The organism is Kitasatospora sp. NPDC096147, assembly GCF_044763225.1.
Taxonomy (GTDB): domain Bacteria; phylum Actinomycetota; class Actinomycetes; order Streptomycetales; family Streptomycetaceae; genus Kitasatospora.
Genome location: NZ_JBIWFX010000019.1, coordinates 1 through 56,429 on the forward strand (window position 1 = coordinate 1; position 56,429 = coordinate 56,429).

General features: G+C 75.1%; 49 protein-coding genes (1 of these 49 running past the window's edge). 28 read left to right on the top strand and 21 right to left on the bottom strand.

Going from position 1 to position 56,429, the window contains the following annotated elements:
* The first annotated feature begins 395 nt into the window (after positions 1-395).
* From ACIRBX_RS34665 to ACIRBX_RS34705, 9 genes are all read left to right on the top strand, one after another.
* Positions 396-998: a CGNR zinc finger domain-containing protein gene (locus ACIRBX_RS34665; protein ID WP_402303570.1), complete on the top strand. Its 603-nt coding sequence runs from the start codon at positions 396-398 to the stop codon at positions 996-998.
* Between the two features lie 671 nt (positions 999-1,669).
* The gene (locus tag ACIRBX_RS34670) at positions 1,670-2,938 is read left to right on the top strand and encodes an MFS transporter (RefSeq protein WP_402303573.1); all 1,269 of its coding nucleotides are present in this window, start codon (positions 1,670-1,672) and stop codon (positions 2,936-2,938) included.
* A gap of 518 nt (positions 2,939-3,456) precedes the next feature.
* On the top strand, positions 3,457-6,360 hold the full coding sequence (locus ACIRBX_RS34675; protein ID WP_402303574.1) for an AAA family ATPase: 2,904 nt from the start codon (positions 3,457-3,459) through the stop codon (positions 6,358-6,360).
* Positions 6,361-6,579: 219 nt separating this feature from the next.
* Positions 6,580-8,109, top strand: a complete 1,530-nt coding sequence (locus tag ACIRBX_RS34680; protein ID WP_402303576.1) for a family 16 glycosylhydrolase — start codon at positions 6,580-6,582, stop codon at positions 8,107-8,109.
* Positions 8,110-8,253: 144 nt separating this feature from the next.
* Positions 8,254-9,189, top strand: coding sequence for a carbohydrate ABC transporter permease (locus ACIRBX_RS34685; RefSeq protein ID WP_402303579.1), 936 nt, complete (start codon positions 8,254-8,256; stop codon positions 9,187-9,189).
* Positions 9,189-10,070 carry a carbohydrate ABC transporter permease gene (locus tag ACIRBX_RS34690; RefSeq protein WP_402303581.1) on the top strand — a complete coding sequence of 294 codons (882 nt, stop codon included), beginning with the start codon at positions 9,189-9,191 and terminating at the stop codon, positions 10,068-10,070. The genes ACIRBX_RS34685 and ACIRBX_RS34690 overlap by 1 nt, the downstream gene beginning before the upstream one ends.
* 50 nt (positions 10,071-10,120) lie before the next feature.
* Complete coding sequence (locus ACIRBX_RS34695; protein WP_402303584.1) at positions 10,121-11,491, top strand: ABC transporter substrate-binding protein; 1,371 nt, start codon at positions 10,121-10,123, stop codon at positions 11,489-11,491.
* 190 nt (positions 11,492-11,681) lie between these two features.
* Positions 11,682-12,509 carry an IclR family transcriptional regulator gene (locus ACIRBX_RS34700; RefSeq protein ID WP_402303585.1) on the top strand — a complete coding sequence of 276 codons (828 nt, stop codon included), beginning with the start codon at positions 11,682-11,684 and terminating at the stop codon, positions 12,507-12,509.
* Positions 12,506-13,420 (top strand): SMP-30/gluconolactonase/LRE family protein, encoded by a 915-nt coding sequence (locus tag ACIRBX_RS34705; protein ID WP_402303588.1) that lies wholly within the window; start codon positions 12,506-12,508, stop codon positions 13,418-13,420. Before ACIRBX_RS34700 ends, ACIRBX_RS34705 begins: the two co-directional genes overlap by 4 nt.
* Before the next feature lie 485 nt (positions 13,421-13,905).
* Here the strand turns inward: ACIRBX_RS34705 and ACIRBX_RS34710 are convergent, their stop codons facing one another.
* Genes ACIRBX_RS34710 through ACIRBX_RS34720 form a run of 3 tightly spaced genes read right to left on the bottom strand, consistent with a single transcriptional unit; the run spans position 13,906 to position 16,721 of the window.
* Positions 13,906-14,637 carry an SDR family NAD(P)-dependent oxidoreductase gene (locus ACIRBX_RS34710; RefSeq protein ID WP_402303591.1) on the bottom strand — a complete coding sequence of 244 codons (732 nt, stop codon included), beginning with the start codon at positions 14,635-14,637 and terminating at the stop codon, positions 13,906-13,908.
* Positions 14,634-15,575 (bottom strand): dihydrodipicolinate synthase family protein, encoded by a 942-nt coding sequence (locus tag ACIRBX_RS34715; RefSeq protein ID WP_402303594.1) that lies wholly within the window; start codon positions 15,573-15,575, stop codon positions 14,634-14,636. Before ACIRBX_RS34715 ends, ACIRBX_RS34710 begins: the two co-directional genes overlap by 4 nt.
* Positions 15,576-15,578: 3 nt before the next feature.
* Positions 15,579-16,721, bottom strand: a complete 1,143-nt coding sequence (locus tag ACIRBX_RS34720) for a mandelate racemase/muconate lactonizing enzyme family protein (RefSeq protein ID WP_402303596.1) — start codon at positions 16,719-16,721, stop codon at positions 15,579-15,581.
* 111 nt (positions 16,722-16,832) lie between these two features.
* Here ACIRBX_RS34720 and ACIRBX_RS34725 point away from each other — a divergent pair, with 111 nt between their 5' ends.
* Complete coding sequence (locus ACIRBX_RS34725) at positions 16,833-17,471, top strand: bifunctional 4-hydroxy-2-oxoglutarate aldolase/2-dehydro-3-deoxy-phosphogluconate aldolase (protein WP_402303598.1); 639 nt, start codon at positions 16,833-16,835, stop codon at positions 17,469-17,471.
* Positions 17,468-18,403, top strand: a complete 936-nt coding sequence (locus ACIRBX_RS34730) for a sugar kinase (RefSeq protein WP_402303599.1) — start codon at positions 17,468-17,470, stop codon at positions 18,401-18,403. The genes ACIRBX_RS34725 and ACIRBX_RS34730 overlap by 4 nt, the downstream gene beginning before the upstream one ends.
* Before the next feature lie 292 nt (positions 18,404-18,695).
* Here ACIRBX_RS34730 and ACIRBX_RS34735 read toward each other — a convergent pair whose 3' ends face one another.
* From ACIRBX_RS34735 to ACIRBX_RS34750, 4 genes are all read right to left on the bottom strand, one after another.
* Entirely contained in the window at positions 18,696-19,040 is a 345-nt protein-coding gene (locus tag ACIRBX_RS34735) for a hypothetical protein (protein ID WP_402303601.1), read from the bottom strand.
* 233 nt (positions 19,041-19,273) lie between these two features.
* A complete protein-coding gene (locus tag ACIRBX_RS34740) occupies positions 19,274-19,546 on the bottom strand; it encodes a GlsB/YeaQ/YmgE family stress response membrane protein (RefSeq protein WP_402303603.1) in 273 nt (90 codons plus the stop codon).
* A 121-nt stretch (positions 19,547-19,667) separates the two neighbouring features.
* Positions 19,668-20,297, bottom strand: coding sequence for an NAD(P)H-dependent oxidoreductase (locus tag ACIRBX_RS34745; protein ID WP_402303606.1), 630 nt, complete (start codon positions 20,295-20,297; stop codon positions 19,668-19,670).
* 423 nt (positions 20,298-20,720) lie between these two features.
* Positions 20,721-21,914, bottom strand: a complete 1,194-nt coding sequence (locus ACIRBX_RS34750; RefSeq protein ID WP_402303608.1) for a PP2C family protein-serine/threonine phosphatase — start codon at positions 21,912-21,914, stop codon at positions 20,721-20,723.
* 84 nt (positions 21,915-21,998) lie between these two features.
* On the opposite strand from ACIRBX_RS34750, the gene ACIRBX_RS34755 reads away from it, so the two are divergent.
* The 4 genes from ACIRBX_RS34755 to ACIRBX_RS34770 all read left to right on the top strand — a co-directional run bounded on the left by ACIRBX_RS34755 (position 21,999) and on the right by ACIRBX_RS34770 (position 26,158).
* Complete coding sequence (locus ACIRBX_RS34755) at positions 21,999-22,487, top strand: MarR family transcriptional regulator (protein WP_402303610.1); 489 nt, start codon at positions 21,999-22,001, stop codon at positions 22,485-22,487.
* A 517-nt stretch (positions 22,488-23,004) separates the two neighbouring features.
* Complete coding sequence (locus ACIRBX_RS34760) at positions 23,005-24,588, top strand: PP2C family protein-serine/threonine phosphatase (protein ID WP_402303774.1); 1,584 nt, start codon at positions 23,005-23,007, stop codon at positions 24,586-24,588.
* Positions 24,585-25,757: a B12-binding domain-containing protein gene (locus ACIRBX_RS34765; protein ID WP_402303611.1), complete on the top strand. Its 1,173-nt coding sequence runs from the start codon at positions 24,585-24,587 to the stop codon at positions 25,755-25,757. The genes ACIRBX_RS34760 and ACIRBX_RS34765 overlap by 4 nt, the downstream gene beginning before the upstream one ends.
* A complete protein-coding gene (locus ACIRBX_RS34770; protein ID WP_402303613.1) occupies positions 25,754-26,158 on the top strand; it encodes an STAS domain-containing protein in 405 nt (134 codons plus the stop codon). The genes ACIRBX_RS34765 and ACIRBX_RS34770 overlap by 4 nt, the downstream gene beginning before the upstream one ends.
* A 51-nt stretch (positions 26,159-26,209) precedes the next feature.
* Here the strand turns inward: ACIRBX_RS34770 and ACIRBX_RS34775 are convergent, their stop codons facing one another.
* On the bottom strand, positions 26,210-26,677 hold the full coding sequence (locus ACIRBX_RS34775) for an ATP-binding protein (protein ID WP_402303616.1): 468 nt from the start codon (positions 26,675-26,677) through the stop codon (positions 26,210-26,212).
* Between the two features lie 427 nt (positions 26,678-27,104).
* Here ACIRBX_RS34775 and ACIRBX_RS34780 point away from each other — a divergent pair, with 427 nt between their 5' ends.
* From ACIRBX_RS34780 to ACIRBX_RS34795, 4 genes are all read left to right on the top strand, one after another.
* Entirely contained in the window at positions 27,105-27,305 is a 201-nt protein-coding gene (locus tag ACIRBX_RS34780; RefSeq protein WP_402303617.1) for a hypothetical protein, read from the top strand.
* A 148-nt stretch (positions 27,306-27,453) separates the two neighbouring features.
* A complete protein-coding gene (locus tag ACIRBX_RS34785) occupies positions 27,454-28,371 on the top strand; it encodes a hypothetical protein (protein ID WP_402303620.1) in 918 nt (305 codons plus the stop codon).
* Between the two features lie 287 nt (positions 28,372-28,658).
* Positions 28,659-29,435 (top strand): SDR family NAD(P)-dependent oxidoreductase, encoded by a 777-nt coding sequence (locus ACIRBX_RS34790; RefSeq protein ID WP_402303621.1) that lies wholly within the window; start codon positions 28,659-28,661, stop codon positions 29,433-29,435.
* Positions 29,435-30,166 (top strand): polysaccharide deacetylase family protein, encoded by a 732-nt coding sequence (locus ACIRBX_RS34795; RefSeq protein ID WP_402303622.1) that lies wholly within the window; start codon positions 29,435-29,437, stop codon positions 30,164-30,166. The genes ACIRBX_RS34790 and ACIRBX_RS34795 overlap by 1 nt, the downstream gene beginning before the upstream one ends.
* Before the next feature lie 180 nt (positions 30,167-30,346).
* On the opposite strand, the gene ACIRBX_RS34800 is transcribed toward ACIRBX_RS34795, so the two are convergent.
* From ACIRBX_RS34800 to ACIRBX_RS34825, 6 genes are all read right to left on the bottom strand, one after another.
* Entirely contained in the window at positions 30,347-31,438 is a 1,092-nt protein-coding gene (locus ACIRBX_RS34800) for a hypothetical protein (protein WP_402303624.1), read from the bottom strand.
* Between the two features lie 24 nt (positions 31,439-31,462).
* Positions 31,463-32,422, bottom strand: a complete 960-nt coding sequence (locus tag ACIRBX_RS34805) for an NAD-dependent epimerase/dehydratase family protein (protein WP_402303625.1) — start codon at positions 32,420-32,422, stop codon at positions 31,463-31,465.
* Between the two features lie 9 nt (positions 32,423-32,431).
* Positions 32,432-33,556 carry a DegT/DnrJ/EryC1/StrS family aminotransferase gene (locus ACIRBX_RS34810; RefSeq protein ID WP_402303628.1) on the bottom strand — a complete coding sequence of 375 codons (1,125 nt, stop codon included), beginning with the start codon at positions 33,554-33,556 and terminating at the stop codon, positions 32,432-32,434.
* A gap of 147 nt (positions 33,557-33,703) precedes the next feature.
* Entirely contained in the window at positions 33,704-34,063 is a 360-nt protein-coding gene (locus ACIRBX_RS34815) for a DUF1330 domain-containing protein (RefSeq protein WP_402303629.1), read from the bottom strand.
* A 131-nt stretch (positions 34,064-34,194) separates the two neighbouring features.
* Positions 34,195-34,524, bottom strand: a complete 330-nt coding sequence (locus tag ACIRBX_RS34820) for a hypothetical protein (protein ID WP_402303632.1) — start codon at positions 34,522-34,524, stop codon at positions 34,195-34,197.
* Positions 34,525-34,683: 159 nt separating this feature from the next.
* Complete coding sequence (locus ACIRBX_RS34825; protein ID WP_402303633.1) at positions 34,684-35,628, bottom strand: oxidoreductase; 945 nt, start codon at positions 35,626-35,628, stop codon at positions 34,684-34,686.
* 80 nt (positions 35,629-35,708) lie between these two features.
* Between ACIRBX_RS34825 and ACIRBX_RS34830 the strand changes: the two genes are divergently transcribed.
* Positions 35,709-36,308, top strand: coding sequence for a TetR/AcrR family transcriptional regulator (locus tag ACIRBX_RS34830; RefSeq protein WP_402303634.1), 600 nt, complete (start codon positions 35,709-35,711; stop codon positions 36,306-36,308).
* Between the two features lie 145 nt (positions 36,309-36,453).
* Here ACIRBX_RS34830 and ACIRBX_RS34835 read toward each other — a convergent pair whose 3' ends face one another.
* The 3 genes from ACIRBX_RS34835 to ACIRBX_RS34845 all read right to left on the bottom strand — a co-directional run bounded on the left by ACIRBX_RS34835 (position 36,454) and on the right by ACIRBX_RS34845 (position 38,737).
* Complete coding sequence (locus ACIRBX_RS34835; RefSeq protein ID WP_402303636.1) at positions 36,454-37,788, bottom strand: RNA polymerase sigma factor; 1,335 nt, start codon at positions 37,786-37,788, stop codon at positions 36,454-36,456.
* Entirely contained in the window at positions 37,761-38,180 is a 420-nt protein-coding gene (locus ACIRBX_RS34840; RefSeq protein ID WP_402303639.1) for a YciI family protein, read from the bottom strand. Before ACIRBX_RS34840 ends, ACIRBX_RS34835 begins: the two co-directional genes overlap by 28 nt.
* 155 nt (positions 38,181-38,335) lie before the next feature.
* Positions 38,336-38,737: a winged helix-turn-helix transcriptional regulator gene (locus ACIRBX_RS34845; protein ID WP_402303641.1), complete on the bottom strand. Its 402-nt coding sequence runs from the start codon at positions 38,735-38,737 to the stop codon at positions 38,336-38,338.
* A gap of 109 nt (positions 38,738-38,846) precedes the next feature.
* On the opposite strand from ACIRBX_RS34845, the gene ACIRBX_RS34850 reads away from it, so the two are divergent.
* Positions 38,847-39,503, top strand: a complete 657-nt coding sequence (locus ACIRBX_RS34850; RefSeq protein ID WP_402303644.1) for an NADPH-dependent F420 reductase — start codon at positions 38,847-38,849, stop codon at positions 39,501-39,503.
* Here the strand turns inward: ACIRBX_RS34850 and ACIRBX_RS34855 are convergent.
* Positions 39,500-41,707: a sulfatase-like hydrolase/transferase gene (locus ACIRBX_RS34855; RefSeq protein ID WP_402303646.1), complete on the bottom strand. Its 2,208-nt coding sequence runs from the start codon at positions 41,705-41,707 to the stop codon at positions 39,500-39,502. The two genes, ACIRBX_RS34850 and ACIRBX_RS34855, sit on opposite strands and share 4 nt — an antisense overlap.
* Before the next feature lie 302 nt (positions 41,708-42,009).
* On the opposite strand from ACIRBX_RS34855, the gene ACIRBX_RS34860 reads away from it, so the two are divergent.
* The 4 genes from ACIRBX_RS34860 to ACIRBX_RS34875 all read left to right on the top strand — a co-directional run bounded on the left by ACIRBX_RS34860 (position 42,010) and on the right by ACIRBX_RS34875 (position 49,158).
* Positions 42,010-45,057, top strand: a complete 3,048-nt coding sequence (locus ACIRBX_RS34860; RefSeq protein ID WP_402303648.1) for a hypothetical protein — start codon at positions 42,010-42,012, stop codon at positions 45,055-45,057.
* A gap of 220 nt (positions 45,058-45,277) precedes the next feature.
* Complete coding sequence (locus ACIRBX_RS34865) at positions 45,278-45,883, top strand: TIGR03086 family metal-binding protein (protein WP_402303651.1); 606 nt, start codon at positions 45,278-45,280, stop codon at positions 45,881-45,883.
* 347 nt (positions 45,884-46,230) lie between these two features.
* Positions 46,231-47,229 (top strand): LacI family DNA-binding transcriptional regulator, encoded by a 999-nt coding sequence (locus ACIRBX_RS34870; RefSeq protein ID WP_402303653.1) that lies wholly within the window; start codon positions 46,231-46,233, stop codon positions 47,227-47,229.
* 354 nt (positions 47,230-47,583) lie between these two features.
* On the top strand, positions 47,584-49,158 hold the full coding sequence (locus ACIRBX_RS34875; RefSeq protein ID WP_402303656.1) for an LPXTG cell wall anchor domain-containing protein: 1,575 nt from the start codon (positions 47,584-47,586) through the stop codon (positions 49,156-49,158).
* 46 nt (positions 49,159-49,204) lie between these two features.
* On the opposite strand, the gene ACIRBX_RS34880 is transcribed toward ACIRBX_RS34875, so the two are convergent.
* Positions 49,205-49,579 carry a hypothetical protein gene (locus tag ACIRBX_RS34880; protein ID WP_402303658.1) on the bottom strand — a complete coding sequence of 125 codons (375 nt, stop codon included), beginning with the start codon at positions 49,577-49,579 and terminating at the stop codon, positions 49,205-49,207.
* A 344-nt stretch (positions 49,580-49,923) separates the two neighbouring features.
* On the opposite strand from ACIRBX_RS34880, the gene ACIRBX_RS34885 reads away from it, so the two are divergent.
* Positions 49,924-52,260 carry an ATP-binding protein gene (locus ACIRBX_RS34885; RefSeq protein WP_402303660.1) on the top strand — a complete coding sequence of 779 codons (2,337 nt, stop codon included), beginning with the start codon at positions 49,924-49,926 and terminating at the stop codon, positions 52,258-52,260.
* A 36-nt stretch (positions 52,261-52,296) separates the two neighbouring features.
* On the opposite strand, the gene ACIRBX_RS34890 is transcribed toward ACIRBX_RS34885, so the two are convergent.
* Positions 52,297-53,013 (bottom strand): TetR/AcrR family transcriptional regulator, encoded by a 717-nt coding sequence (locus tag ACIRBX_RS34890; RefSeq protein ID WP_402303662.1) that lies wholly within the window; start codon positions 53,011-53,013, stop codon positions 52,297-52,299.
* A 99-nt stretch (positions 53,014-53,112) separates the two neighbouring features.
* On the opposite strand from ACIRBX_RS34890, the gene ACIRBX_RS34895 reads away from it, so the two are divergent.
* Positions 53,113-54,042 (top strand): alpha/beta fold hydrolase, encoded by a 930-nt coding sequence (locus tag ACIRBX_RS34895; RefSeq protein ID WP_402303665.1) that lies wholly within the window; start codon positions 53,113-53,115, stop codon positions 54,040-54,042.
* Positions 54,043-54,371: 329 nt separating this feature from the next.
* Here the strand turns inward: ACIRBX_RS34895 and ACIRBX_RS34900 are convergent, their stop codons facing one another.
* On the bottom strand, positions 54,372-54,560 hold the full coding sequence (locus ACIRBX_RS34900; RefSeq protein ID WP_402303666.1) for a hypothetical protein: 189 nt from the start codon (positions 54,558-54,560) through the stop codon (positions 54,372-54,374).
* 210 nt (positions 54,561-54,770) lie between these two features.
* Here ACIRBX_RS34900 and ACIRBX_RS34905 point away from each other — a divergent pair, with 210 nt between their 5' ends.
* Positions 54,771-56,429, top strand: partial view of a HEAT repeat domain-containing protein gene (locus ACIRBX_RS34905; RefSeq protein ID WP_402303668.1) — the start only. Its footprint extends 2,247 nt past the window's final position; 1,659 of the gene's 3,906 nt are visible here — the first part of the coding sequence; it begins with the start codon at positions 54,771-54,773; the stop codon falls past the right edge of the window.

Sequence of the window (56,429 nt, forward strand, 5' to 3'; positions counted from 1 at the left end):
CGCCCCGGCCCCCCCGCCCCCCCCGGGCCCCCCCCCCCCCCCCCCCCCCCCCCCCCCCCCCCCCCCCCCCCCCGCGCGCCCCGGGGCGGCCCCCCCCCCCCCGGGGGGGCCCCCCCCCCGCCGTTCGTGCTGCCGCAGCTGCGGCATGCCGTCCGGCCGTTCAGGAGCACCGTCACCCCTCCGGCCCGAGGCCCCGATCGGAGCCGACGACGCGCTGCGCTTCGACAGCCTCACCCCGGCCGACCGGCACGCCGACGCGCCGGACCACCTCGCCGCCCCCTTCGCCGCCCCGTCGGCGATCGCATCCGCCGCTACGCCACCGATCGGCACGTCGGCTGCCGTGAGAACAGTGACAGCGCTTCTCATGGATGCAACCCTCCCATACCATTAGAAACATGAGAGTCGACGACCTCGAGAGCGGCGGGGCCCCCTTGCTGGGCGAACCCCTGCCCATCGAACTCGCCAATGCCACCTACGCCGTCCGCGGGCGCCTGGTGGACGGCCTGCAGACCCCCGGCCACGTCGCGGCCTGGCTGCGCGACAACCGCGCGCGCTTCACCGGGGAGGTCACCGACCGCGACCTGCTGGCCGTCGGCCCCGGCGAGCTCAGCGCCACCCGCCTGCTCCGCGACGCCATCCGCCAGCTCACCGACGCCGCCGCGCACCGCACCCGCCCGCCCCAGCACGCCATCGAGACCGTCAACCACCAGGTCCGGACCGTCCCCCGCTGGCGCGAGCTCAGCTGGGGCGACACCACTCCGACCGCCACCACCCACACCACCGCCGACCCCGTCGGCGCCGCCCTCACCGAAGTCGCCCAGCAGACCGTCGAGCTCTTCGCCGGCCCCGACCTGCCCAAGGTCACCGCCTGCGAGGCCCCCGGCTGCGTCCTGTACTTCCTCAAGGACCACCCCCGCCGCGAGTGGTGCTCACCCGCCTGCGGCAACCGCGCCCGCGCCGCCCGCCACTACGAGCGCACCAAGCAGGCCGGCCGGTGACGGCGGGCGGCGGCGCCGGACCGGCCACGGCGGGGGCACCGAGAAGGCCCAGGAAGGCTGCTGCACAGGCGGGTTGACGGACGGTCAACCACGGACGGAGCCCCTGCGGCGGCACGGGTGATGTCGTGGCCGGGACGTAACGGAGCAACCCGGTCACCCACTCCGCGCGGGCCGGACGAAGGCCGGAGCCCGTCATCCACGCCTTCCCGCTCACGCGCCGGACTCCTGCGACACCCTGCTGATGCTCGGCGCCGTGGCCCCCTACCCGGGCTGGCGCCCGTCCGACCGCAAGGTCGTCCGGCTCGACCTGAGGGAACGTCACCTCGCCCGGCTGCGCAGCGCCTTCGACGACGGACAGGCGACGTCCGCCCCAGTGCGCCGGCCGCCGCCATCGAGGCCTGCGCCTTCATCGCCGACACCGGCATGGCGGGGGCCGACACGCTTCCTCAATGTGCCGGGCCGATCGCCGCCGCCACCGGTTCCTCCTGCCACACCGGCACCCACTCCCACCCGTCCTGATCACCGTGGGCCGGGGGCAAGGGCACGCACGCGCCGCCCTACTGTTGTGCCACGCCCCAGGGCATCGAGACCGCGGCAGCGGCCCTCCCCCTGGCCACCACCCCAACCGGCCCGGCCCACCCGCGCCTTCCGACCACGGAGCAGGAACCCCCATGCCCGGCACCACCCCCCAGCCGCCGATACCCGACACCGCCGCCGCCCAACGCCGCGTCCTGCGCGTGCTGGTGACCTCCCAGATCCTCAGCGGCGCCGGCCTCGCCGCAGGTGTCACGGTCGGGGCCCTGCTCGCCCAGGAGATGCTCGGCTCCACCAGCCTGGCCGGACTGCCCAGCGCCCTGTTCACCGCCGGTTCCGCCCTCGCCGCGATCGTCGTCGGGCGGATCTCCCACACCCGGGGCCGCCGTCCCGGCCTCGCCGCCGGCTACCTGGCCGGCGCGATCGGCTCCGCCGCCGTCATCGCGGCCGCCACCCTCGGCAACGCGCCCCTCCTGTTCGCCGCGCTCTTCGTCTACGGCGCCGGAACGGCCACCAACCTCCAGGCCCGCTACGCCGGAGCCGACCTCGCCGCCCCCGGTCACCGCGCCCGCGCCGTCTCCACCGTCCTGGTCGCCACCACCCTCGGCGGCGTCGCCGGCCCCAACCTCGCCGCCCCCACCGGCACCCTCGCCCGGCACTTCGGCATCCCCGCCCTCGCCGGCCCCTTCCTGCTGGCCGGCGTCGCCTACGCGCTCGCCGCCCTGGTCCTCGTCCTCCGGCTGCGGCCCGACCCGCTGCTCCTCGCCCGGACCACCGCCGAGAGCACCAGCGCCGGCACCGGTGCTCCTGAGGACCCGTCAGCGGACACGGACCCCGGGCACGCCCGCAACGGTGTGCTCACCGGCGCACTGGTGATGGTCCTCACCCAGCTCGTGATGGTCGCGATCATGACGATGACGCCCGTCCACATGCACGACCACGGCCACGGCACCGCCGCGACCGGCCTGGTCATCGCCATCCACATCGGCGCGATGTACCTCCCCTCCCCGCTGACCGGCTGGCTGGCCGACCGCTACGGCCGGATGACCGTCGCCGCCGCCTCCGGCACCACCCTGCTGGCCGCCAGCGTCCTCGCCGCCGCAGCCCCCGGCGACTCGGTCGCCCTCCTCGCACTCGCCCTGGCCCTGCTCGGCCTCGGCTGGAACTTCGGCCTCGTCGCCGGCACCGCGATCATCACCGACACCGTCCCGCTCGCCACCCGCGCCAGGACCCAGGGCACGGTCGACGTCTCCATCGCCCTGGCCGGCGCCACCGGCGGCCTCGGCTCCGGACTGATCGTCTCGGCCGCCGGCTTCCCCGCCCTCGCCCTGACCGGCGGCCTCCTCTCGCTCGCCCTGCTGCCCGCGGCGGCGGCCACCGTCCGCCGCCGGAAGACGACCGCGTGACGCCCGACCCGGGGAAGCCCGACGTCCTGGTGCGGCGGGGCGGTGACGCTTCACCGACCGAGTAGCGGTGCGCCGAGGCATCGGGCCGCAGCCCGGTCAGCCGCTTCGACGCGGTCAGGCGCGGCGACGCGGTCAAGCGCGGCTCCCGGTTCTGCCTCCGGACCGGTGGGGGCCGCACCGCCCACGTCCGCCTCACCGCCGGTGAGGACCGGACCCGCAGGGAGACGCCCGTCCGGGAGCTGACCGGCTGAGGACCGCCAGGTGCTGCGGCTGCCCAGGGTGCTCCCCTGCGCAGCCGCCCCCTCCTCGCGGTCGTCTCCCGCGCGAAGGGCCTGCTGGGCGGCAACGCGGCCGACGGCGGGAACCCCGGCATGCTCACCGAGGTACTGCGGAGACGGCTGCCCCCGCATGACCCGAGCGGTGCCTGCCGGGACGGGAGCACGCACCGGCACCGGGGCCCGACCCCTCCGGCCGGGCCGTGGGGTGCCCGCCCCGGTCCGAGCGGCAAGGATGGGCGGGTGAGCGACGCAACCCCTCCGACCTCCGCCGACGACCCGGCCCTGCTCGAACCGACCCTGCTCGAACGCGAGCACGAGACGGCGGTCCTCGACGCGGCCCTCTCCGCATCGGCTCGCGGTGAGGGCCGGGCGGTCCTGCTGGAGGGTGTCGCCGGGATCGGCAAGAGCGCGCTGCTCGCGCACGCCCGTGAGCGCAGCCGGGCGAGCGGTGTCCGGGTACTCGGTGCGCGGGCCACCGAGTTGGAGACCAGCTTCGCGTACGGCGTCGTGCGCCAGCTGCTCGAACCGCTGCCGGCCGGGGCGCCCCCGGAGCGGAGGGCCACGCTGCTGGCCGGCCCGGCGCAGGACGCCCTCGCGGTGCTGGAGCCCGGCCCGGCCCCGGCGGTGATCGGCGACTTCACCGCGCTCAACGGCCTGCTCCGGCTCGCGGTCAACGCCGCCGAGGACGGCCCGCTGCTGCTCGCCGTCGACGACCTCCAGTGGGCCGATCCGCCGTCGCTGCGCTGGCTGGCCTTCCTGCTGCCCCGGCTGGCCGAGCTGCCGATCGCCCTGGTGGCAGCCGTCCGCACCGGCAGCACCGGGGGCAGCGGGGGCGGCGGGGGCGGCGGGGAGCTGGTCAACCGGATCGCCACCGATCCGGCGTTCACCGTGCTGCGCCCGCGCCCGCTCGGCCGGGCGGCGGCGGGCCGGATGCTGGCCCGGACGCTGGCGCTGCCCGCCGTGGACCCGGAGTTCGTCCGGGCCTGCCACCACGCCACCGCCGGCAGTCCGCTACTGCTGCGCGAGCTGGCCCGAGCCGTCCGGGAGCAGGACCTGCCGACCGACGCGGCGCACGCCGGGTACGTGGTCGACCTGGGGCCGCACGCGGTGGCCCGGCTGGTCGAGCGGCGGCGGGCCCGGCTCGGGCCACGGGCGCAGGGCTTCGCCGCCGCGCTGGCGGTGCTCGGCGACGACGCTCCGCTGGCCGACGTCGCCGAACTGGCCGGCACCGATGCGGCGGGCGCGCTGCGGTGCCTGGAGGAGATCGGCCACCCCGACACCGTCCGGGACGGCGATCAGCGGGACCACGGACGGGGGCCGCGCCGGGTGCGGTACGTCCACCCGCTGATCCGGGCGGCGGTGTACGCCTCCCTACCCGCTCCCGTCCGGGCCCGCCTGCACCGGGAGGCGGCCCGGCTGGTCGAGGCGCGCACCGGCGACCCGACCCGGATCGCCGCGCACCTGCTGCACGCCGCTCCGGCCGCCGATCCGCACGCCGTGGAGCTGCTGCGCCGGGCGGCCGACCGGTCCACCGCCGTGGGTGCGCCCGGCGAGGCGGCGGTATTCCTGCACCGTGCGCTGGAGGAGCCGCCGCCGGAGGCGGAGCGGGTGCCGGTGCTGCTGGAGCTGGCCGAGGCGGCCATCACGGAGGACATCGCCGGCGCCGCCGGGCACCTGCGGACGGCGCTGCGGCTGGCCTCGGGGCCGGTGGAGCGAGCCCGGATCGCCGCGCTGCTCGGCGAGGCGGCGACCTACGTCCAGCCGACCGAGCGGGCCATGGCCGACCTGGAGCAGGCGGTGGCGGCGCTGGAGCGGGAGGAGGGCGGCGTCCCGGCCGAGGACCTGCGGCGGCGGCTGGCGGCCACCATGCTGTTCACCGCCTTCGCCTCCCGCTCGGGCCGGGGCGAGTTGCCGGCCCGGATGCCGGAGCTGCGGCGGCTGGCGGAGCACGACGGGCCGGGCGCCCGGATGCTGGACTGCGCGATCGCCTACCAGGACGCCATGACGGGTCGTCAGGACGCGGCCGAACGGGCCCGACGGGCGCTCTCCGGCGGGCTGTTGGAGACCTCCGAACACACCGTCACGGCGCTGGCGCTGGCCCTCGCGGTGCTGCTGCTCGCCGAGGATCCGGGCGCGCTGCCCCGGCTGGACGCCCTGATGGCCGACGCCCGGCGGCGCGGCTCGCTGCGGATCCTGGCCTCGGTGAGCGCCGTACGGGCCCGGGGCCGGCTGCTGGCCGGGGAGTTGGCGGAGGCCGAGGCCGACGCCCGGGAGGCGCTGGACGCGGCCGGGATCTACGAACGGGCGGGGCTGCGCATCACCGTCCTGGGGCCGGTGGTACGGGCCGCGCTCGGCGAGGTGCTGGTGCTGCGCGGTGAACTCGGCGAGGCAGGGCGGGTGTTGGCGGGCGAGGGACCGTTGCACCTGCTGGGCGGTCCCAGGGCCCGGCTGGCGCTGGCCCGGGGGGATGCGCCGGGCCTGGTGGCGCAGCAGGCGCTGGAGGTCGGCCGGGCCGCCCGGGAGCTCGGGGTGCTCAATCCGGCGGTGGTGCAGTGGCGGGTGCCGGCGGCGCTGGCGCTGCACGCGGACGGACGGCCGGACCGGGCCCGGGAGTTGGCGGCGGAGGAGTTGGAGCTGGCCCGGACGTGGGGGGCGCCCGCGCCGGTCGGCCGGGCGCTGCGCCTGCTGGCCGGGCTGGCGCCGGAGCGGGCGGGCGCGCTGGAGCTGCTGCGGGAGTCGGTCGAGGTGCTGTCGGGCTCGATGGCGCGGCTGGAGCTGGCGGCGGCCCGGGCCGATCTGGGCACCGCCCTGCAGGCGGCCGGCCGGACGGCGGAGGCCCGGGCCGTGCTGCGGACCGCGCTGGACGACGCCGACCGGTGCGGGGCCCGGCCGCTGGCGGACCGGGTGGGAGCGGCGCTGCGCGCGGCCGGGGCGCGTCCCCGGCGGGCGGCGCTCGCCGGGCCGGCGGCGCTGACGCCGAGTGAGCTGCGGGTGGCCGAGCTGGCGGCCACGGGGGCGACCAACCGGGCGGTGGCGCAGCAGCTGTTCATCACGCCGAAGACCGTCGAGGTCCACCTGTCGCGGATCTACCGCAAGCTCGGCATCTCGGCCCGCGCGCAGCTGGCCGAGGCCCTGCGCGGCTGAGCCCCGCCGACCCCTTACCCGACCCCCCGATCTTTGCCGCCCCGGGCGGGTGCGGGGTGGTCCTGCGGCGCGGGCCGCCCTTGGATCGTGACGTGGGGCGTGGTGGCCTGCCCGGAAACATGATGGATGAAAAAACCGAATGGTGCATATCTCTTGCTAAAAGCGGATGGGAGAACCACCATATGAGCCACCACCCACCAGTTCGAAAGGCGGTCCCCCATGACTGCTGGCCGGTTCACGCGCCTGCGTCGCCGCTCCCTCGCCGGTTCCCTCGGCCTCGCCACCGCCCTCGGCGTCCTCTCGGTCACCGGACCGGCGAGCGCCACCGCCGACACCCCCTGCACCAACCCCACCGGGCCGGCGGGCGTCAGCTACCCGCTGCCCTGCCTGTCCGAGGTGTTCTCGGACGACTTCGACGGCACCGCGCTCGACCCCGCGAAGTGGAACGTCCGCCAGACCTCCTGGTCGAACGACTCCAACGTCTCGGTGAGCGGCGGCAAGCTGCGCATCGACATGAAGCGAGTCAGCGCCGCCACCGGCAAGGACGGCTTCCGGGGCGGCGGCGTCTCCTCCAGGCAGCGCTTCGGCTACGGCTACTACGAGATCACCGCGACCCTCCCGTCGCTCACCCCCGGCTGGCACCCCGCCTTCTGGACCCAGATCTGGGACGGCGCCGAGGGACGCCCGGTCTACGACCGGCCGTTCACCGAACTCGACGTCTTCGAGGTCCAGTCGGTGGCCCCGCACGGCACCACGCCCGCCACCACCAAGCTCGACGGCGGCGTCATCACCTGGAACAACAACACCTCGGGCAACGACATCAAGAACACCGAGTTCAAGCCGCGCTTCCCCTGGAAGAAGCCGGACGGCACCCCGCTCTGGAACGAGCAGCACCGCTACGGCCTGCACTACACGCCCACCGGCCTGACCTACGTGCTCGACGGCAAGGTGCTCGGCACCGTGCCGAACCCGATCAAGGACCCGATGCCGGGCACCGCCAGCTACCCGGCCGCCGCCTACAACTCCCCGATGTCGATCTGGATCTCGGCGGTGCTGACCACCACCTCCTACATCCCCGCCGACGCGCCGGTCGGCACCACCTTCGGCACCTACCAGGTGGACCGGGTCGCCTACTACGCCCCCGGCGGCCAGGTGCCGCCGGTCGACGACCCGACGCCGCTGCCGCCCGCGTTCACCACCGTGCAGGAGGACTTCGCCGACGGCGGGGCCCGCTGGTGGAAGAAGCCCGGCTCGGTCTGGACCACCGCCCCGGCCGGCGGCGGGCTGCGCCACCCCTCCGCGCAGGGCGATGCGATCGCGCTGCTCGGACAGCCCGTCACCGACCCGCCGCTGCCCAACACCCTCCCGTTCGCCCCGGACTGGACCAACGTCGCGGTGGAGGCCGACGTCAGCCTGGACGGCGACGGCCAGGGCGCCGGCCTGATGGCCCGGGCCAAGGACGACCAGAACTACTACTACCTCCAACTCCAGCCCGCCAAGCAGCAGGTGGCGCTGGTCCGCAAGGCGGCCGGGGTCTCCACCGTGCTGGCCACCGCACCGGCCGCGCTGGCGGCGGGCGAGACCCACCGGCTGCGGCTGACGGTGGTCGACAACACCCTGACCGGCTACGTCGACGGCGTGCGCAAGCTGGCCAAGGACGACTTCCTGTTCGGCACCGGCCGGATCGGGGTGAAGGGCTACCAGCAGGCGTTCACCGTCTCCGACCTGACCGTCAGCGCACTCGGCTGACCGTCGCGGCTGCCGGGGGATGCGGCGACCCCGACCCTTCGCATCCCCTGGCAGTCCGTCCATGCGCATAGTGAATCAAGCATCCATTTACTGGATGTGTCTTCTGGGATACGGTGACGTGTCGTCACAGTACGAGGAGTGAACATGGCGATATCCACCGAACCCCCGCCGGTCCGCACACCGGCCCGGGCCACCCCCACCGCCCCGCCGCGCTCGGCGGGCGCCCGTGACCGCACCTTCGGCTTCCTGCTGGCCGCACCCGCGCTGGCGCTGTTCCTGGTGGTGGCCGTCTACCCGCTGGTGGCCGGCCTGGTGACCAGCTTCTACGACCAGTCCCTGGTCCGCCCCGAGCGCCGCTACGTCGGCCTCGCCAACTACACCGCCGTCTGGCCCGACTTCGTGGACCGGCTCGGCACCACGCTGGTCTTCTCCGGGCTGGCCACCGTCTTCCCGCTCGCCGTCGGCCTCGGCCTCGCGGTCCTGCTCAACGCCCGCCTGCGCGGACGGGGCCTGCTACGCGGCGCGCTGATGCTGCCCTGGCTGCTGCCGGGCGTGGTGGTCTCCTTCCTCTGGGCCTGGATCTTCAACGACAGCTACGGCGTGCTCAACCACCTACTGGCCGGCGCGGGCCTGCCCGAGGTCGACTTCCTCGGCCGCCCGGCCACCGCGATGGCCGCCGTGGTGGTCGCCAAGACCTGGAACTCCTTCCCCTGGGTGATGGTGGTCGCGCTGGCCGCCCTGCAGTCGCTGCCGCGCGAGCAGTTGGAGGCCGCCGCACTGGACGGCGCCACCCGGCTCCAGCGCTTCCGGCACGTCTCGATGCCGCACCTGGCGGGGCCGGTCGCGCTGGTCGCGATGCTCGAGTTCATCTACAACTTCGGCTCCTTCGACATGATCTTCGTGATGACCGGCGGCGGCCCCGGCACCTCGACCATGACCCTGGCCGTCAGCCTCTACCGCTACGCCTTCACCGAGTTCTCGCTCGGCCGGGCCGCCGCCATGGGCGTGCTCTGGCTGATCTCCCTGTCCGTGGTCTGCGCGGCGTACTTCCTGCTGGACAAGAGACTGGAGTCCCGCTGATGGCCCTGCTCGCCACCGGCCGCCGCCGGCCCTCACGCCACGTCGGCGAGGGCATCACCAACCCGGCCCTCGGTCCGTGGGGCCGGATCGCCCTCGCCGTGCTGAGCCTGTTCGGCCTGCTGCCGGTCTACTGGCTGTTCGCCACCGCGTTCATGCACCGCGCGGACGTCTTCGCCGCCGACCGGCCGCTGTTCCCGGTGCGGCCGACCCTGGAGAACTTCCGCTCCTTCTTCGAGGACCCGGCGCTGCTGCACGCGCTCGGCAACTCGGCGGTGGTCTCGGCCGCCACCGCACTGCTCTCGGTGCTGGTCTCCGGCCTGATGGCCTACTCGCTCTCCAAGTTCCGCTACCGGGGCCGGAACGCGATCATGGTGATGTTCCTGCTCGGCCAACTCCTGCCCGGCGCCCTGCTGTTGGTCACCCTCTACCTGATGTTCAGCTCCGCCGGACTGCTGCACACCTACACCGCCGTGGTGCTCGCCTTCACCACCTTCACGCTGCCGCTCTCGGCCTTCCTGCTGAAGGGGATCATCGACGGCCTGCCCGGCGAGCTGATCGAGGCGGGCCGGGTCGACGGCCTGTCCAACCTGGCGATCCTCTACCGGATCGTGGCCCCGCTGATCACCCCCGGCCTGGTCACCGCCGGCATGTTCGCCTTCATGCGGGCCTGGAGCGACCTGCTCTTCGCCCTCACCCTGGCCGGCCCCGACAAGCAGACCCTCCCGGTCGGCCTGACCACCGCCTTCATCCACGAGGGCGCCGCCGACTGGCCGGCGCTGATGGCCTCCTCGGTGGTCACCTCGCTCCCGCTCGCCCTCGTCTTCGTGGTCCTCCAGCGCCACTTCGTCTCCGGCCTCGCGGCCGGGGCGGTCAAGGGCTGACCGTCTCCCCTCCCTCCCCGCACCCGTCCTCCCGTCCCCCAGGAGCAGCGATGTCCCACGTCCCCGACACCCACCGCACCCCGACCCACCGCGCCTCCGCCGAGCGCACTCTGGCGCACCGTCAGCCGTCCCACCGCCCGCCGTCCCGGCGCAGCGTGCTCGCCGGATTCGGTGCGCTCGGCGCCCTGGGCGCCACCGGCCTGGCCGGCTGCTCGACCCCGGCCCCGTCGACCGCGGCGGCCGACGGCGCCACCGAGATCGGCACCATCAACTTCTACAACAACGTCCTCGGCGAGGAGTCCCAGAAGGCCGCCTGGCAGGCGGCGGTGGACGGCTGGCAGAAGAAGAGCGGACGGACCGTCAAGCCGGTGGTCTACCCGTACGACCAGGCCTCCACCCAGCTGGCCCTGGCCGCGAGATCCGGTGACTTCGCCGGGGTCGGCCAGGCCGGCCCCTGGCAGGTGCTGGTGCCCACCGGCATCCTGGCGGACGTCTCCGACCTGGCGGCCGGGATGAGCCTGCCCACCAAGACGATCGACTCGCTGCGGGTCGGCGGCAAGCTCCACTACCTGCCGGTGAACGCCTCCGGCATCGGCCTGGTCTGCGACGGCCGGATCGCCGACGAGGTGGGCCTGCGGTCGGGGCAGAGCGTGGAGGACTTCGCGGCCGCCCTGGAGCGGATCCGCAAGCAGGACGGCAAGCTCGTCCCGTACGCGGCCGTCACCAAGAACCCCGACCTCAAGGACGCCGTGCACTGGATGTGGAGCTGGGGCAGCCCGGTCGTCACCGACGACCTCAAGGTGACCATCGGCGACGCCGAGTCCGTCGCCGCCATCACCTGGTACAAGCAGCTCCAGGAGGCCGGGCTGACCAAGTCCGGGGTGGCCCGGGGTGACGCGCGCATCCTGTTCGGCCGGGGCCAGGCCGTGGTGTACGACGACGCGCCGCTGGCCCGGAAGTTCGTCACCACCAACGGCGGCACCCCCGCGCTGGCGGCGGCGATCCGGCCGCTCGCGCGCCCGCAGGCCAAGGGGGCGCCGTCGTACAACCGGTTCTGGGGCAGCGGCCTGTTCTGCAGCGCGGGCAAGGGCGAGAAGACCAGCAAGGACTTCATCGCCTACGTCGCCGGGGACCTGAGCGCGGCCACCGCCCTGTACCAGCAGTCCGCCCTCGCCCCGGCCGACGCCAAGGTCGCGGCCCGGGTGCCGGGCCTGGCCGAGGACGCCTTCCAGACCGGCTTCCGCACCGAGATCGCCGACCACGCCCGGGCGGCGGCCTGGGACCGGCTGGCCTCGTACGCCCAGATCGACACCGCGATCGGTGACGGCGTCGCGGCCGTGCTGGCCGGGCAGTCCTCGGTCCAGGGCGGGCTGAACGAGCTGCGCAAGAAGGTCGAGGACATCCTCGCCCGCAACCCCTGACCCGCCCCGACGGGCCGAGCCGCCCCACCGCCCCGACGGGTGGCGGGGCGGCTCGGCACCCGTCGCGGCTCGGGCGGTTCGGGCGGTGGCGCGCGTGGCACCTCCGGGACGCGCATAGTATGCAAGCACCTTGCAAGCCGTGGATGACCGATGGCGCGTGCGCTGCCGCCGCGCCCGACCGAGGAGGACCATGACCGCCGAATCCGGGGCCGGCACCCAGGCCGTCGAACGGGCCATGTCGCTGCTGCTCTGCTTCTCCGACGAGGAGAGCGAGCTGCGCATCTCGGAGCTGTGCGCCCGGACCGGGCTGGGCCAGTCCACCGTCTCGCGGATGGTCGCCTCGCTCGACCGCCTCGGCTTCGTGCTCCAGGACAGCCGGACCGGGCTCTACCGCCTCGGCCCGACGGCGGTGACGCTGGGCTCGGTCGCGCTCAACAGCTCCCCGCTCTTCCGGACGGCCCGTCAACTCGCCCAGAACCTCGCCCAGAGCACCGGCCTCGGCGTCAACCTGGCCGAGTACCGCGACGACCAGCTGACCTACCTGGGCAACTTCGACGGCGCCCGGGCCCCCAAGAACTTCACCATGGCCGGCCGCACCGCACCCCTGCACGCCACCGGCATGGGCAAGGCGGTCCTCGCCGACCTCGACCCGGCCTTCGTCCGCGCCTACTACGCCGAGGGCCGGGCCGCCGCCTACACCCCGCACACCCTCACCGACCTCGCCGCCATGGAGGCCGCCCTCGCGGAGATCCGCAGCCGGGGCTGCGCCACCGAGGTGGAGGAGCTGGCCTTCGGCCGCGCCTGCGTCGCCGCACCCGTCCGGGGCCGGGGCGGCCAGGTGGTCGGCGCCCTCTCGATCAGCGGCCCGCTCTCCGAGCTGGACCTGCCGAACCGTCAGCAGCAGCTGGCGCTCACCGTGATCGAGGCCGCCGACGAGCTCTCCGTCGGCCTCGGCTTCTCCCCCACCCGGGCGCCCCAGCCGCGCCCGGCGGCGGTGGCGGCGGAGCCCGGCAGTTGACCGGCCGTCAGACCTCGGGCGGCGGCCCGGTCCTGGGCGCCCGGCCGGTCCGGACCGCGCTGCCCCGGACCCGGCTCGGCGAGGCACCCCGCCTGGACACGGCGACCGGCACCCTCAGCTGGGTCGACCTGGTGGCCGGGCGGCTCTGGCTGGCCGAGGCCCGGCCCGACGCCCCCGAACCACTGACCGCACCCGTCCTGGCCGGCGAGTTCCCCGGCGAACTGGGCTGCGCCGTCCGGGCCGGTGACGGGGAGGACTGGCTGCTCGCCCTCGACGGAACCGTGCTGCGCTGGCGGCCCGGCACCGCCCCGGAGCGGGCCGCCGTGGCCGCCCGCCCGGAGCCGGACCCGACCCGCGCCCGCCTGAACGACGGGGCCGTCGACCCGCTCGGCCGCCTCTGGGTCGGCTCGATCGGCCACCGCCGCCCGCTGGAGCCCGTCGCCCGGCTGCACCTGCTCGCCCCCGGCCGACCCCCGGCCGTCCTGCTGGACGGCATGCTCGCCGCGAACGGCATCGGCTGGAGCCCCGACGGCTCACTGGCCTACGTGGTCGACACCGGGCACCGCCGCATCCACCGCCTCCGGCTGGCGGGCGACGGCCTCCCGCAGCCGGACGGCGCCCCGCTACCCGTCCCGGGGGTGCCGGACGGACTGACCGTCGACGAGGAGGGCTGCCTGTGGGTGGCGCTCTGGGACGGCGCCGCCGTGGTCCGCCTCGCCCCGGACGGCACCGAGCTGGGCCGGATCCCGATGCCCTGCTCCCGCCCGACCGCCTGCGCCTTCGTCGGCCCGCACCTGGTGGTCACCACCGCCACGGTCGAGGGCGAGGACGGCTCCGGCTGGACCTACACGGTGGAAGTCGGCGTCACCGGGCAGGCCGCCCACCGCGCCGCACTGCCGACCGACGACTGAACCAACGGCACATCAGGCCGGACAGCACGGAAGCCCGCACAGGCCCGCCACACACCGCACCGCACTGCCGACCGGCGACTGAACCGACGGCACGTCAGACCGGACGGCGCCGAATCCCGCACACGATCGCCGCGCACCGCGCCGCACTACCAACTGGCGCACGGAGGTTGGTAGTTGGCATTGGCGACCGTCGGGTGAAGGTCACCGGTACGGCCGGTCGGGGCACGCGGAGCCGGTCGCCGGCCTTGCCGTCCTGATGGTCCGCCCGTCCGGTGGCGGACCGGAGCGACCAGCCGGCCCGACCAGACACTCCGCGTCCCCGCAATACCGAGGTGGGCCGTTGGCCGACCGCGCCGGTGTGCTCCCTGCGCTCGGTGCCCGGCCGCCTTCCACGCCGTCCGCCGGGCCGCGCCGGGCCGCCCGCCCGAACGCGTCGGTGCCCTGCCGCCCCACCAGAAGTGGGGCGGCAGGGCACCGACGTCCCGTCAGATCCCGCCGTACAACCGCTCGCGCAGGTCCGGCCGGAGGAACGCCGCCGGGGAGGCGATCGACAGCCCGCCGTCGACCGGGAGCACCACGCCGGTGACGAAGCTCGCCCCCGCGAGGAAGTGCACCGCCTCGGCCACCTCCTCCGGTCGTCCGACCCGGCCCAGCGGATAGCCGTCCGCGACGTGCGGCAGGTGCTCGCCGCCGATCATCCCGGGCGCCACCGCGCTGACCCGCACCCCGCGCGGCCCGTAGTCCAGGGCCAGCTGCCGCACCAGCCCCTCGACGCCCGCCTTCGCCGCCGCGTACCCCGGGAGCCACGGCGCGGCCAGGGTCGCGTTGACCGAGCCGACCGCGACCACCGCTCCCCCGGGCGGCAGCACCCGCAGGGCGGCGGCCGCCGGGAAGAAGGCGGTGTCCAGGGTGTTGTCGAGGGCGGCCCGCCACTGCTCGGGGCCGATCTCGTGGGCCCGGCCGGGGGCCATCACGGCCGCCGCCAGGACCAGCACGTCCAGGCCGCCGAGCCGGTCGACGGTGTGCGCGACCGCCCGCTCGGCGCCGTCGGGCGTCCCGGCGTCCAGCACCAGGGCGTCGGCCAGGTAGGGGTCCGCGGTATCGGGCACCGGCTCGACGCTGACGCCCACCACGCGGTCGCCGCCGCGCGCGAACACCTCCGCGACCGCCCGCCCGATGGGCGAGGAGGACCCGATCAGCAGGACGGCCCGGCTCACCGCAGGGCCCCGTCCCGCCCGGCCGGCACCAGGCCGACCGAGGCGTCGAGCCCGAGGTCGGTCAGCACCGTGTCCAGGGCCCGGGCGGTCAGCGGGTCGAGGTCCTGGGCCGGCAGCCGGACGGCGGCCGTGGCGATCACCCCGCGCCGGCGCAGCACCTCCTTGTGCACGGCCCAGGCCTGCCCGGGCCGCATGCCGAGGTGGATCAGCGGCAGCAGCCGGGTGAAGGCGGCCCGGGCGGCCCGCCGCCGGCCGGCGGCCAGGTCGTCGAGCAGCGGCCGGAGCAGGTCGGTGAACTCGCAGGCGGGCATGGTGCCGACGCTGCCGTTGTCGTACTCCTCGCACAGCGCCGCCGCGTTCAGCCCGCCGAGGACCGCGAAGTCCGGGCCGGCGGCGGCCGTGACGGCGGCCATCTTCACCGGGGTCGGCGGGGCCTCGACCTTGACCGAGGTGATCCCCGGCACGGTGGCCAGCTCGGCGATCGCGGCGGCGTCGATGGTCACCCCGGTGACGCCCGGCGCGTCCTGCACCATCACCGAGGCGTCGGTGGCGGCGGCGACGGCCGCGTAGAAGTCGATCACCTGCTGCCGGTTGGGCTTGGCCAGGAAGGGCGGCAGCACCATCAGCTGGTCGGCGCCGCCCTCGGCGGCGAGCCGGGCCTGCTCGATCGCCACGGCGGTGCCGGTGCCGTTGACGCCGGCCACCAGCGGGACGTCCGGTCCGGCCACGGCCCGGACCTCGCGCAGGATGGTGCGGCGCTCGGCCGCAGTGAGCGCGAACCCCTCGCTGGCCATCCCGAAGACGGCCAACCCGTCGGCTCCGGAGGCGAGTTGGAACTCGACCAGGGAGTGCAGCGAGGGAAGGTCCAGCGCGCCGCCGTCCTCGAACGGGGTGGCGAGGATGGGCACGAGCCCGGTGGGGGTGTGGGTGGGGGGCACGGTTCAGCTCTCCTTGGCGAGGCGTTCGACGGTCTCGGTGTCGATCTCGATGCCCAGGCCGGGGCCCTCGGGCAGGACGAATCCGGCCGGGCCGGCCGTGATCGGGGTGCGCAGGATGCGCTGCGCGTAGGGCAGCGGGCCCGGCTGGTACTCGAAGAACGGGCAGTCGGCGGCGGCCGCCGAGGCGTGCAGGCCGGCCGCCAGCGAGACGCCCAGGCCGACCGAGTGGTGGTGGGCGACCGGGACGTGGTGGGCGCCGGCCAGCGCGGCGATCGCGGTGGCCTCGGTGAGGCCGGTGCGGGCCACGTCGGGCTGGGCGAGGTGGAGCGCGCGGCGGGTGATCCAGTCGCGGAACTCGTAGCGGTTGCGCAGGCACTCGCCGACCGCGACGGGGGTGGCGAGCCGGGCGGCCAGCTCGCGGTGGCCCTCGACGTCCTCGGGAGCGATCGGCGCCTCGAAGAACAGTGCGCCGCGCCGGTCGAGTTCACGGCCCAGCCGGAGCGCGTCGGCCAGCGAGTAGACCCAGTGCGCGTCCAGGGCGATCCGCACGCCGGGCGCGGCGGCCGCCACCGCGTCGTAGGTGGCCAGGTCCGCTTCCACGCCCTGGCCCGCCGCCAGCTTGATGGTGGTGGCCCCCTCACCGGCCAGCCGGGCGGCGAGCGCGGCGCGCAGCTCGTCGGTGGGCTCGGCCAGCCCCGAGACGTACGCGGGGATCTCGGTCCGGTAGGCGCCGCCCAGGAGTTGGGCGACCGGCAGGCCGGTGATCCGGCCGAGCAGGTCCCAGAGCGCGATGTCGAGGGCGGCCATCGCGTCGGCCTGATGGCCCGTCAGGTGGCCGCGCTCGCGCATCAGGTCGCGCATCGCGTCCCAGAGCGGGCGGACGGCGCGCGGGTCGCGGCCGGTCAGCCAGGGGCCGAGCATCCGGTCGACGATCGCCCCGACCACCTCGGGGGCGACGGGGGCGAGCGCCTCGCCCCAGCCCTGGTGGCCGTCGTCGGTGGTGAGGCGGACCAGCAGGGTCTCCATCCGCGCGGAGTACAGGCTGCGCCAGGGCGGGCGGGTGGAGTAGCCGGCCTCCGGCTCGCGCCCGCCGTCGGGGCCGATGGGCTGCTTGAGGACAAAGGTCGTCACATCGGTGATGCGCAAGGGGGCTCCATGGATTGGATCATTCACATACTGGCTTGGTGCTTGCGTATGGTGAAAGTAGTATCCACGTTCACCGGGGTACGAGAAACCCCCTGACCACCGGAGGAACCCGTGGACCCACTGAAGGCGCTCGCCGACCGCAAGGTCCTGGCCGTCGTCCGGGCGGACACCCCCCGCCTGGCCGTCGCCTGCGTCCGCGCCCTGACCGAGGCCGGGATCACCGCCCTGGAGATCTCCCTCACCACCCCGGGCGCGTTCGGCGCCATCGCCCGGGCCCGCGCCTACAGCCCGCCCGAGGTCCTGATCGGCGCGGGCACCGTGCTCACCGCCGAGCACGCCGACCTCGCCGCCGAGGCCGGCGCCGCCTTCGCCGTCACCCCGGGCCTGACCCCGGGCGCCGCCCGGAGCGCGGCCCTGGGCCTCCCGCTGCTCTGCGGCGCGCTCACCCCGAGCGAGGTGATCGCCGCCCTGGACTGCGGCGCCACCGCCGTCAAGGTCTTCCCCGCCGCCGCACTCGGCCCCGGCTACCTGCGCGACCTCCGGGCCCCGCTGCCGCACGCACCGCTGATCGCCATCGGCGGCATCGACGCCCGCACCGCCCCCGCCTACCTGGCGGCCGGCGCGCTCGCCGTCGGCATCGGCTCCCCGCTGCTCGGCGACGCCGGACGCGGCGGCAGCCTCACCGCCCTCGCCGACCGCGCTGCCGAGCTGCTCCGGGCGGTCGGCGCCGGAGCGGAGGCGGCCCGGTGAGCGGCGTCCTGACCCTCGGCGAGACCATGGCGGCACTGCGCACCGAGGCCCCGCTGCGCCTCGGCGGCCCGGCCCGGCTCTCCGTCGCCGGATCGGAGAGCAACGTCGCGATCGGCCTGGCCCGGCTCGGCCACCGGGCCGACTGGCTCGGCGTGGTCGGGGCAGACCAGCCGGGCGAGTTGGTGCTGCGCACCCTGCGCGCCGAGGGCGTCGGCCTCCGGTACGCACGCACCACCGCGGACGCCGCCACCGGCTTCATCGCCTTCGACCGGGCCGCCCGCGACGTCACCCGGGTCAGCTACCACCGCCGGGGCTCCGCCGGATCGACCCTGACCGCCGCCGAGGCCGAGGCCGCCGTGGCCGGCTGCGCCCCGGAGCGGGTGCACCTCACCGGCATCACCCCGGCGCTGTCCGGCACCGCCGGAGCCGCCGTCCTGGCCGCCGCCCGGACGGCCCGGACCGTCGGCGCCCGGGTCAGCCTGGACGTCAACTACCGTGCCCGACTGTGGAGTCGGGCCGAGGCCGCCGCTGCCCTGCGGGCCCTGCTGCCCCTGGTCGACACCGTCTTCGCCTCCGAGGACGAGCTCGACCTGCTGACCTCCGCCGAGGACGCCGTCCCCGCCCTGCTGGCCGCCGGAGTGCCCGAGGTGGTGGTCACCGCCGGGGCCGCCGGCGCCCGCGCGCACACCCCCGGCCGGAGCCACGTCCGGGCTGCGGCGGCGACCACAGTAGCCGACAGCATCGGGGCCGGCGACGCCTTCGTGGCGGGCTACCTCTCGGCAGCGCTCGACGGCCTGCCGGTCGGGGAACGGCTCGCGCGCGGGGTGGTCGCGGGCGCGTTCTGCGTGGGCGGCCACGGCGACTGGGAGTCCCTGCCGACCCGAGCCGACCTGGCCCTGCTGGCGCACGGCGACGGCACCGCGCTGCGCTGACCCGGCTCCCGGGGCACGTACGGGGGCGGCCGGAACCTGAGGGGCCGGGTAGGGGTGCCACCCCGATGCCGACCGGGCCACCGGGGCCCTAGAACTGGATCAGCCCCCGCCGCACCGCAGTCCGCCGCCCGAACCCACCCGAACCGTCCGAACCGGAGGCCCTTCCCCATGCGTCAACGACCCCGGCGTCCGCCCCTGCCAGGTGGGGGGCCGCTCCGATCCCCAGGAGAACAGTCGGCCGCGCCCCACCCACCCCCTGTGCAGGGGCAGACGGGGCGCGGCCGACCGGGCGTCAGGCCGATGCGGCGTAGTAGGCATCGACCGTGTGCCGGACCCACGGATCGTGGGCCCGGCCCAACTCGACCAGCGGCGAACCCTCCACCACCGCCAGCGTGCGGTTCAGCCACACCGACTCGTCCTCCAGGTCGATCCGCGCAACGACGCCGGGCGGGAGCAGCAGGTACTCACCCGACACCAACAGGCTGGCGGCGACCAGGAGGTGTACCCCGGCCTCGTCCTCGATGTGCTGCTCCACCCGGCCCAGCCGGGCGTCCAGTGCCTCCACCCGGAACCCCGTCAGATCGGGCCCCGTGATCTGCTGGTCGGCCCCGTCCGGGTCGTACGTCTCCACCGTCATGACGGCCCTCCTCGGGTCATGGCCTGTAGTTCAGGACTCCTCCCGTCTAACCGTTCTGAGCCGCTTCACTCGCCGTGGAGCGGCCGTGATCCTTTCGGGTGACGGCTTCTGACGGGCAGTCAGCCCGGGCGCCGACGGGCGACGCGACGACCTCGGCCTCCCGGCGGACACGAACGGGCCGGGCTCCCGCATCGTGCGATGCGGGAGCCCGGCCCGGGAGCGGAGTGCCGTGCTCAGTGACTCCGGTGCCGGTTGCCCGTCAGCAGTCGGTAGAGCACGAGCAGGATGAGCGACCCGACGATCGCGGCGACCCAGGTGGACAGGTCGAAGAAGCCGTCGATCGAGTCGACCCCGAAGATGACCTTGCCGAGCCATCCACCCAGCAGACCACCCGCTATGCCGATGAGGATCGTGACGATGATGCCCCCCGGGTCCTTGCCCGGCATCAGGGCCTTCGCGATGAGGCCTGCGAACAGTCCGATCAGAATCCAGGCGATGATGCCCATGTGCTTCTCCTACGTCGCTGAGCGGCTGGTGTCAGCACTCGTCTTCACCGACCTGCGATCTTCAAACACCCGATTTCCGCATCGCCTGCGCCCGACTCCGCAAGGGGGGCGTCCCGCCCCGTCAGCCGGCGGCCGGGGCGTCCGCCAGGAGCGCCGCCGCTGCCGCCCGGACCTCACGGAGCCAGTCCGCGCGGGTGTCGTCGGACGAGTCGGTCACGGTGCGCAGCACGAGGCGCCGCACGTCGGTGACGCCCACGTACGGCAGGACGCAGGCCGCCCAGATCCGCTCCAGCGGGTCGCCGAACTCCTCGCGCTCCCGCTCGGCGGGCGTGTCCGAGGTGTTCACCACCAGGGCCCGGCCCGCCTTGAGCAGACCGGCAGGCTCCCCGTCCGCCGTGCCGAGCTTGTAGGCGACGCCGGGGACGAGGACCCGCTGCACCCACCCGGCCAGGACGGCGGGCGGCATCCCCCACCAGTTGGGGTGGATCAGGACCAGGGCGTCGAGGGTGGCCACCTCCGCCCGGTGCAGGGCGAGTTGGGGGTCCTCGGCGGCTGCGGCGTCGGCGACGGTGCCGGTCTCCTCGGCCGTGAGGGCCGGGGCGAAGCCTTCGGCGTACAGGTCGTGGGCCAGCACCTCGCAGCCGCGTCCGCGCAGTTCGTGGACCACCGCCTCGTGGAGGGCGTGGTTGAAGCTTCCGGATCGCGGGTGCGCCAGGTAGACGCCGATCCGCTGCTGCGCCGTGGTGCTCATGTGCTCTTCCCCCTGAGTGGTCGTCAGCCCGCCGGGTGCGGGGCGGGCCGTGGGTGAGACGTACCGGCCGGCGGCGCACGGGGCCGGCCGGTCGGAGTGCCTCGGACCCTACCGTCCTCGCCGCTCGGGCCCTCCTCCGGACCGGCGGGGCCAACTGCGCGGACGGGCGGGCCGATTCACGGAGCGTCAGGCGAAGCGGCCGAACGGGTGGATCGTCGGGGAGGGACGCCTGCCCCGGGAGCAGCGGGGCAGGCGGGACGGTGTGGCGCTGGACATCTGGGGTTGTCGGGCGCGCACCAGGTGGGGTTCGCGGGCACCGGCTCCGCGAGCCCCACCCCTCCGGGTGCTCTGCGGCTCGTCCGGAGCAGGCTGCGAGGCGACGCGGCGGACCGTCCGGCCGGCCCCCTCGGCGCGCGGGACGGGTCAGCGGGGGTGGGCGTCGGCGGGGGCGGGGTGGCGGCCGTACCAGTCCAGGCAGACGATCAGGGCGTCGTCCAGGGGCTCGTCGTCGCGGTGGGCGGCGAGCTCGGTGAGGATGGCCCGGGGCACCTCGGCCGCGGGCAGCAGGCGGGTGGACTGGATGGCGCGGGCCAGCGCCGCGTGACCGTAGACCTCGCCCGAGCGGGAGGCCACCGCGTGGACGCCGTCGCTGACGAAGATCAGCCGGTCACCGGGTCGCACCCGGATCCGCTGGGCCTCGTAGGGGGTGTCGTCGGCGAGTCCGAGCGGCAGCTGGGCCACGAAGGGCAGGTGCTCGACGACGCCGTCCCGCAGGCGGTGCAGCTGGGGTGAGCCCGCGTCGACGATCTCCACCAGTCCGGTGTCGAGGTGGAACTCCAGCAGCAGGACCGACAGGTGGGCGTCGCCCCGGTACTGGGCGTAGAGCGCCTGGTCGGCGAGTGCGGCCTGGTCGGCGATGGCGACACCGGCCCGGCGGGCGTTGCGCAGGGCGTTGACGGCGAGGTTGGTGAGCAGGGCAGCGTCGATGCCCTCGCCCATCCCGTTGGTGACGGCCAGGGTGAGGCGGTCCTCGGTGGCCGACCAGTCGAAGTTGTCGCCGCGGATGGCGTAGGCGGGTTCGAGCTGGGCGCCGATCGCGTACTCCTCGCGGGCGCAGGCGCGGGCCGGCAGGAGCTGCCACTGCATCTCGGCGGCCAGGGTGAGGCGGTCCTTGCGACGGGCCTGGAGGTAGAGGTCGGTGTCGCGCTCGGCCACCAGGATGTGGTGGCCGAGCATCTCGGCGATCTCGCCGAGCTCGTCCCGGCGCTCCGGCGTCAGGGCGTCGCCGTCCAGGGAGAGGCTGAGCACGCCGAGGCGGTCGCCCCGGACGGTGACCGGCAGGTGCAGGAGCACCCGGCCGGTGTCGTCCGCGGCTTCGGCGTGCGGCTGCTGGGAGCCGAAGGCCCGGCCGGGAGCGCTGCTGTGGACGGAGACCGGCGGCGCGGTCAGCGGCAGGTCCGTGACCTGCTGAAGGACGGTCAGGCTGTAGTCGGCCAGCAGCAGTTCGGTGGTGGCCACGCCGTAGGAACGCGCCAGGTGCTCGCGCAGGGCGTCGAGCAGGGCGTACGGGGCGGCGGTGCGCAGCGCGCGCTCGACGGCGGTCAGGCCGGAGGTCACTCGTGCTCCTCGGGTGTCTCGGAAGGTCGACAAATCGGGTCGGCGGGTTGTCCATGCCGCCGGGGGCGGTGCCAGGATGGGTGCATGCACCCCGCCTCGCAGTTCCCCGGCCCCGCCGACGTCGCGGCCAGCGCGTCGGTGGTCGCCGAGCTGCTGGAGGTGCTGTGGGGCGGTAGCCGCGATCTGGCTGCTACCCCGGTCTCCGTATCCCAACTACGCGTCCTCTACATCGTGGAGGAATGGGACGGCATCAATCTCCGAACCCTCACCGAGCGGCTGGAGTCGCGGCCCTCGTCGGTGAGCCGGCTGTGCGACCGCCTGGAGGCGGTCGGGCTCCTTCAGCGGACCGCCAGCGCCGTGAGCCGCCGTGAGCTGGAGCTGCACCTCACACCGGCCGGGCTGGCCTTGGTCGCCGACATCCGCGCCGCGCGGGAGGAGTCGCTCGCCAGGGTCCTGGCGGTCATGTCGGGGGCCGATCGGCGGGCGCTGCTGGCCGGGCTGCAGGGGTTCCGGGCCGCCAGCGCCGAGCTGGCCGGGGACCGTGCGCCGGGGCCGGAGGCGCGCACCGCCTGAACATCTCGGCTCCTCGTATGGGGATCTTCGGTGAGGGACCACGCAATTCTTCCACGAGCGAGCACCCGGCCTGCGCACGTCCTCCCGCCGCCCGCAGGGCTCCGACGGGCGCCGGCCGGAGGGCGCCCGGCCGGCGCCGACGCGGTCCGCCCCCGGCCGCCGGAGCGCCCGCCCGGCCGCCGGACCGCAGGTGGCAGCGGTGCCGGCCCGGCCGACCTCCCCGCCGGAGGCGGGCACACGCCCACACCTCGGGCCGGGCTCGGTGACGGGTGCGCGCGGGCGTGCACGCCGGGCGTTCCGCGCGGGCGCCGGGCGGGCCGGCCACCCTCCGGGGGAGTGACAGGAGGTTGCTACGGAGAACCGGAATGGGGGATTGTTGCCCTACGACAACTATTCCGTCGAGTTGATGAGGTGAGGGATTCGCCCAGCGGATCCTCGACATTTGGCTTACACCCACACGCAGGCGGCCGAAGCGCGGGAACGGCACTTCCCGTGGTCCGGGGCTCCCTGCCCGGTCCTGGTCGCCGACGCGCAGGCCGTGCTCATCCAGCGCAACGACGCGGCCGGTCTGCTGCTGCCGCTCGCTGATCCGGGGACCACGCTCGCGGGCGCGGTCCCGGAGTGGCTCCTGGAGGCCCACCTCGCCCTGGTCGCGGCCGGCGGCACGGACGGGGACGCGGGGGTGGAGCGCCCACCGGCCTCCGGCACGATCGGGGGGCGGAGCTTCGAGGCGCACCCGAGCGTCCGGTCGGACGGCGCGGTGGCGTGGTGGCTGGTCGACGACACCGATCACCGGCTGGCGCGGGAGGCGCTGCGCATGGAGCGCGAGCGGACCGCTTTCCTGGCGAAGGCGTCCAGCGCCCTGCTCGCCTCGCTCAACCTCGACCGCTGCATGGCCGTCACCGCCCAGCTGGCCGCAGAGAACCTGGCGGACGCGGCCCTGGTCCTGGCCCCCTCCAGGGGTCCGTGGCTGCCGGTGGTGAGCTGCGCGCGCGGCGGCGCCGCCGTGGAGTCCCGGCAGGCGGTGGACCCGGACGAGGTGCCGGGGCTCGGAGAGGCGCTGCGCGGCTTCCCGCCGGTGCCCTCCCGCTGGATCGACCCGGGTGCGGCTCCGGCCTGGATGGTGCCCGAGGGCTTCGGACCGGTGGGCTCGATCGTCATCACGCCGCTGCCCGGCCACGGCGTGCCCGCCGGCGCCCTGGTGCTGCTGCGCCGCTCGGAGAGCGCGGCGTTCTCCGAGGAGGAGGAGGTCTTCGCCCGCCTGTTCGCCGCCCGCTCGGGGGCGGCGATGTCCGCCGCGCGGCTGTACGCGGAGCAGGCCGCGATCAGTGAGGTCCTGACCCGCGAGCTGCTGCCGCCGGCCCTGCACCGGATCGGCGGGGTGGAGTACGCCGGCGGCTACCGGCCCTCAGCCGACCACGAGCGGGTCGGCGGGGACTTCTACGACGTGCACCCCGCCTCGGTGGAGGGCGACCCGTCCCTGGTGGTGCTGGGGGACGTGTGCGGCAAGGGCCTGGAGGCCGCCGTGCTGACCGGGAAGATCCGCAACACCCTGCACGCGCTGCTGCCGCTCGCCCGGGACCACGAGCGGATGCTCGACCTGCTGAACACCGCGCTGCTCACCTCCCAGCACACCAGGTTCGCAACGGTCGCCCTGGCCTCGGCGGTCCGCCGGGGCGGCGAGGTGGACCTGCGGCTGACCTGCGGCGGCCACCCGGCCCCGCTGATCGTCCGGACGGACGGCACCGTGGAGGAGGCCGACACCCGCGGCAGCCTGATCGGGGTCCTCCCTCGGGTCTTCGCCCACAGCGCCGAAGTCACCCTCGCCCCGGGCGAGTTCTGCGTGCTGTACACCGACGGGATCACCGAGGCCAGGGGCGGTCCGCTGGGGGACACCCAGTACGGCGAGGCCCGCCTGCGGCGGGCGCTGGCCGGATGCGCGGGCATGCCCGCCGAAGGCGTCGTGGAGCACGTCCAGATGCTGGCCTCCCAGTGGCTGGGCGGACGCCGCCACGACGACATGGCCGTCGTCGTCATCGCCGCGCCGCCCGCCCGGCACCTGAGCATGGTCGACGGGCACACCAAGGGCCGGTACACATGAGCGGCACCGCCCGGGGGTCCGGGGAGCTCACGGCCGGCCACCGGCCGCCGGACCGGCAGGGCGTGCCGCGAGCCCGGCAGGGCGCACCGAAGGACCGTCAGATAGCGCTCCGGGACGCCCTGTTGGACGCCGTCCTGGCCAAGGACGGGCCCGCCGCCACCGGCCTGGTGGTCGGCGCCCTGGACGAGGGGGCCGACCCGGAGGGCCTGCTGCTGGAGGTGATCGCGGCGGTCCAGCGCAGGATCGGCGAGCACTGGGCGGCCAACGAGATCAGCGTCGCGCAGGAGCACGCCGCCACCGCCGTCAACGAGCGCGCCGTCGCCGCCCTGGCCGACCACCGCACCGCCCGCGCCGCCCGTACGGCGGCCTCCGCCGCCGGCCGGGGCCGGATCGCGGTGGCCTGCGTGGACGGCGAGTGGCACGCGCTGCCCGCCCGGCTGCTGACCGAGGTGCTGAGGCTGCGGGGCTGGCAGGTCGACTTCCTGGGCCCGCAGGTGCCCTCCCCGCGCCTGATAGCCCACCTGCACACCACCCGGACCGACACGGTCGCCCTGTCCGGCTCGATCTCCACCCGGCTCCCCGCCGCCCACGCCGCCATCACCGCCTGCCAGGCCGTGGGCGTGCCGGTGCTGACCGGCGGCGCCGCCTTCGGCCCCGACGGCCGCTACGCCCGGCTGCTGGGTGCGGACGCCTGGGCTCCCGACGCCCGCACCGCGGCCGACCTCCTGGCGGCCGAGCCGCTGCCGCGCCCGCTGCCCGACCACCAGCCGCTGGACGACCTGCCGCACCTCAGTGACCAGGAGTACACCCTGGTCACGCGCAACGGCCCGGCCCTGGTCCGCACCGTGCTCGCCGGGCTGGAGGACGCCTGGCCCGCCATGCGGGCCTACAGCGACGTCCAGCGCGAGCGCACCGCCGAGGACCTCGCCCACATCGTGGACTTCCTCGCCACCGCGCTGTACCTGGACGACGAGGCCCTCTTCACCTCGTTCATCGGCTGGACCCGCCAGGTCCTGACGGCGCGCGGCGTCCCGGCGCACAGCCTTCCGCCCGCCCTCGGCCTCCTCGTGCAGGAGCTGAAGGACTTCCCGCGCGCCACCCGGCTGCTGCGGCACGGGCTGCGCGAGCTCGCCCACCGTCACACCACCCCGAAGGGGAAGACCGCATGACCGGCCCGTCCTCCGTTCCGCTCCGGCTCATCACGGTCGACACCGAGGACACCCTCCGCATGGAGCTCCACGGCGACCTGGACCACGACACGGCCGACGTGCTGTTGGACCAGGTCACCGCCCAGCTGACCGGCCGGCCGGGTCTGACGGACCTGCACCTGCACTGCGGCGGGCTGGGCCTCATCGACTCGACCGGCCTGTCCGTGCTCCTGATGATCCGTCGGCGCACCGCGGAGGCCGGAGCCCGCCTGCACCTCGACGACCGCCCCGCGCAGCTGGCCCGCGTCCTGGAGGTCACCGGCACGCTCGACTACCTCACCGCCCCCTGCCCGGCGGCGCCGACCCGGTCCGAGGACACCGGCTCGGCGATCCGCGTCCACCAGCCGGAGGGGAGCAGCTGAGGGCGCCGGCCCCGGGCTTCCGCCGCACCGGACGGTCCGCCCGGCGGCGGCTCACACCACCCGGCCGGCCGGGCTTCCGCTCGGGTCGTCCGGCAGGGAGACGGCGACGGTGACCCGCTTGCCCACCGGCTCGCGCTGCACCTCGAAGCGCAGGCACAGGGCCAGGACGACCTCCAGACCGTGCTGTCCGACCCGCGCCGGATCGGGGGGCAGCGCCATCGGCAGGGCCGACTCGCTGTCCCAGACGCTGATCCGCACGGCCTCCGCGCCGCGCTCCGGCTCCAGCTCGAGTTCCAGCAGGCACGGCCCGGGCGCGTACTTGCGGGCGTTGGTCACCAGCTCGCTCACCACCAGCTCGACGGCCTGCGCCGCCCGCGCCGAAACCCCGACCCCTGCCCCGGCCTCCAACTCGGCCAGGAACGCCCGGGCCCGCCGCCGAGCGGCCGACACCGGCTCGTCGCCCACGAACGACACCGCCAAGGCCCGACGGTCCGAGACCAGTTCCCCGTTGCCCCGCACGGACCTCTCCCTTCATCCCGCACCACGTCGGACACCACCCGGATACCCCCGTAACGGCAACACACTCCCCCGGACTTTCGGGAGTCACCGCGGCGTCCGGCCGGCCCCCCCGGGTGACGTACCGTCAGGGCCCTCACCGCCGCCGGGAGGGGCATCCGGTGCGGCCGACGCGGCCACGGCGTGCACGGCGGTGAACCCGGTCGTGCGGGGTGCGCCGGATCCGGCGGTGAACGCCCGACCGGCCGTGGCCGACGGCTCCGGGAGTGCCCCCGACCGGGTCGCCCACCCGCCGTGCCCCGGGCACCACCCTGCCCGGCCGACGGGCGCTGCGGCGCCCGCCGGTCCGGGTGGGTTCGTTCCGCACGAACGGGGCAGGAGCGTCCTCCCGGGGTCCCCGGGATGCAACACGGTCGTGAGGAGCCCGTCGATGTCCGTCCTGGTCCTGCTGTCCGCGCCACTCCTGCTCGCGCTGATCTTCGTGGTCGCCGCCCTGCTCCGCCCGGGGCGCGGCGCGGCGGCCATCGGTCGGCTCGGCGTGGCCCGAGCACGGCGGCGGCTGGTCGAGCTGCATCTCCGCAACACCCCCGACCACAACGGCTACGACCGCCACGGCAGCCACGCCCGCTGACCGCCCGGGCGGCCTGACGCCCTGACGCCGGATCAGCCCGGCCGCGTCTCCCGCGGGTCCGGCGGGCCGTCAGCACGGACCGCCCATCCGCAGGACCCGACGGGTCGTGAGCCTGCGGGCTGCGGGGCGCGGCCGGAGACTGGTGGGGATGATCCTCGGGCTCACCACCGCACTGGCCGCGACCGTCTGCTTCGGCTTCGCGTCCGTCCTCCAGGCGCGCGGCGCCCGGGCCGTCCCCCGGGAATCCGCGTTGCGGGCCGGCCTGCCCGCCCGGCTGGCGCGCAACGGCCCGTTCGTGCTCGGCACCGCGCTGGACGTCGCGGGCTTCGGGCTCAGCATCGTCGCGCTGCGCACCCTGCCGCTGTTCCTGGTCCAGGCGCTGACCAACGCCAGCCTCGCCGTCACCGCAGCCGCCGCCGTCCGCTACCTGGGCGTCCGGCTCCGCCCGCGCGACCTGGCGGGCATCACCGCCGTGGTGGGCGGGCTGATCCTGCTCGCCGCCGCCTCCGGTGCCACCGGCCGGGACCGGGCCGGGCCGCCGTTCCACTTCGCGCTGCTGCTGACGACCCTTCTGATGCTCCTCCTCACCGCCCTGCTGGCCCGCTGGGAGGGCGACGGGGTGGCGGTCGGTCTCGGCCTGCTGGCCGGGGTCGGCTTCGGCGTCACCAGCCTGGCCGTACGGGTGCTGGACGCCTCCGGGCCGCTCACGGTGTTCACCGACCCGGCGGCCTACGCCCTCGCCCTCGGCGGCCTCGGCGGCTACCTCGCCTACGCGCTGGCCCTGCAACGCGGGTCGGTGACGGCGGCCACCGCCGCCTCCGGGCTCTCCGAGACCGTCGGCCCCGGCGCGGTCGGCGTGCTCGCCCTCGGCGACCACGCCCGCCCGGGGCTCGGCTGGCTGGCGGCGGCCGGATTCGCGCTCGCGGTCGGCGGCGTGTCCGCCCTGGCCCGCTTCGGCGAGGTCGGCCCCGACGACCCGTCAGCCGCACCCGTCGCCCCCGCCGCCGACCGGAGCCCGGGCCCATCCGACCGGCCCGCTGACAGCACACGGCGCCCCGGCCCGTGAACGAGCCTCCCTGGCAATCGCCAGAACCCCACCAGAGTCCACCGAACCAACGCACCATCACCCCCGGCCGAGCTGTCCCGAGCACCCGCACCGATCCGCAACGACCGACGCCCGGAATCCCCGCCGCCGATCCCGCCCCGCGCGCACCGTCCGCCCGCACGACCACGCGGTCGCGAACGCCCGGTGCCCTCGGCAGAAGCGCGGTCCGGCCGTTCCGGTGAGACGGTGGTGGTTCCCGGCACGGCGGCCCCGGCCGCCTCCCGCGCCGATCCGGTGGACGGTGATCCATGGCTGACGCCCCGCACTCCGCTGCGACCCCCTGGCCGCCCGTCGTCCTGCTGACCGGCGCCTCCTCCGGGCTCGGCGCCGCCACCGCCACCCGCCTCGCCGCCACCGGCTGGCGCCTGCTGCTCTCCGGCCGCGACCGCCCCCGGCTGCGCGCCGTCGCCGCCGAGACCGGCGGGCTCGCCCTCCCCGCCGACCTCACCGCCCCCGGCGGGCCCGAACGCCTCGCGGCGAGCGCCCTCGCGGTGGACGGCCGGGTGGACGTGCTGATCGCCGACGCGGGCATCGGCTGGCGCGGACCGTTCGCCGAGATGCCGCTCGACACCCTCGCCAGCATGGTCGAGCTCAACCTCACCGCCCCGCTCCGGCTCAGCCGGCTGCTGCTGCCCGGCATGCTGGAGCGCGGTCGGGGCCGGATCGTCCTGGTCGGGTCGATCGCGGGCGCGGTCGGCGTCCGCGAGGAGGCCGTCTACGCGGCCACCAAGGCCGCGCTCGGGCTGTTCGCGGAGAGTCTGCGCTACGAGCTGCGCGGCTCCGGGGTGGGCGTCCGGGTGGTGGTGCCCGGCCCGGTCGACACACCGTTCTTCGCCCGCCGGGGCACCCCGTACCAGCGGGAGCACCCCCGCCCCAGTCGGCCGGAGCGGGTGGCCGAGACGGTGCACCGGGCGGTGACCGGCTCCCGGGACGAACTGGTGGTGCCGGGCTGGTTCCGGCTGCCGGGGCGGCTGCACGGGGCGGCGCCCCAGCTGTTCCAACGGCTGAACGCGCGGTTCGGCTGATGGGCCCGGGACGGGCGGCGCTGCTGGCCGGGGCGTCCGTGGAGGTGGCGCACCTGGCACCGGCGGCCGTCCGGCTCGGCCCGGTGCGCCGGGTCTGCTTCCCCCGCCTGGCCGGCCACGGCGCGCCCGGCCACGTCGCCCTCACCTTCGACGACGGCCCCGACCCGCGCGGCACCCCACTCGTCCTGGACCGGCTGGACGCCCTCGGGGTCCGGGCCACCTTCTTCGTGCTCGGCGAGATGCTGGAGCAATCCCCAGACCTTGGGCGGGAGTTGGCCGCCCGTGGCCACGAGGTCGCGGTGCACGGCTGGCACCACCGCCCGCAGTGGCTCCCCTCCCCCGCCCGGGACACGGCCGAACTCCGGCGCACCGTCGAGGCGGTGACCGCGCTCTGCGGCGTCCGCCCGCGCTGGTACCGGCCCCCGTACGGCGTGCTCACCACCGGGCTGCTGGCCGCCGCCCGGCGCTCGGGGCTGCACCCGGTGCTCTGGACGGCCTGGGGTCGCGACTGGACGGCGGCGGCCACCCCCGCCTCGGTCTACCGGACGCTCCGCCCCGGGCTGCGCGGCGGAGCGACGGTCCTGCTGCACGACTCGGACTGCACCTCCGCCCCCGGCTCCTGGCGTGCCACCCTGGACGCGCTGCCGCTGCTGGCCGCCCGCTGCGGTCAACTCGGCCTGACCCTCGGCCCGTTGCGCGAGCACGGACTGACGGGCCGTCACAGCCGGTAGCCGCTCACTCCCGCGCTCGGCATCCCACCCGAAACCCGGCCCGCCGCAGACCGGCCCCGCATGTGCGTCGGCGCACTGCGGATGCCGGAGCCCGCCTGCACCTCGACGACCGCCGGACCCGACGCCGCGTCAGCCAGTACCGCCCACAGGCCCACCACCGCCCGGCTCACGGCTCACGGCTCACGCCCCCAGCAGCCCGACCCTGGCCAACGCCGCCTCGAAGCCCGCCCGCCACGCCTCCGGCGAAGCGGCGGCGGAGGGCGTCGGCGCCGGGCGGTCCAGGGCCGCCAGGGCGTTGCGGACCACCTCCGCCGGGGCGGCCGAGGTGACGTCGGCGTGGCCGAGCTCCAGCTCGTGCTGGAGGTTGTCACGGCCGTGGCCCTGCACCACGTCGAGCAGCAGCAGGCGGCGGCCGATCGCCCGGGCCTCGGTGCAGGTGTCGCCGGAGCTGGTGACCACCAGGTCGGCGGCGGCCATCAGCGCGGGCACCTGGTCGGTGTGCCCGAAGGCGTGCAGGCGCGGCTGCCGCCGGGCCGACGCCCCGAGCCTGCGCTCCAGCTCGCGGTTGCTCCCGGCCACCGCCAGCACGTGCGGCCCGGCGTCGGCCAGCGCCCGGGCGGTCCGGGCGATCGGGCCGAGGCCCCACGCGCCGGACATCAGCAGCACGCACCGCGCGTGCGGCGGCACGCCCAGCTCGGCCCGGGCCTTCGCCCGCTCGGGCGGGTGGTAGAAGGCGGCCCGCAGCGGCGGGGCCACCACCTCGACGGCGGCCTGCGGGCGGTAGCGCCGCACTCCGCAGGCGGCCACCTCGGAGGTGACCAGGAACAGGTCGGTGCCCTCCTGCACCCAGAGCCGGTGCGGGGTCGCGTCCGTGCAGAGCACCAGGTGGGCGGTGTCCGGCAGTTCGGGGCGGAGCGCGTTGACGGCGGCGGTGGCGGTGGCGAACACCGACACCACCAGTTCGGCGGGCCGCTCCGCGAGCAACTCCCTTACCCTCGGCGCCAGTCGGGCCCGCGCTGCCGATTCGGCGAGCAGCGCGACCCGGGCCCCGGGGCGCAGCGCGGCGAAGTGGAAGGCGTCGTAGGCACCGGGCAGGTCGAGCAGCCGGCGGAAGACCCGCTCGCCGACGGCCGAGCCGGAGCGGCCGAGCAGGGCCATCGCGTCCACCGTGCGGGTGGTCCAGCCGCGCGCGTGCAGGGAGTCCGCGCACGCCTGGGCCATCACGTCGTGGCCCTGGCCGAGCGAGCCCGAGATGAGCAGGGCGTGCGGCACGGTCAACTCCTCACCGGCGGAAGGTCATCGGGCTCGCCCGCCATCCCACGCGCCGCTGCCGTCGCCGTCCCGCTCCCGGTACCAGTCGACGTAGCGGCGGACGCCCTCCGCGAACGGCGTGACCGGCGACCAGTCCAGCAGGCGGGCGGCCTTGGCGTTCGAGATCCGGCGCGAGGCGTAGTCGGCGGCCCGGGCCGGGACCTGCTCGACGGTGACCGGGCCGAGCAACTCGTCGACGGTGTCGGCGATCTGACGGATCGAGACCGGGGTGCTGCCCTCCAGCGCGATGGTCTGGTCCTCGGCGGCGGCGGACAGCGCACGGACGTGGGCCTCGGCCAGGTCCTCGACGTAGACGAAGTTGCGGGTCTGCGCGCCCGTCCCGGCGATGGTGATCGGCCGCCCCGCCAGCGCCGCCTGCACGAAGCGGGCGATCACCAACTCGTCCCGCATCCGGGGGCCGTACGGGATGCCGTAGCGCAGCACGGTGAAGTGCTGCCCGTAGAGCTCGCGGTAGCTGTGCGCGACCAGCTCGGCGGCCAGCTTGCCGGCCACGTAGAGGTGCCCGCTGCGCCCCAGGTCGATCGGCGCGTCCTCCGTCAACTCCGCTGCATCAGAGTCCCGTTCACCGGAGGCTGCGCCGTACACCCAGACCGTGCTGGCCAGCACGGTGCGGCCCACGCCGCTGCGCCGGGCGGCCTCCAGCACGCTGGTGGTGCCCTCGACGTTGAGCCGCACCGAGCGCACCGGGTCGGCCTCGATGCGGCCGACGTCGGCCATCGCGGCGAGGTGGAAGACCGCCTCGCTGCCCTCGAAGGCCGCCGCCAGGCCGTCCGGGTCGAGGATGTCGACCGGGGCGTACCCGGCGCCGGCCGGCAGGCCGTCGGCCACCGTGTCGACCACCAGCACCCGGTGCCCGGCGGCGAGCAGCCGGTCGGCGACGTGCGAGCCGATGAATCCGCATCCCCCGGTGACGACCACCCTCATGACGCTCCCTCACCCCACCAGCTCGGCGTGCACCGCCGTGACGGCGGTGATCACCTGGTCGACCTCGTGGTCGGTCATGTCGGAGTGCACCGGCAGGCAGACGTGCCGGGCGCAGACGTCCTCGGCCACCGGCAGCGGCCCGTGCGCCAGGCCGGCGAAGACCGGCTGCCGGTGCAGCGGCAGCTCGTAGACCTCACCGGCGAGCCGGACGTCGAAGCGCTCGCGCAGCGCGGTCCTGAACCGGGCCCGGTCGGTGCCCGGCGGGAGCAGCAGCACGTACTTGTAGAAGTTGCTCCGACCGCCGGGCGGTTCGGTCAGCGGCTCCAGGCCGTCCAGCGGGGCGAGCGCGGCGGTGTACCGCTGCGCGACCGAGCGGCGGACCTCGACGAACTCCTTGAGCCGGCGCAGGTGCACCTCGCCGATCGCCGCGTTCGGCTCGCTCAGCCGCCAGGAGGCGCCGTGCCGGACGTGCAGGTTGGTGCCGAAGCTGCCCTTGCCCTGGTCCCGGTGGATCCGGGCCTCGTCGCGCAGCTCGGCGGACTCGGTGAGGATCATCCCGCCCTCGCCGCTGGTCACCACCTTGGTCGGGTAGAAGGAGAAGGCCCCGGCCACTCCGAAGGTCCCGGCGGGGCGCCCCTGGTGGCTGCACCCGTGGGCGTGCGCCGCGTCCTCGACCAGCGCGATGCCCCGGGCGTCGCAGAGCCGCCGCAGGGCGTCGACCCGAGGGGTGATCAGCCCTCCGATGTGCACCAGCACCACGGCGGCGGTGTCGGCGGAGAGCGCCGCCTCGACGCTGTCGGTGCTCAGCGCGAAGGTGGACGCCTCGACGTCGGCGAAGACCGGCCGCCCGCCCGCGTGCAGCACGGCGGCGGCGGTGGCGTAGAAGGTGTTGGCGGGCACCACCACCTCCCGGTCCGTCACCCCGACGCAGCGCAGGGCGATCTCCAGGGCGGCGGTGCCACTGGCCACGGCAACGGCGTGCGTGCTCTGGTGCGCGGCGGCGAAGGCCGCCTCGAACCGCTCGGTGTGCGGGCCCAGCGTCAGCGCGCCGGTGGTCAGGCTCTCCGTCACCGCCGCCGCGACCGCCGCGCGGTCGTCCTCGCTGAACACCACGCGGGCGGGGGACACGGACATGCGGCACCTCCGGCGCCCGGTACGGACCGGGACGAATCGGTCGGAAGACCTCAGGCTACGGTCGGCCGCTCCCGATCTGCGGGAGCACTCCGGGAGTTCACCCGGCTGCCGTGTCACCCTGCGGCCGAGGTGGCGCGGCCCCCGGCCTCAGGCGTTCGCCGCCGCCCGCTCCACCTCGGCCCGGACGTACGCGGCGCTCGCCGCCGGGTCGTAGTCCGGCCCGACGCCCTCGGCCAGCACCACGTCGGCCTCGATGTGCGCGGTGCGCAGCGGCAGGATCGCGCGGTAGCCGGGCGAGTCGTACCAGGCCCGCGCGGTGGCCGCGTCGGGGAACTCGATCAGCACCATGTGGCCGGGCCAGCTGCCCTCCAGCACCTCGGTGGGCGCCCCGTGCACCAGGAAGCGGCCGGCGTAGGGGGTCAGGGTGGCCTGGATGCGCTCCAGGTACTCGACGATGTCCAGGTGCGGGCGGCGGGTGCGCAGGTTGGCGAAGGCGTAGGCGGTCATGGCGGGCTCCCCCGGTCCGGGCCGCCCGGGCCGGGCGGCGTCGATGGACCGAAGCTATCCGGGGGTGCGGGCGGCGGGCGATTACCCGGCAGGTAATGCGCCCGGTCGCCCGCACCGCTCCGGACGGGCCGTCAGGAGAAGCTGACCGACCGGAGCTTGAGGAGCGGGCCGAGCTTCTTGCCCGGGGTCATCACGTAGTAGGTGTCGCCGTCACAGTCGAAGTCCAGGAAGACGGTGGCGGTGGCGTCGGTCTTGTTCCACGGCGCGGAGCCCGGCAGCAGGTCGGTGGTGTGCGGCAGGTTGATGCACTCCCCGCTCTCGGGGTCCAGCAGCGTACGGGTCTTCCCGAGCGCGCCCTTGTACTCGAACTCGCCGTTGGCAGCCGAGGCGGAGGACATCGGTACGGAGACGGTGATCAGCAAGGCCCCGGCGGCGGCGAGCAGGGAGTGACGGAGTCGCATGATGGTTCCTCAAGTACGTACACGCCGGACTGTCCGGCGCCCCGTGCCTCCCCACTCCGCGGCCCGTTCACCACCCCACCACTCGAACGAGTGACGTGACCCACCCGTCCGGCCCCACCACCCGCCGTCACGGTTGACGGTCCGTCACCGGACGTCGGGTCAGACGGCGGACGGCCGCCCACTGTCGGGCTCCGCCGCCGGGAAGGCCGTCCCGGTCAGCCGCTCCGACTCGACCCAGAGCCGCGCGGCCGTCTCCGGGTCGCTGGCGGCGGTGGAGCGGCCGACCAGGGTCGGGGCGCCCCGGCCCTCGGCGAAGCCGTCGGGGCCGACGTAGGAGGCGCCGGGCAGGTCCATGGTGGCGGCGTAGAGCGAGGGCAGCGCGCCGGAGCGGCTGTCCTGGGCGACCACCCGGTTCCCGATCGCCATCAGGGCGCGGCGCACGGCGCTGCCGTCGTGGCCCTGGAGGTTGGTCGCGGCGTAGCCGGGGTGGGCGGCCAGGGCGCGGACCGTGGAGCCGGCGGCGGTCAGGCGGCGCTGGAGTTCGAGGGTGAAGAGCAGGTTGGCCAGCTTGGACTGGGCGTAGGCGCGGACCGGGTGGTAGCCGCGCCGGAGGTTGAGGTCCTCGAAGTGGATCCGGTTGCCGGGGTACTTGTGCATGCCGGAGGCGACCGTGACCACCCGGTCGGTGAGGTGCGGCAGCAGCAGGTTGGTGAGCGCGAAGTGACCCAGGTGGTTGGTGCCGAACTGGGTCTCGAAGCCGTCGGCCGTGGTGCCCTCGGGGAGGTTCATCACCCCCGCGTTGTTGACCAGCAGGTCCAGCTCCCCCTCCCAGCCGGCCGCGAACTCCCGCACCGAGGCGAGATCCGCCAGGTCCAGCCGCCGCACCTCGACGCTGCCCTTGCCCCCGGCCACGGACGCGACGACGGACGCGGCGGCGGCCTCGCCGCGCCGGACGTCGCGGACCGCGAGCACGACGTGCGCGCCGGCCCGGGCGAGGGCGTCGACGGTCGCGATGCCCAGGCCGCTGTTGGCCCCGGTCACCACCGCCCGTCGGCCGCTCTGGTCGGGGATGTCGCCGGTGTTCCACTTCACTGTGTTGGCCATGGCACGAATGTAGGCAGCGCCAACAATGCTGTCAATGACAACAATGTAGGCGGCGGACACATCCCGGTAGAGTGCGAGCCATGCACACCCGCCGCTACCACCACGGAGACCTGCGCGCCGCCCTGCTGGAGCGCGCCGAGCAGGTGCTCCGGGAGAAGGGCCCGGCCGCCCTCTCGCTCCGTGAGCTCGCCCGCGACCTCGACGTCAGCCACGCCGCGCCGAGCCGCCACTTCAGGGACAAGCAGGCCCTGCTGGACGCCCTCGCCCTGACCGGTTTCGAACGGCTCAACACCGCGCTGACCGCCGACGCCCCGGCGGACGGCCCGTTCGCCGAGCGGCTCGGCGCCCTGGTGCGCGGCTACGTCGGCTTCGCCACCGCGCACCCGCAGCTGCTCGACCTGATGTACGCGGTGAAGCACGACCCGCAGGCCACCGAGGCGCTGCTCACCGTCGCCCACCACGGACTGGCGCTGGCCGCCGAGCTGGTGACGGAGGGTCAGCGCACCGGCGAGGTCCGCCCCGGCCCGGCCGAGCAGCTCTGCCTGCCCGCCCTGGCAGCCGTGCACGGCTACGCCGGCCTGGCCGCCAGCGGCCTGCTGCCCCCGGGCGAGGCGGCGGCCGGACTGGACGACGTGGTGGCCTTCGTCCTGCGCGGCTGCGCCCCCGACCCCTCGGCCTGACCCGGCTTCCCGGCACCCCACCCCGCCGCCACGGCCTGACCCGCCCTCACCTCGGCCGCTCCACCCCAGCCGACGGTGTGCGAGGACGGCCGCACGGACCCGTTCGGCGTGGGCGGATGGGCCCGGCTACGACATCCCCCCGCCGCTACCCCAGCCCGGCCGCCTTGCGCAGCAGCACCGACCGCTCTCGGGCGTTGCGGCACAGCCGGGCGGCGAGCTCCAGCTCCTGCCGGGCCTCGGCGGTGCGGCCGAGCCGCGCGAGCAGCTCGCCCCGGACGGTCGGGAGGAGGTGCGAGCCCGACAGCCGCCCGGTGGCGGCCAGCTCGTCCACGATGAGCAGGGCCGGTGCGGGTCCGCCGGCCATCGCGACGGCCACCGCGCGGTTGAGATCCACGATCGGCGAGGGGGCGACTCGGCCGAGTGCCTCGTACAGCAGGACGATCCGGTCCCAGTCGGTCTCCGCCACGGACGCGGCCCGCGCGTGACAGGCCGCGATCGCCGCCTGGAGCCCGTACGGGCCGAGGCCGCGCCCGACTGCCGAGGCCCGGTCGAGGGCGGCCCGGCCGCGTCGGATCGCCGATCGGTCCCACAGGCGCCGGTCCTGGTCCTCCAGCAGCACCGCCTCCCCGTCGGGCCCGGTCCTGGCCGGGAACCGTGCGGCGGTCAGCTCGCACAGGGCGAGCAGCCCGTGCACCTCCGGTTCGCCGGGCAGCACGGCGGTCAGCGTGCGGGCCAGCCGGACGGCCTCGTAGGCGAGGTCGGGGCGCTGGAGGTCCTCGCCGGCCGTCGCGGTGGAGCCCTCCGTGAAGATCACGTACAGCACGCTGAGGACGCCGCCGAGCCGGCTCTGCCGCTCCTCGGCCGGTGGCAGTTCGAACGGGACCCGGGCGGCGGCCAGGGTCTTCTTCGCGCGGGTGATCCGCGCCTGGACGGTGGGCACCGGCACGAGGAACGCCCGGGCGATCTCCTCACTGGTCAGCCCTCCCACCACGCGCAGGGTGAGCGCGACCCTGGCCTCCGGCGCCAGGACCGGGTGGCAGGCCGTGAACACCAGCGCCAGCACGTCGTCGTCGACCCGGTCCGGATCCCACAGCAGTTCCTCGTCCGGCTCCCGGGCGGTGCTGCCGACGCCCGAGCTGAACTCGCCCTCGGCCAGCCGGCCCGCGAGCGACGCGTACCGCTCCTCCAGCGCCGCCTTGCGGCGGTACCCGTCGATCGCCCGGCGCCGGGCCGTCGCCAGCAGCCAACCCACCGGGCTGGCCGGGGTGCCGTCGCGCGACCAGCTGACCAGCGCCTCGGCGAGCGCCTCCTGCGCCACGTCCTCGGCGAGCGCGAAGTCCCCGGTGTAGCGGGTCAGTGCGCCGACGATCCGGGTCGACTCGATGCGCCAGAGGGCCTCGACGGCCCGCCGTGCCGATTCGGCGATCGGCGGGCCGTCGGAGGGAGCGGATGTCACAGCTGGCCGGTCCGCTCGCGCCACGCCCGCTCCTTGGCGATCCACTCGTTGTCCTGCGGGAACTCCTCGATGCCGGGGACCCGGCGGACCTCGCACTTCGACCCGGGGAAGGCCGGCAGCCGCTTGGCCCACTCGACGGCCTCCTCCTTCGAGGCGACGTCGATCAGGTAGAAGCCGCCGAACAGCTCCTTCGTCTCGCCGTACGGGCCGTCGGTGACCACCGGGGACTCCCCGCCGAAGTCCACCACCACCCCGCCGACCGGGTCGTCCAGGCCCTCGGCGGCGACCAGCACACCGGCCCGGATGAGTTCCTCATTGAACCGCCCCACGGTCTCGAGCATCTCCTCGAACGGCGTCTCCATCATCTTCGCGTTGGACTCGTCCGAGCCGCGCATGATCAGCATGTACTTCGCCATCGTCATCACTCCTCGTTCAAGGGGCCGGTCCTCCGGCCCTCTCCACCTCAGGTCGAACGGCGAACCGGTGGATCGACACGTCGGCCACGATCACCCCGAACTTTTTCCGGCCGCTTTCGAACCCGCCCCGGGTGCCCTGCCTCGTGGTGTCCCCGTCATGGTGCGAACCGGGCCTGGGCCGCCAGGACGGCCTCGGTGTAGCGCCCGGCCCACGCGCCCATCGCACGGATCGGGCCCAGCAGCGCGAGGCCGGCCTCGGTGAGCGAGTAGTCGACGCGCGGCGGGGCCTCGGCGTACGCCTGACGCACGATCAGGCCGTTGTACTCCAGGCGCCGCAGGGCCTCGTTGAGGACCTTGGGGCTGATCCCGCCGATGCGGGTGATCAGCGCACGCGGCCTCATCGGCCCGCTCTCGCCGAGGATGTACACGATCACGCTGTCCCAGCGGTTGGCCAGTACCTCGAAGGCCACCCTCGCCTGGCAGTCCGCAGCGTACCCACCGCCGCCCAGGTCCTCGCCCAGGTCCTGCCCTGCCGCCTCTTCCACCGTGTCGCCCATACGCCCATCCTGCCCGGCCCGATGCACACCGTGCGGTGTGCATCGGCACCTCTAGCGTCCTCCCCGTCAGACCCCGCACGTCTCGCGACACCGACGACAGGAGCAAGCAATGCGCATCGGCATTCTCGGTACGGGGGCGATGGCCACGTCCCTCGGCGCGGCCTGGGTCCGCGCCGGCCACGACGTCCGGGTGGGCGGTCGGGACACCGGAGCGGCCTCCCGCACCGCCCTCCTCACCGGCGCCTCCGGGCACGGCAGCCTCGCCGACGCCGCAGCCCACGGGGACGTGGTGCTGATCGCCGTGCCGGCGGGCGCCGCCCCGCCGCTGGCCGAGGAGCTCGCCCCCCGGCTGGCCGGGCGGACGGTCATCGACTGCACCGTTCCCATGGCACCGGGCGCGGACGGCCCGGCCCTGACCACGGCCGGCGGCACCTCCGTCGCCCGCCTCATCGCGGACGCCGCCCCCGGCGCCCACGTGGTGAAGGCGTTCGGGGTGTGCCACGAGAGCATCTGGACGCTGGACCGGCCCGCCTTCGAGGGGGCCCCACTGGCGGTCCCGTTCTGCACCGACCAGCCGGGAGCCGCCACCCGGGTGGCGGAGCTCATCACCTCCATGGGCTACACGCCGCTGCCCTGCGGCGGGCTGGATCGTGCGGCCCTGCTGGAGGCCACGGCGGTCTTCGCCGTCGGAGTCTGGTGGTCGGGCGCCGAGGCCCGATTCGCCTTCCCTGCCCCGGCGTTGGCGCCGGGAGCCCTCGACGACTAGCCGACCGTGACCCGGGCCAGGGCCCAGGACGTGTGGTCGAAGGAGGTCCGGCTGTTGGCGTCCTCGACCACCAGCCGGAGCACCCGGACACCCCGCACGTCCAGGTCGACGGCCACCGGCCCGCCGGCCGCCGTCAGGGTGGGCGTGGTCAGCAGCAGGCGGTCGTCGCCGTAGACCTTCGCCCGGGTGGCGCCCAGGCTGCTCTGCTGCGCCGAGAAGTCGTCGATCCCGACCAGCGCGGTGAACCGCACCGCCGCTCCCCCGAGGTGGTAGGCGATGTCGCTCGGCGCGTGCACCCCCAGCCCCTTGGCGTACGCGGTGCCGCCGAAGGCGATCGGCGGGCCGTCCCCGGCCGCGTTCTTCCCGTTGGAGGCGTCCCGCTCCACCGGGCCCCAGCCGTTGGCCGCACTGATCCAGGCCAGGTCGGAGAGGTACGCGTCCGAGGTCGGCGCGGGCGGCACCGCCGGGACGGCCCGGGCGGCCGAGTAGCGGACCGCCCCCGCCGCCGCGACCGCGCTGCCCTCCGCCACCAGCACCGCGCCCGGGGGGACGGACGGCGCGGTGACCTGCCAGGAGGCCGACAGCCGCGCCCCGGCCGCGAGCTGATCCGCCGTCACCGGGCCGACCGCCGTGACGGTCCACCCGGCCGGGGCGCGCAGCGCCAGTGCGGCCGAACTCCACGGCCGCGCCGAGCCGTTGTCCAGGGTGGCCGTCACGGTGAAGGCGCGGCCCGGGACCACCGTCGCGGGCAGCACCAGCCGGGCGCCGAAGGGCTTGCGCGGGTAGACGTCCTGCCAGGAGGCCCGCATCAGGGCGACCAGCTCGGCCGCCTTGGCCGGATGGGCGGAAGCCACGTTCCGGGTCTCGCCCGGGTCGGTGGCCAGGTCGTAGAGCTCCACCTGCCACTTGTCGTCCGGCAGCGCGCGGTTGCGCTCGGGGGCGAACCGCACCGCCTTCCAGTTCTCCCGCCGGGCCGCCTCGGCCAGCCAGGTGGCGCGCTTGGCGTCCTGCGCGTTGGCCCGGCTGGTGACGCCCAACTCGTCGCGGTACCAGTAGAGGTGGCCGTGCCGGGCGGAGTCCGGGCTGCCGGTGAGCAGCGGTGCGGCCGACAGCCCGTCCACGTCGGTCGGGGCCGGGGCCCCGGCCAGCTCCGCCAGCGTCGGGAGCACATCGGTGAGCGGGGTCGGCCGGTCGCTGGTGCCCGGCCGGACCCGTCCCGGCCCCCAGGCGATCAGCGGGACGCGGACGCCACCCTCGTAGAGGTTGCGCTTGTAGCCGCGCAGCGGCCCGTTGGCGTCGAACAGGTCCGGGTCGACCCCGCCCTCCTCGTGCGGGCCGTTGTCACTGGTGACCAGGACCACCGTCCGCCCGTCCAGCCCGCGCTCGCGCAGCCGGTCGACCACCCGGCCGACCAGCGTGTCGAAGTAACTCACCTGTGCGGCATGCCCCTTGTTCGCCGCCGACCAGCTGCGCCCGGCGTAGGCACCGGTGTCCGGGACGTCGCTCGGCGCGTGCGGCACGTTCGGGGTGAGCAGCAGCAGGAACGGCTCGGCGGCGTGCGCGTCGATGAAGTCCAGGGCGTGCCGCTCCAACAGGTCGGGCGCGTACGTGCCCTTCGCACCACCGGCGTTCGCCGGGATCGCCTCCTTCACGTCGTTGTGCCACAGGTAGTCGGGGTAGTAGTCGTGCGCGTGGTCGTGGCTGACGTAGCCGTAGAACTCCTCGAAGCCCCGGGCCGTCGGGTGGCTCTCCTGGCCCGCCGCCTCCGGGCCGAAGCCCCACTTGCCGATCACGGCCGTCCGGTAGCCGCGCGCCCGGAGCAGCTGGGCGAAGGTGGTGTCCTCGGCGGTGAGCGAACCCTGCCCGCCGCCCTGCGGGTTGGCCCGCACGGTGGCGTGGCCGGTGTGCAGGCCGGTCAGCAGCGAGCCCCGGGACGGGGCGCAGACGGCGGCGGTGGAGTAGGCGTCGGTGAACCGCAGACCCTCGGCCGCCAGCGCGTCCAGGCGCGGGGTCCGGATCAACTTCTGCCCATAAGCGCCCAGTTCACCGTAACCGAGGTCGTCGGCGAGCACCACGACGAGGTTCGGCCGGGCCGGGTCGGGAGCAGCGGCCACCGGGGCGGCGGCGAGACTCACCCCGGCGCCGGTCGCGGTGGCGCCGAGGGCGACGGCCGAGGCGGACAGGAAGGTGCGACGGGTGGGCATGACGGAACTCCTCGACGGCCACGGGGGATTGCGTCGATCATCGGCCACCACCGCCCGGCAGACCATGCACACGGCATGAACGGGTTGTTGCAGGACGACGGCCCGAGTCCCCTCCGCTGCCCGCCGCCGGGGCGCCGTTCGTTCGGGCACCGTTTCCGGCCATTCCCGCCAAAGCGTGCCGGTACTGTGATCGGGCTGTGTAGGTTCACGATCCGGAAGGTGTCATTCGCCTTGCAATCGGGGGCAGTTAAGACCGACAGGACCCGACTGCCGCCACCCTCACCTCCGAAGACGGGACACGTATGAGCACCCCGAGCACCGGAACCCCCGCCACCACCCCGGCGAGCACCAGCACCCCTGCGAGCACGCCGTCGCCCGCGATCGAGGTGGACAGGGCGGCGCTGGACGGCGCGACGCCGAAGGACCTGCTGCCGAGTACCGGCAACTACCCGACGGAGATCGTCCGTTACCGGTCGGTGGTGCTCACCGACATCCCGAACGCGAAGCCGACCAGGAAGCTGACGGGTGCGATCGACCTCGGGGAGGAGAACCTGCCGTTCTACGACCGGCCGGCCGAGGGCATGATCGTCACCACCGAACAGAGCTGGTCCGCCCAGGGCGTCACGCTCGGCCGCCTGCTGCACAGCCTCGCCCTGGCGCCCGGGGAGAGCACCAAGGTCGCGGTGGTGGACTGGCAGAACACCACCAAGGCCACCGGCACGGAGAAGACCACCGAGGCCGACACGCTGTCCTCCACCACTGACCAGAACCGCTCGATCAGCGAGGTCGCCAACGCCATCGCCCGCGAGGAGCAGCACGGCGACTCGATGGGCTTCCAGTTCAGCAAGTCCTCCAGCGGCGGCGGCAGCGTCGGGTTCGCGGGGTTCTTCGGCGGCATCGGGGGGAACTGGAGCAATTCGGAGAACACCGGCTTCTCCACGGCGGTGTCGCGCTCGACCGGGGTGAAGTCGGTGGCGGACGAGGCGACGCAGCGGATCAGCGCGCGGACGCAGCAGCTGGCGACGGCGGCGCGCAGCCGGAACATGACGGTGGTGCGCGAGACCTCGCAGGCCGAGAAGGACCAGGTGCTGACGCGGGTCGTCACCAACTACAACCACATGCACGCGCTGTCGGTGCAGTACTACGAGGTCGTGCAGGTCTACACCGTGACGACCAAGCCGACCAAGCTGGAGCGCTGTCTGTTCATCCCGCTCCAGGAGCTCACCTTCACCTACTCCAGTCTCCAGCGCTACAAGGAAGTCCTCGCCTCCGCAGCGCCGGCCCACTGGGCGGCGGCGATCCGGGCGGCGAACCCGTTCGAGACCACCGTGCGCAAGCTCGACGCGCTCACCGCGCCCGAGGCGCTCCAGGCCCAGACCTTCGACGGAGTGGACCTGGCCGACATCGCCGCCGGGCCGCTGGGCGTGTACGGGGTCCGCAAGGCCGACGGCAGCCCGGTGCGCTTCGACCCCGTCAGCCGGCAGTGGAACCCGATGCCCACCACCGGCCTGTCGGGCAGCCTCAACCGGATCGCGCCCGGCAAGGACGTCGTCTGGGGCTTCCGGGCCGACAAGACGGTCGTGCACTTCGACGGGACGACCTGGAAGGCCGACCCGCAGGGCTTCAAGGGCCTGAGCCTGGCCTGCGGCGGCGACGGCACCCTCTACGTCGTCGGCGGGGACAACACGCTCTGGCAGTCCCCTCACTTCGGCACCTGGCAGCCCCTGAACGTGCAGGCCGACGAGGTCACGGCGTTCGGCGGCAAGGTCTGGTACCACCGGCAGGGGAAGATATTCGAGCGCAGCGCCACCGGCTGGTCGGAGCGGGCCGCCGCTACCCCGAACCGCCTGTCCGCCACCGCCGACGGTTCGCTCTGGGGCTTCTTCAAGTCCGGCGAAACCTCGGCGGCCCTCGTGCTGGAGCCCGGTGCGGCCACCTGGGGGCAGTCCACCAACCCCGTCCTCAAGTCGTTCACGGGCGGGACGGCGGCCATCGTCTCGGCCGTCAGCGGGGACCACTGGGTCCTCAGGAACGACGGGACGCTGCTGCGCCACCTCACCACGGCGCGGGAGACCCCGGCGGCGTTCGACTTCCCGCCGAAGACCGACTCGCCGTACGCCTCGCGGATCGACGTCTGGTACGACGAGGTCGGCATCCGCAGCATCCAGGCCGTCTTCCCCGGCCAGACCGCCCGCTGCGGCGACACCGGCGGCTCCGGCATCCTGCGCCAGGCCTCCTACACCTTCGGCGGCGCCGACAAGCTGATCTCCGTCGACGCCTGGTCCGGCACCGCCGCCCGCGGCAGCCTGGCCGGCCTGCGCCTGACGATGACCTCGGGGGTGGCCAACTTCGGCATCGCCGAGACCACCACGCTGGCCCCCGACCTGACCGAGGACGCCGGCGGCGCCTCCGCGATCTGCGGGATCTTCGGCTCCACCGTGAAGACCGGCAGCCGCACCTACGTCTCCTCGCTCGGCTTCCACGTGCGCGGCGGCAACGTCTCCCAGCAGGTGCTGGACCACCTGAACGACAACCGCCGCCACTACAGCCAGGCGGTGTGGGCCAACGCCGACGAGCTGACCCTGAGCCGGATCCTCGCCAACTACTCCTACACCCCGGCCGGCTCGACCGCCGCACCGGTACCGCTGGGCATGCTGCTGGACCCCCGGCCGATCGCCGCGACCGGCAACTACCTGGGCTTCCGCTGGAACTTCGCCAGTGAGAAGGAGCGCGAGGACTGGACCAAGACCCGCAAGGCGGCCGACAACACCTTCGGCGCCCCCGTCACCTCGACGGTGGCCATCGCCACCAAGGGCGTGTTCGCCGAGGCCGTTCTCGGCCGGGCGAACTCCGCGGAGAAGATCGACCTCACCCGGTTCTGGAACTGGAAGGACTCGCCGATCCAGATCACCCCGGCCGACATCGCCCCCGTGTCCACCGCCTCGCGCGCGCAGAACCTGGACACCAAGGTCGCACCGCTGGCCGCTTCCGAGGCCAGGTACACCCCGCTGGTGGCGATGCCCGACCCGGTCGGTCTCCAGACCGCGCAGGCCATCGCCACGGCCAACCTGTTCCGCGACATGAGCGGCATCAACAACGTCACCCAGATCCTCACCAAGGGCATCGAAGCCGCCGCCGGCAACGACAAGGCCGCCGGCGAACGCGGCCAGGAAGCCCTCAAGACCGCCACCGAGCACATGCAGAAGATGAGCCAGATCGCGGTCGACGCCGCCACCAAGCTCGCCCCCGCCGCCCTCGGGCTGCCGCCCGGCAGCGGCAACCTCACCAGCCTCGGCGGCATGATGAACCAGGACGGCAAGGACAGCAAGGACGGCGCCGCCAAGAAGTAGTCCGGCTGCACCACTCGACAGCCGTCCCTCGGCCGGCCTGCTCCGGGCAGGCCGGCCGAGGGACGGCCCCGACCCGGAGTCCGCGACGGGTCCGCACCGGCACCCTCGCCGTGGCGGCGCTCCGCCCGCTGCGGAGGCGGACGGTGACGGCCCGTCAGGATGATCGGAACGAGCCGGAGCCGAAGTTGCCCGCCCCCACCAGGTGGGCGAGGCTGAGGCCATGTCAGCCCACCTCACCGACTCCGCCCTGCTCGCCCTCCGCGCCGAGGCCGTCGACCGCTTCGGCGCCCTGGTCCGCGCCGTCCCCGACGACGCTTGGCAGGCGCCCACCCCATGTGCCGACTGGACGGTGCGTCAGCTCGTCAACCACCTCACGGCCGAACAGCTCTGGGTACCCGACCTGCTGGCCGGAGCCACCGTCGCCGAGGTCGGCGACCGCTTCGACGGCGACGTGCTGGGCGCCGACCCGGCCGGGGCCTGGACGGCGGCCGAGGCGGCGGCCCGGGCCGCCTTCGCCGCACCCGGCGCGCTGCGGCGCACCGTCCACCTCTCCTACGGCGCCCGGCACGCCGACGGCTACGCCCGGGAGATGACGGTGGACGCGATCGTGCACGCCTGGGACCTGGCCGAGGCGATCGGCGCCGACAGCACGCTCGACCCGGCCGCCACCGCGTTCGGTCTGGCCGAACTCACCCCGCAGCAGGACGCGTTGGCCGCCTCCGGGCTCTTCGACCGGCCCGTCCCGGTACCGGCCGACGCCGACCCGGGCACCCGCCTGATCGCCCTCACCGGCCGCGACCCGGCCCACCCGCTGCCCGGCCGCTGACCAGCCCCGGCGGCGCCCGGCCGACCGGGCGTCAGCCCAGCGGCGACCCGTGCGGGGCATCCCGGGATCCGGTCCGGTCGCGCTCCCCCCGGGGGGGCGGACCGCGACCGGGCATGCCGACCATCCTCACCACCGTCCCACGAGCGACACCGGCCAGGTCTCCCGACCCGACTCGACCGCCACCGGCGCGGGGCGGGGCGGGCCGGAGAGCCTCGCCGACGCACCCGGACCCAACCGGCCCGAGCGCCCTGAACTCACCCCGAGCGGGTATCCGTGGTAGGACTGCAAGTCGTTGATCAGGCCGGTCGCCCGTTCGGGAGGGCACCGGCCAGGACGGAAGGAAGCCGATGAAGGTCGGGATCGGTGAGATCGCCGCACACGCGGGCGTCAGCGAGGCCACGGTCAGCCGGGTGATCAACCGGCGCCAAGGCGTGGCGAAGGGCACCCGGGACGCGGTCGAGCGCGCCATGGCCGAGCTGGGCTACGAACGCCCGGTCCAGGGCCAGCTGATCGCCGTCTTCACCGAACACGTCTCCAACCCCTTCTTCACCGACGTCGCCGAACGGATCGAGACCGACCTCGCCCCGCACGGCCTCAAGACCGTGCTCTGCCCGGTCTTCTCCGGTGGCGTCCAGGAGCGCGACTACATCTCCTCCGTCATCGACAAGGGCATCGCCGCCGTGGTCTTCCTCTCGGCGTCCAACACCCTGGACGACGCGGACACCGAGGTCTACGAGATCCTGCGCACCCGCCGCATCCCCTACGTCGGCGTCAACGGCGCCTTCGCCGACGGCGTCCCGGCCCCGGTCTTCTCCACCGACGACCGGCAGGCGGCGGAGCTCGCGGTCGACCACCTGTACAAGCTCGGCCACCGCAGCATCGGCATGGTCTCCGGCCCGGCCGGCAACCGCCCCGCCGACCTCCGGGTCCGGGGCTTCCTCGACGCCACCGTCCGGCGCGGCCTCACCGACGCCGATCGCCCGGTGGTCCGGCAGTCCTACACCGTCGAGGGCGGCCAGGCCGCCGCCACGTCCCTGCTCGCCGCCGGCGCCACCGCCATCGTGGCGGCCAGCGACTTCATGGCCCTCGGCGTGATCCGGGGCGTGCGCCGCCAGGGCCGCTCCGTCCCCGACGACGTCTCGGTGGTCGGCTACGACGGCACGATGATCACCGAGTTCACCGATCCCCCGCTCACCACCGTCCGCCAACCCACCGAACGCCTCGCGCACGGCGTCTCGCGCGCCGTCCTCGACCTGGTCGGCGGCCGGGAGACCCCGGCCGGCGAGCTGCTCTTCGATCCCGAGCTCGTGGTCCGCAACACCACCGGCCCGGCGCCGTCCTCCTGACACCGCTTCACCTCCAGCCCTCCCCTTCCTCCCTCACCCTCCCTCGGACGAGTGGCACAGGGCGGGTGGGGGTGCGCTCCACCGGGAACGCACCCCCACCCGCTGACCTCCTGCTGCTCACGGCCCGGAGCTGCCCGGGGCGCTGGTTCTCGTCGAGCACCGCTGCGGTGCTTCACCGAGGAGGAGCCGTCGGTCGGCCGGGCGTCCCGCACCGTTGCCGATCCGTGACCTGACGTCCCGTCGGCCGGGCATCCGGGGCAGGCACCCACCTCCGCCTGGTAGGGTCCGGCCCGACCTCCTGCACTCCCGGCCCCGGGCCGCCTGCGGCGCTCACGCGCAGCAGAGGAACCGAGTGTGAACGCACGCCCCCGCCCCCGGAACGGCCTGACCGTCCCGGCCGCCATCGCCGCCGTCCTGGCCCTGACCGGCGCCGTCACCACCACCCCCGCCTGGGCCGCACCCGTGCTGGCCACACCTGCGGCGCCGCCCGCAGCAGCGCCCGCCACGACCGTTCCGACCGTGGCCTGCGAGAGCCAGGACTCCCCGGACAAGGGCTGGATCCAGGTCTTCTACGTCCACCGCGAGGGCCGCAGCCGCTTCGGCGAGCTGCGCGAGGGCATCCAGCGGATCGCCTGGGACGTCGACCAGACCTTCGACGCCAGCGCCCGCCGCTTCGGCCAGAACGACAGCCGCCGCCTGCGCTTCGTGCAGACCCCGGACTGCCGCATCGAGGTCACCCCGATCGCCCTGGCCGGGCTCCCCGACACCCTCGCCCTGGGCAAGGTCGGCGAGGCCGTGGAGAAGGCCGTCCGGAGCCAGGTCGCCAAGGGCGACGACCGCTGGTTCCAGCGCCACAAGCCGCTCTACTTCGTGGACGTGGAGGGCGCGGACGGCTGCGGCATCGGCGGCGGCAGCGACGCGGGCGGCCTCGGTGACGGCTTCGGCATGACCACCCTCGACTGCTGGGGCGAGGCCGCGATGACCCACGAGCTGATCCACGGCTTCGGCATCAGCCACTGCGACGAGAACCACGAGCAGGGCAACGACCCGATCTGCCGGGGCTACGACCCCACCCCGCGCTGCGACGACGTGCTGGCGGGCTTCGTCCTGGACTGCCGCAAGGACGAGTTCGCCTACTTCGACCCGCGCCCGGCCCCGGGCAGCGTCCTCGACCGCGAGCCCGGCCGCAACGTCGCCAACAGCGCCTACCTGATCCGCAGTCAGCCCACCCCCGCCCTGGACGTCCGCCTGCTCAACCTCTCCACCGGGGCCTGCCTCACCGCCGCCGGACCGGACCGGGCCTGCGGCCCCGCCGAGACCTGGCAGCGGACCGTCCGCGCCGACGGCTACCTGCGCTTCGAGCTCAAGGGCACCGGCACCTGCCTGACCGCGCCGGCCACCGACCCGAAGGGCGCCGCCCTGGCCGCCTGCAACGACGGCGACCAGCGGCAGAACTGGTGGGTGGAGGACGGCTACGGCCCGCTCAAGGACCACCTTCAGCTGATCAACCGGGCCACCACCGAGCGGATCGCCGGCGGCGGCGACAGCGGCAGCTACAAGCTGCTGCCAGCCGGCGCCCCGGTGCCCTCGGCGGCCCCGACCCCGAACGCCGCGCCCAAGCCGACCACCTCCGGCTCCACCCCCACCGCCCGCCCCTCGGCGAGCCCGACCCGCTCCAAGGCGGCCGTCCCGGACGCCCCGATCCGCCCGTCCGGCAGCACCTCCCCCTCGGCCCGCCCCGCCGGCAGCACCCCGGTGTCGGGCACCGCCGCCCCCGACACCGGCACCGGCCTGGCGGCCACCGGCACCGACTCAGACACCCTGCTGGTGTCCGCCGTCGGCGGCCTGGCCCTGCTCGGCCTCGGCGCCGGCCTGCTGCTCGGCAACCGTCGCCGCCGCGCCCGCGCGGCCTCCCGGCACGGCCGCTGACCGACCGGGCCCCGGACGGACCGCCGTCCGGGGCCCGGCCCTGCACTCAGGCCGCCATCGTGCGACGGCTCGGCCGGGCCCGGGCCGGGATCCGCACCACCCGGCAACCCGCCGCACCGAGCAACCGCAGGGCTGCCGCACTCTCCGCGTCGTCGGCGGAGAACACCCACGGTCCGGGGATCAGCACCACCCGGTGCCGACCCGCCAGCACCTGCCGGACCAACTGCTCGAAGGCGGGCCGGTGTTCGGCGTCGGCGTAGCCACTGTCGAGGTAGATCGTCGGCGGCCTCATACCCAGGCGCAGCGCGAAGCGCCGGGTGGCCTCCTGATAGGCCGTCATGCGGCGCGGGTCCTGCGGGTGGCAGCGCAGGTAGACGGCCGGTACGGGGACGGGGACGGGGACGGGGCTGAGGGTACCCATCGTCGGCTCCTCGGGTCTGCGGGCCCGGCCGTGGCGGGTGACCGCCCGGCCGGTTGGTTCCGAGCACCACCCTCCTCGCCCTGGCCCGGCCCCGGTACGGGGAAACCACGGACAGCACCACGGACGTCCCGCCCGCACCCCGGCCCCGTCGAGCTCACCGACGCGGGCCCGCCCACCCTCGACAGCAGCGCCTCCCACCCGCCGCCGGAGTCGGCCGAGGTGCCGCCGGCCCGGCAACGCCGGACAGCCTCCGGAGCACGGTCCTGCCCGTCCCCGGAGGCCGGACACGCCCGCGCCCGACTCCCCGCCCTGCCTCCGGGGCCCGGAATAGACTGGGCAGCCTGATGGCGGCCACCGACACCCTGCCGGCCGAGGTCTCCAGCTTCGTCGGCCGGCGACGCGAACTCACGGCGGTCCGCGAAGCGCTCGCGGCCACCCGCTGCCTGACCCTGCACGGCATCGGCGGCGTCGGGAAGACCCGGCTCGCCCTGCGCGCCACCGCCGACCTGCGCCGGGCCTTCCCGGACGGCACCTGGTTCGTCGAGCTGGCCGAGACCGCCGACGGCGCGCTGCTCGCCCAGACCGTCGCGGAGCGGCTGAACCTCAACGACCCCTCCGGCCGCCCGCCCGAGGCCGTGCTCACCCGCTACCTGGAGACCCGGCACGCCCTGCTCGTCCTCGACAACTGCGAGCACCTGCTCGACGCCTGCGCGGCCCTGGTGGACACCCTGCTCCGGGCCGCCCCGGCGCTGCGGGTGCTGACCACCAGCCGGACGGTGCTGGGCATCGACGGCGAGCGGGTGCTGGAGGTCCGTCCGCTCTCCCTCCCGGACCCGACGGGCACCGGCACGCCCACCGGTTCGGACGCGGTGGACCTCTTCGTCGAGCGGGCCGGCGACGTCTCACCCGGCTTCCGGCTGGACGACGCCAACACGGCCGCCGTGGCCGAGCTCTGCCGCCGCCTGGACGGCCTCCCGCTCAGCCTGGAGCTGGCCGCCCGTCGGCTCCGGGTGTTGACGGTCCCCCAGGTACTGGGCCGGCTGGACGACCGCTACCGCCTGCTGGTCGGCGGTAGCCCGGCCGCCCGGCCGCGCCAGCAGACCCTGCGGGCCCTGGTGGACTGGAGTCACGACCTCTGCTCCCCGCCCGAGCGGCTGCTCTGGGCGCGGCTCTCGGTGTTCCCCGGCGGTTTCGACCTGGACGCCGCCGAGGCGGTCTGCTCCGGCGACGGCCTCGCGGTGGACGAGGTGCTCGACCTGCTCGGCGGCCTGCTCGCCCAGTCGGTGCTGACGGTGGACCGCAGCGGCCCCCGGGCCCGGTACCGGATGCTGGAGACCCTGCGCCAGTACGGACGGCACCGGCTCGCCGACGCCCCGGCGGCGGCCGAACGGGTCGCCCTGCGGCACCTGGACTGGTGCCTGGAGCTGGCCGCCACCGCCCGGGCCGACTGGTTCGGCGAGCAGCAGGCGGAGGTCTTCACCCGTCTCCGGGCCTGCCACCCCAGCCTGCGGGCTGCCCTGGAGCTCTGCGCCACCCGGCCCGACCGCACCACCGACGGCCTGACCCTGGCCTCCCTGCTGGCCTACCACTGGATCGCCACCGGCTTCCTCTCCGAGGGCCGGCACTGGCTGGCCCGGCTGCTGGCCGCCGACGACTCGGCGGGCCCGCCCCGGGCGCTCGCGCTCTGCACCGCCGCCCGGCTGGCCGCGCTCCAGGGTGACGGCCCGTCAGCAGCCGCCCTGCTGGCGGAGGGCAGCACCCTCGCCGAGCGGCTGGCCGACCCGCCCGCGCTCGCCCAGGCCCGGTACGCCGCCGGGCTGGCCGCGCTGACCGACGACGACCTCCCCCGGGCCCGGGCCCTGCTGCGGGAGGCGTTCGCGCTCCAGGAAGAGGCGGCCGACGACCCGGCCGGGCTGGTCACCACCGGCATCCACCTGGCCTCGGTGGAGGCCCGGCTGGGCACGGGCGAGCGGGCTGCCGCCCTGCACGAGCGCTGCCTGCGGATGTGCACGGAGCGCCGGGAGGGCTGGTTCCGCTCCTGGGCGCTCTGGGCCCGGGGCGTCGAGGTGCTGCGGGACGGCGCTCCGGCCCGGGCCGAGCTGCTGGTGCGGGAGGCCCTGCAACTGCGCCGGGCCTTCGACGACCGCCTCGGGGTCGGCCTCTGCGTGGCGGCCCTGGCCTGGACCGCCGTCGCCCAGGGCCGTCCCGGGGCGGGCGCCCGCCTGCTCGGCGCGGCCGAGGCCGTCCAGGAGTCGGCCAGCTCGCACCTCTTCGACCACCTCCGGGAGGACCGCCGGCGCAGCGTGGACCTCGCCCGGCAGCAGCTCGGCGACACCGCCTTCGACCGGGCCGTGGCCGAGGGCCGCACCCTGGGCTACGAACGGACGGTGGCCCTCGCCCTCGACGAACCCGAACCCCCCGCCCCGGCCGCCACCGCCCGCCCGGGCCGCAGCGGGCCCCTGACCCGCCGGGAGACCGAAGTCGCCGAGCTGGTCGCGGACGGGCTCTCCAACCGCGAGATCGCCGAACGGCTCGTCATCTCCACCCGCACCGTGGAGTCCCACGTCGAACACGTCCTGGCCAAGCTCGCCTTCACCTCCCGCGCCCAGATCGCCACCTGGATCACCGAACGCCGCACCGGGACAAGCTCCGACTCCGGCGGTGGCACCGGCCGACACTGACCGGAAGGCCGGCCGAATCACCGCCGCAGGACCGGCTCAGCCACCCTCGGGGCCGTGCGGGCCCCGGGCGATCAGGCCGGCGAGTGCCTGCCGCACGATCCGTCGGAACCGCACCCCCTCGTCCTCCGCCGGCTCCGCCTCCGACTGCCCGGCCATGGCCGCCGCGAGGTACGGGTGTCCACCCCGGGCCGCGGTCTCCCCGAGGTACCCGGCCTGCGCCGCCTGACGGCCGTTCAGTTCACGGCCGGCCTGCGACTCCGCGCGGGCGAACTGCTCGGTCAGGGCGTTCAGCACGGCGGTCACCTCCAGGGCTGCCCGGCCGGGCAGCCCTGCCGGGGCGAGCGCCCGCAGCGCGTACTCCAGGAAGTCCATCCCGCGCGGACCGATCCGGAGCGGCTCCGGGGGCACGTCGACCAGCCAGCGATGCCGCAGCCGCACGGCCCTCGCCCGGACCGCGAGTGCGACCAGGTCCTCGACCGGGTCACCGGTGAGCGGCACGGCCAGGTCGATCTCGCCCGCGACCGCGTCGGTCATCAGGTCGAGCAGGTCGTCCCGGGAGCCGAGGTAGCGGTACAGCGACGCCTGCCCGGTGCCCAGCTCCGCGCCGACCTGACGCATCGACACCGCCGCGAGGCCGTCCCGGTCAGCCAGCCGGACGGCGACCCCGGCCAGCTCCGCGCGGGTGTGCCCGGCGGCGGGCCCGCGGGCACCACGCTCCGGCCGGGTCCAGACGATGACGGGCTCCTGGGCCACGCGTGCACCTTCCTCTCTGCTCCGCTGTCCTGTCGCTGCCTGCAAGCGTCCCCTATGCTGAAACTGCGAACTACATTCGCACTTTATCGGGAGGCCGCCATGTCCGAATCCGCCCAGCACCCCTGGACCCCCGTCCGCTTCGCCGAGAACGGGCCGGTCCGCCTCGCGTACGACCGATTCGCCGGGCCGGCCGCCGGGGAGCCGCTCCTGCTGATGACCGGCCTCGGCGTCAACCGGCTCTGGCTCCCGGACGGCCTGTGCCACCTCCTCACCGCCGCCGGCTTCGCCGTCGCCCGCTACGACCAGCGCGACGGCGGCGAGTCGACCCACCTGCCGCCCGTCGCCACCGGGAACCCCGTCACCGCACTGTTCCGCAAGCGCGGCGACGCCTACACGGCCGAGGACATGGCGGACGACGCGATCGCCGTCCTGGACGCGCTGGCCTGGCCGTCCGCCCACCTGCTGGGCGTCTCGCTCGGCGGGGCGATCGCCCAGCGGGTGGCCCTGCGACACCCCGGCCGGGTCCGGACCGTGACGACGATGTCGGCGGTTCCCGGCGATGTCGCGGGCCTGCGGACCCTGCGGTTCATCCGGCTGGGGACCCTCGCCAAGTTCACCCGGCTGAAGTTCCCAGCCACCCGGGAGGGCGCGGTCGCCGCGAGCGTCGCGGTCGCCCGGCTGCTCGCCTCCCCGGCCCGCCCCTTCGACGAGGACGCCGCCCGCGCGACCGCCGAACGCACCGCCGACGCGGGCGTCCACGACCAGCAGGCGCAGAGCCGCCAGATCGGCGCCCAGTGGCACGGCGGGCCGATCAGCGTCCTCCGGCACCCGACCCTGGTCCTGCACGGTGCCGACGATCCCCTGATCAAGCCCACCGCCGCCACGGCCATCGCCGCCCGGATCCCGAACGCCCGCAAGCTGCTGCTGCCCGGGGTCGGCCATGAACTGCCCGAACCGGTCTGGCCCACCGTCGTCGGCGAGCTCCGCGCACTGGCCGACGCGGACGCCGGCCGAGGCGTGCGTCCGTAGGAGACCTCGCATAGCGGCGCCGACTCGGCCTGCGGCACGCCGGAGCTCCGCACGGGCTCCGTCAGTCGGGCCTGCGGCCGGGGACGCTGACACACCGTCACAGTGCGGCGGGCGGGTCCCGGAGCGCAGAGCGTCAGATCGGCCGATCGGGATCGTCCAGCCAGGCGCCACGGCCGCTCGGTTCACGGTGAGGCCAAGACATAGGACGGGGTCGCCCCGCGTGGCATCGCGACGCTCCACACATCAGTGACGCCCCGTCAGGAGTGCGTGCGCACGGACCGGGTGTGGCCGGCTCCGGGGAACCGGCCACACCGGCCAGGGGCCGGAGGTCAGTGGGTCTTCAGCCACCAGTCGACGACGGCGACCAGGACGGGGGCCGGGGCCTGGGTGAGCAAGGCCAGCAGGGCGGTGCGGCCGACCTGACGGACGGTCAAGGTGCGGGTGGGCGAGGTGCCCACCGGCACGTCAGAGGTGGACTCGTCGGCGGACTCGGGCTTGGCGGTCGGGGCGTTGGTCACAGGGGGTCCTCTCGGTGGCCGCTGATACGGGGTCGCCGGGCCCGGTGTTGGTTTCGAAGGTGTCACCGACAGCCACCGGGAGTCCCAACATGCGGGCGCAGAGGGCATGGTGAGCACTACGCTGCTGGTCGGTGACGGGGTACCCCGGGTACCCGCCGACCCCCTTGCGGGCAGGGCGGGCACCTGCGGGTGGGTGAGAGGCGGGGCGGCATGGCGGTGCCGGGGGGCGAGTCGGAGCCGGGTCCGAAGCGGCATTCGCTGCATCTGGGCCTGCTGGAGCTGAAGGAACGGGCGCAACAGGCTCGCAAGGCGCAGGGGGCCCTCTACGGGCAGGCGGTACTGGAGAGTGCCGTCCGCCGCACCGAGCGAGCCGGGACCGGGACCTTCGCCGGCCAGCGGATCAGTTCCTGGGTGCCTGCGGCCGACCGCGGCCGTGAGGCACAGGTCCCGCAGGACATCGAGGTGCTGATGGCGGTGGTGGCGGTGTGGTCCTCGTGGGCCGGGGCGCAGTCACTGGTGGAAGACGGCCGGCTGAACGCGCGCTGGCTGCGCGCGGAGCGGCCCCGGTGGGAGCGGCTCCTGGAGGAGGCCCGTGCGGAACGCGACGCCGCCCGGACGGCCGTTGACGGCACCGATGACCAAGAGCGGCTGCAGGAAGTCGAGTTGGCGGCCTCGGTGGCGGCGTACCGGCAGCGCGTGCAGCAGGTGCACCGGCGGCTGGACCTCGACGTCCTGGGGGCCTCGGGCAGTGCCGGCGAGCAGCCGGAGATCGAGGTGCGGCAGGTCTTCATGCCGCAGTCGTGCCGCCCGCATGTGGTCAAGGTCCCGGGTGAGGTCCGCCGGTTGCTGATGGCAGCAGGCGAGCTGGCGGAGGCGGATCTGCCGCCCGGCCTGGAGGCCGACGCGGCGCGCGACCTGCGCAAGGACTACCACGGGCAGCCCGCGCGGCCGGTGCTGGAGGTGCTCGCGGGCGAGGGCGGGCGGCGGATGGTGGTGCTGGGAGATCCCGGTGCGGGCAAGTCGACGCTGGTCAAGTTCGCCGCGCTGGCGTTGGCCGGAGCACCGGAGGAGGTACCGGCCGAACTCGCCGGGTTGTCCGGACTGGTGCCGGTGGTGGTCGAGTTGCGGCAGTACGCGCAGGCACAGTGGCGTGAGCGGACGATCGAGGACTTCCTGGAGCACGTGGAGCAGCAGGACCGGATGTGCCTGCCGCGCACGGATCTGGAGCGCCTGCTGGCTCTGGGCCGGGCGGTGGTGTTCTTCGACGGCCTGGACGAGGTCTTCGATCCGCAGGTGCGGGCGCAGACCGCACGACGGATCACCGCGTTCGCCGCAGCCCACCCGGGGGTTCGGGTGGTCGTGACCTCGCGTGAATACGGCTACCGGGCCGGGGAGTTCACCGCGGCGGGCTTCACCCAGGTGATGCTCCAGGACCTGGAACGCGGGCAGGTCGAGCGGTTCATCCGGCTCTGGTACGCCGCCGCGCATCCGCAGAGGCCGTCACTGGCTGCGCAGTTGAGCGAGCGTCTGCTGGGGGCGGTGCGGGGGGTGCGGGCGGTGGCGGAGCTGGCGGGCAACCCGCTGCTGCTCACCGTCGTCGCCTCGATGGGGCTCGGCAAGACCATCCCCCGGGAACGGCGCGAGGTCTACGCCCACGCGGTGGAGGTGCTCATCGAGCAGTGGGACAAGGACGCCAAGTTTCTCCACCCGCACGCGCACGTCACCGGCGAGGCGGCCCAGGCGCTGGAGTGGCTCGACGTCGACCGGCGCCTGAAGGTGCTGCAGCGCATCGCCCGCCGCATGCAGGAAGGCGCCGGGCGCCCGGCGGGCACGTTCATCCAGCACAGCGAGCTGACCGCCATCATCAGC

Bases quoted from the DNA above. Each gene is read 5' to 3' on its own strand.
- ACIRBX_RS34665 (WP_402303570.1), top strand. From the start codon at position 396: ATGAGAGTCGACGACCTCGAGAGCGGCGGGGCCCCCTTGCTGGGCGAA.
- ACIRBX_RS34670 (WP_402303573.1), top strand. From the start codon at position 1,670: ATGCCCGGCACCACCCCCCAGCCGCCGATACCCGACACCGCCGCCGCC.
- ACIRBX_RS34680 (WP_402303576.1), top strand. From the start codon at position 6,580: ATGACTGCTGGCCGGTTCACGCGCCTGCGTCGCCGCTCCCTCGCCGGT.
- ACIRBX_RS34685 (WP_402303579.1), top strand. From the start codon at position 8,254: ATGGCGATATCCACCGAACCCCCGCCGGTCCGCACACCGGCCCGGGCC.
- ACIRBX_RS34690 (WP_402303581.1), top strand. From the start codon at position 9,189: ATGGCCCTGCTCGCCACCGGCCGCCGCCGGCCCTCACGCCACGTCGGC.
- ACIRBX_RS34695 (WP_402303584.1), top strand. From the start codon at position 10,121: ATGTCCCACGTCCCCGACACCCACCGCACCCCGACCCACCGCGCCTCC.
- ACIRBX_RS34700 (WP_402303585.1), top strand. From the start codon at position 11,682: ATGACCGCCGAATCCGGGGCCGGCACCCAGGCCGTCGAACGGGCCATG.
- ACIRBX_RS34735 (WP_402303601.1), bottom strand. From the start codon at position 19,040: ATGACGGTGGAGACGTACGACCCGGACGGGGCCGACCAGCAGATCACG.
- ACIRBX_RS34740 (WP_402303603.1), bottom strand. From the start codon at position 19,546: ATGGGCATCATCGCCTGGATTCTGATCGGACTGTTCGCAGGCCTCATC.
- ACIRBX_RS34745 (WP_402303606.1), bottom strand. From the start codon at position 20,297: ATGAGCACCACGGCGCAGCAGCGGATCGGCGTCTACCTGGCGCACCCG.
- ACIRBX_RS34755 (WP_402303610.1), top strand. From the start codon at position 21,999: ATGCACCCCGCCTCGCAGTTCCCCGGCCCCGCCGACGTCGCGGCCAGC.
- ACIRBX_RS34765 (WP_402303611.1), top strand. From the start codon at position 24,585: ATGAGCGGCACCGCCCGGGGGTCCGGGGAGCTCACGGCCGGCCACCGG.
- ACIRBX_RS34770 (WP_402303613.1), top strand. From the start codon at position 25,754: ATGACCGGCCCGTCCTCCGTTCCGCTCCGGCTCATCACGGTCGACACC.
- ACIRBX_RS34780 (WP_402303617.1), top strand. From the start codon at position 27,105: ATGTCCGTCCTGGTCCTGCTGTCCGCGCCACTCCTGCTCGCGCTGATC.
- ACIRBX_RS34785 (WP_402303620.1), top strand. From the start codon at position 27,454: ATGATCCTCGGGCTCACCACCGCACTGGCCGCGACCGTCTGCTTCGGC.
- ACIRBX_RS34790 (WP_402303621.1), top strand. From the start codon at position 28,659: ATGGCTGACGCCCCGCACTCCGCTGCGACCCCCTGGCCGCCCGTCGTC.
- ACIRBX_RS34795 (WP_402303622.1), top strand. From the start codon at position 29,435: ATGGGCCCGGGACGGGCGGCGCTGCTGGCCGGGGCGTCCGTGGAGGTG.
- ACIRBX_RS34805 (WP_402303625.1), bottom strand. From the start codon at position 32,422: ATGAGGGTGGTCGTCACCGGGGGATGCGGATTCATCGGCTCGCACGTC.
- ACIRBX_RS34810 (WP_402303628.1), bottom strand. From the start codon at position 33,556: ATGTCCGTGTCCCCCGCCCGCGTGGTGTTCAGCGAGGACGACCGCGCG.
- ACIRBX_RS34815 (WP_402303629.1), bottom strand. From the start codon at position 34,063: ATGACCGCCTACGCCTTCGCCAACCTGCGCACCCGCCGCCCGCACCTG.
- ACIRBX_RS34820 (WP_402303632.1), bottom strand. From the start codon at position 34,524: ATGCGACTCCGTCACTCCCTGCTCGCCGCCGCCGGGGCCTTGCTGATC.
- ACIRBX_RS34825 (WP_402303633.1), bottom strand. From the start codon at position 35,628: ATGGCCAACACAGTGAAGTGGAACACCGGCGACATCCCCGACCAGAGC.
- ACIRBX_RS34830 (WP_402303634.1), top strand. From the start codon at position 35,709: ATGCACACCCGCCGCTACCACCACGGAGACCTGCGCGCCGCCCTGCTG.
- ACIRBX_RS34840 (WP_402303639.1), bottom strand. From the start codon at position 38,180: ATGGCGAAGTACATGCTGATCATGCGCGGCTCGGACGAGTCCAACGCG.
- ACIRBX_RS34845 (WP_402303641.1), bottom strand. From the start codon at position 38,737: ATGGGCGACACGGTGGAAGAGGCGGCAGGGCAGGACCTGGGCGAGGAC.
- ACIRBX_RS34850 (WP_402303644.1), top strand. From the start codon at position 38,847: ATGCGCATCGGCATTCTCGGTACGGGGGCGATGGCCACGTCCCTCGGC.
- ACIRBX_RS34855 (WP_402303646.1), bottom strand. From the start codon at position 41,707: ATGCCCACCCGTCGCACCTTCCTGTCCGCCTCGGCCGTCGCCCTCGGC.
- ACIRBX_RS34860 (WP_402303648.1), top strand. From the start codon at position 42,010: ATGAGCACCCCGAGCACCGGAACCCCCGCCACCACCCCGGCGAGCACC.
- ACIRBX_RS34865 (WP_402303651.1), top strand. From the start codon at position 45,278: ATGTCAGCCCACCTCACCGACTCCGCCCTGCTCGCCCTCCGCGCCGAG.
- ACIRBX_RS34870 (WP_402303653.1), top strand. From the start codon at position 46,231: ATGAAGGTCGGGATCGGTGAGATCGCCGCACACGCGGGCGTCAGCGAG.
- ACIRBX_RS34880 (WP_402303658.1), bottom strand. From the start codon at position 49,579: ATGGGTACCCTCAGCCCCGTCCCCGTCCCCGTCCCCGTACCGGCCGTC.
- ACIRBX_RS34885 (WP_402303660.1), top strand. From the start codon at position 49,924: ATGGCGGCCACCGACACCCTGCCGGCCGAGGTCTCCAGCTTCGTCGGC.
- ACIRBX_RS34895 (WP_402303665.1), top strand. From the start codon at position 53,113: ATGTCCGAATCCGCCCAGCACCCCTGGACCCCCGTCCGCTTCGCCGAG.